Source organism: Streptomyces caeruleatus, from assembly GCF_001514235.1.
Classification (GTDB): Bacteria; Actinomycetota; Actinomycetes; order Streptomycetales; family Streptomycetaceae; genus Streptomyces; species Streptomyces caeruleatus.
Genome location: NZ_KQ948929.1, coordinates 168605 through 225888 on the forward strand (window position 1 = coordinate 168605; position 57284 = coordinate 225888).

General features: G+C 71.5%; 50 protein-coding genes and 2 pseudogenes (2 of these 52 running past the window's edge). 29 read left to right on the forward strand and 23 right to left on the reverse strand.

The annotated features are described in order from the left end of the window. A protein-coding gene (locus AQJ67_RS19085) for a carbon starvation CstA family protein (RefSeq protein ID WP_208615015.1) crosses the window boundary here: on the reverse strand, nucleotides 1-121 show its 5' end (the start). 2033 nt of this gene lie to the left of the window's left edge; the window shows 121 of its 2154 coding nt (coding positions 1-121); it begins with the start codon at nucleotides 119-121; the stop codon falls past the left edge of the window. 117 nt (nucleotides 122-238) lie between these two features. After that, on the reverse strand, nucleotides 239-460 hold the full coding sequence (locus tag AQJ67_RS19090) for a DUF3311 domain-containing protein (protein WP_062720208.1): 222 nt from the start codon (nucleotides 458-460) through the stop codon (nucleotides 239-241). 166 nt (nucleotides 461-626) lie between these two features. Here AQJ67_RS19090 and AQJ67_RS19095 point away from each other — a divergent pair, with 166 nt between their 5' ends. From AQJ67_RS19095 to AQJ67_RS19105, 3 genes are read left to right on the forward strand one after another with little or no spacing between them, the layout of a single operon-like run. Next, nucleotides 627-2186 (forward strand): sodium:solute symporter family protein, encoded by a 1560-nt coding sequence (locus tag AQJ67_RS19095; RefSeq protein ID WP_062720209.1) that lies wholly within the window; start codon nucleotides 627-629, stop codon nucleotides 2184-2186. After that, nucleotides 2183-2770 (forward strand): sigma-70 family RNA polymerase sigma factor, encoded by a 588-nt coding sequence (locus AQJ67_RS19100; protein ID WP_079056037.1) that lies wholly within the window; start codon nucleotides 2183-2185, stop codon nucleotides 2768-2770. Before AQJ67_RS19095 ends, AQJ67_RS19100 begins: the two co-directional genes overlap by 4 nt. Beyond that, nucleotides 2767-3162: a hypothetical protein gene (locus AQJ67_RS19105; protein ID WP_425264165.1), complete on the forward strand. Its 396-nt coding sequence runs from the start codon at nucleotides 2767-2769 to the stop codon at nucleotides 3160-3162. The genes AQJ67_RS19100 and AQJ67_RS19105 overlap by 4 nt, the downstream gene beginning before the upstream one ends. A 115-nt stretch (nucleotides 3163-3277) precedes the next feature. Here the strand turns inward: AQJ67_RS19105 and AQJ67_RS19110 are convergent, their stop codons facing one another. Then, nucleotides 3278-3841: an SMI1/KNR4 family protein gene (locus AQJ67_RS19110; protein ID WP_062720210.1), complete on the reverse strand. Its 564-nt coding sequence runs from the start codon at nucleotides 3839-3841 to the stop codon at nucleotides 3278-3280. Nucleotides 3842-3951: 110 nt separating this feature from the next. On the opposite strand from AQJ67_RS19110, the gene sigJ reads away from it, so the two are divergent. Then, nucleotides 3952-4896, forward strand: a complete 945-nt coding sequence (gene sigJ, locus AQJ67_RS19115; RefSeq protein ID WP_062720211.1) for an RNA polymerase sigma factor SigJ — start codon at nucleotides 3952-3954, stop codon at nucleotides 4894-4896. Between the two features lie 128 nt (nucleotides 4897-5024). Then, nucleotides 5025-6287, forward strand: coding sequence for an NAD(P)/FAD-dependent oxidoreductase (locus tag AQJ67_RS19120; RefSeq protein WP_062720212.1), 1263 nt, complete (start codon nucleotides 5025-5027; stop codon nucleotides 6285-6287). A gap of 157 nt (nucleotides 6288-6444) precedes the next feature. On the opposite strand, the gene AQJ67_RS19125 is transcribed toward AQJ67_RS19120, so the two are convergent. Further along, on the reverse strand, nucleotides 6445-6828 hold the full coding sequence (locus AQJ67_RS19125; protein ID WP_062720213.1) for a hypothetical protein: 384 nt from the start codon (nucleotides 6826-6828) through the stop codon (nucleotides 6445-6447). Nucleotides 6829-7241: 413 nt separating this feature from the next. Between AQJ67_RS19125 and AQJ67_RS19130 the strand changes: the two genes are divergently transcribed. The 4 genes from AQJ67_RS19130 (at nucleotide 7242) to AQJ67_RS19145 (ending at nucleotide 14798) form a co-directional block, all read left to right on the forward strand. Further along, the gene (locus AQJ67_RS19130) at nucleotides 7242-9029 is read left to right on the forward strand and encodes a C40 family peptidase (RefSeq protein ID WP_063807342.1); all 1788 of its coding nucleotides are present in this window, start codon (nucleotides 7242-7244) and stop codon (nucleotides 9027-9029) included. Nucleotides 9030-9404: 375 nt separating this feature from the next. After that, a complete protein-coding gene (locus AQJ67_RS19135; RefSeq protein ID WP_244190512.1) occupies nucleotides 9405-12833 on the forward strand; it encodes a CHAT domain-containing protein in 3429 nt (1142 codons plus the stop codon). Between the two features lie 18 nt (nucleotides 12834-12851). After that, the gene (locus AQJ67_RS19140) at nucleotides 12852-14063 is read left to right on the forward strand and encodes a hypothetical protein (protein ID WP_062720216.1); all 1212 of its coding nucleotides are present in this window, start codon (nucleotides 12852-12854) and stop codon (nucleotides 14061-14063) included. Nucleotides 14064-14249: 186 nt separating this feature from the next. Further along, nucleotides 14250-14798, forward strand: a complete 549-nt coding sequence (locus AQJ67_RS19145) for a DUF1062 domain-containing protein (RefSeq protein WP_062720217.1) — start codon at nucleotides 14250-14252, stop codon at nucleotides 14796-14798. Between the two features lie 131 nt (nucleotides 14799-14929). Here AQJ67_RS19145 and AQJ67_RS19150 read toward each other — a convergent pair whose 3' ends face one another. The 3 genes from AQJ67_RS19150 to AQJ67_RS19160 all read right to left on the reverse strand — a co-directional run bounded on the left by AQJ67_RS19150 (nucleotide 14930) and on the right by AQJ67_RS19160 (nucleotide 17443). Beyond that, nucleotides 14930-16033: a beta propeller repeat protein gene (locus tag AQJ67_RS19150; protein ID WP_244190513.1), complete on the reverse strand. Its 1104-nt coding sequence runs from the start codon at nucleotides 16031-16033 to the stop codon at nucleotides 14930-14932. Nucleotides 16034-16249: 216 nt separating this feature from the next. Continuing rightward, entirely contained in the window at nucleotides 16250-16708 is a 459-nt protein-coding gene (locus AQJ67_RS19155) for an SRPBCC family protein (protein ID WP_062720219.1), read from the reverse strand. 84 nt (nucleotides 16709-16792) lie between these two features. Then, nucleotides 16793-17443 carry a hypothetical protein gene (locus AQJ67_RS19160; RefSeq protein ID WP_062720220.1) on the reverse strand — a complete coding sequence of 217 codons (651 nt, stop codon included), beginning with the start codon at nucleotides 17441-17443 and terminating at the stop codon, nucleotides 16793-16795. Nucleotides 17444-17570: 127 nt separating this feature from the next. On the opposite strand from AQJ67_RS19160, the gene AQJ67_RS19165 reads away from it, so the two are divergent. From AQJ67_RS19165 to AQJ67_RS19200, 8 genes are all read left to right on the forward strand, one after another. Further along, entirely contained in the window at nucleotides 17571-18002 is a 432-nt protein-coding gene (locus AQJ67_RS19165) for an Hsp20/alpha crystallin family protein (protein WP_062720221.1), read from the forward strand. A 99-nt stretch (nucleotides 18003-18101) separates the two neighbouring features. Then, nucleotides 18102-18497 carry a DUF2267 domain-containing protein gene (locus tag AQJ67_RS19170; RefSeq protein ID WP_062720222.1) on the forward strand — a complete coding sequence of 132 codons (396 nt, stop codon included), beginning with the start codon at nucleotides 18102-18104 and terminating at the stop codon, nucleotides 18495-18497. Nucleotides 18498-18605: 108 nt separating this feature from the next. Further along, entirely contained in the window at nucleotides 18606-19052 is a 447-nt protein-coding gene (locus AQJ67_RS19175) for a DUF2267 domain-containing protein (protein WP_107122925.1), read from the forward strand. 216 nt (nucleotides 19053-19268) lie between these two features. Then, nucleotides 19269-21458 (forward strand): catalase/peroxidase HPI, encoded by a 2190-nt coding sequence (katG, locus tag AQJ67_RS19180; RefSeq protein WP_062720224.1) that lies wholly within the window; start codon nucleotides 19269-19271, stop codon nucleotides 21456-21458. Nucleotides 21459-21624: 166 nt separating this feature from the next. Then, nucleotides 21625-22863 (forward strand): lipase family protein, encoded by a 1239-nt coding sequence (locus tag AQJ67_RS19185; RefSeq protein WP_063807343.1) that lies wholly within the window; start codon nucleotides 21625-21627, stop codon nucleotides 22861-22863. Beyond that, a complete protein-coding gene (locus tag AQJ67_RS19190; protein WP_062720226.1) occupies nucleotides 22847-25141 on the forward strand; it encodes a VMAP-C domain-containing protein in 2295 nt (764 codons plus the stop codon). Before AQJ67_RS19185 ends, AQJ67_RS19190 begins: the two co-directional genes overlap by 17 nt. Beyond that, on the forward strand, nucleotides 25138-26166 hold the full coding sequence (locus AQJ67_RS19195) for an AAA family ATPase (protein WP_244190514.1): 1029 nt from the start codon (nucleotides 25138-25140) through the stop codon (nucleotides 26164-26166). Before AQJ67_RS19190 ends, AQJ67_RS19195 begins: the two co-directional genes overlap by 4 nt. Then, nucleotides 26163-28760 (forward strand): TIR-like protein FxsC, encoded by a 2598-nt coding sequence (locus AQJ67_RS19200; protein WP_062720228.1) that lies wholly within the window; start codon nucleotides 26163-26165, stop codon nucleotides 28758-28760. The genes AQJ67_RS19195 and AQJ67_RS19200 overlap by 4 nt, the downstream gene beginning before the upstream one ends. On the opposite strand, the gene AQJ67_RS19205 is transcribed toward AQJ67_RS19200, so the two are convergent. The 6 genes from AQJ67_RS19205 to AQJ67_RS19230 all read right to left on the reverse strand — a co-directional run bounded on the left by AQJ67_RS19205 (nucleotide 28748) and on the right by AQJ67_RS19230 (nucleotide 34152). Then, a complete protein-coding gene (locus tag AQJ67_RS19205) occupies nucleotides 28748-29650 on the reverse strand; it encodes an oxygenase MpaB family protein (RefSeq protein ID WP_062720229.1) in 903 nt (300 codons plus the stop codon). The two genes, AQJ67_RS19200 and AQJ67_RS19205, sit on opposite strands and share 13 nt — an antisense overlap. A 33-nt stretch (nucleotides 29651-29683) precedes the next feature. Then, entirely contained in the window at nucleotides 29684-30172 is a 489-nt protein-coding gene (locus AQJ67_RS19210) for an MSMEG_6728 family protein (RefSeq protein ID WP_062720541.1), read from the reverse strand. Between the two features lie 28 nt (nucleotides 30173-30200). After that, the gene (locus AQJ67_RS19215; protein WP_062720230.1) at nucleotides 30201-31082 is read right to left on the reverse strand and encodes an SDR family oxidoreductase; all 882 of its coding nucleotides are present in this window, start codon (nucleotides 31080-31082) and stop codon (nucleotides 30201-30203) included. Between the two features lie 90 nt (nucleotides 31083-31172). Next, nucleotides 31173-32792: a phytoene desaturase family protein gene (locus tag AQJ67_RS19220; protein WP_062720231.1), complete on the reverse strand. Its 1620-nt coding sequence runs from the start codon at nucleotides 32790-32792 to the stop codon at nucleotides 31173-31175. Further along, nucleotides 32785-33294 carry an SRPBCC family protein gene (locus AQJ67_RS19225; RefSeq protein ID WP_062720232.1) on the reverse strand — a complete coding sequence of 170 codons (510 nt, stop codon included), beginning with the start codon at nucleotides 33292-33294 and terminating at the stop codon, nucleotides 32785-32787. Before AQJ67_RS19225 ends, AQJ67_RS19220 begins: the two co-directional genes overlap by 8 nt. Nucleotides 33295-33444: 150 nt before the next feature. Beyond that, entirely contained in the window at nucleotides 33445-34152 is a 708-nt protein-coding gene (locus AQJ67_RS19230; protein ID WP_062720542.1) for an FAD binding domain-containing protein, read from the reverse strand. 218 nt (nucleotides 34153-34370) lie between these two features. Here AQJ67_RS19230 and AQJ67_RS19235 point away from each other — a divergent pair, with 218 nt between their 5' ends. Both AQJ67_RS19235 and AQJ67_RS19240 read left to right on the forward strand, forming a co-directional pair. Next, nucleotides 34371-34727 carry an ArsR/SmtB family transcription factor gene (locus tag AQJ67_RS19235; protein ID WP_079056071.1) on the forward strand — a complete coding sequence of 119 codons (357 nt, stop codon included), beginning with the start codon at nucleotides 34371-34373 and terminating at the stop codon, nucleotides 34725-34727. Further along, on the forward strand, nucleotides 34724-35116 hold the full coding sequence (locus AQJ67_RS19240) for a VOC family protein (RefSeq protein WP_062720233.1): 393 nt from the start codon (nucleotides 34724-34726) through the stop codon (nucleotides 35114-35116). Before AQJ67_RS19235 ends, AQJ67_RS19240 begins: the two co-directional genes overlap by 4 nt. 48 nt (nucleotides 35117-35164) lie before the next feature. Here AQJ67_RS19240 and AQJ67_RS19245 read toward each other — a convergent pair whose 3' ends face one another. The 6 genes from AQJ67_RS19245 to AQJ67_RS19270 all read right to left on the reverse strand — a co-directional run bounded on the left by AQJ67_RS19245 (nucleotide 35165) and on the right by AQJ67_RS19270 (nucleotide 41874). Next, entirely contained in the window at nucleotides 35165-36277 is a 1113-nt protein-coding gene (locus AQJ67_RS19245; protein WP_079056039.1) for an AI-2E family transporter, read from the reverse strand. Between the two features lie 130 nt (nucleotides 36278-36407). Beyond that, nucleotides 36408-37502: a carboxylate-amine ligase gene (locus tag AQJ67_RS19250; RefSeq protein ID WP_062720235.1), complete on the reverse strand. Its 1095-nt coding sequence runs from the start codon at nucleotides 37500-37502 to the stop codon at nucleotides 36408-36410. 109 nt (nucleotides 37503-37611) lie between these two features. Beyond that, nucleotides 37612-38406 carry an SDR family NAD(P)-dependent oxidoreductase gene (locus tag AQJ67_RS19255; RefSeq protein ID WP_062720236.1) on the reverse strand — a complete coding sequence of 265 codons (795 nt, stop codon included), beginning with the start codon at nucleotides 38404-38406 and terminating at the stop codon, nucleotides 37612-37614. A gap of 123 nt (nucleotides 38407-38529) precedes the next feature. Beyond that, nucleotides 38530-39198, reverse strand: a complete 669-nt coding sequence (locus AQJ67_RS19260) for a hypothetical protein (RefSeq protein ID WP_244190515.1) — start codon at nucleotides 39196-39198, stop codon at nucleotides 38530-38532. Between the two features lie 57 nt (nucleotides 39199-39255). Next, on the reverse strand, nucleotides 39256-40233 hold the full coding sequence (locus tag AQJ67_RS50440; protein ID WP_341846160.1) for a PP2C family protein-serine/threonine phosphatase: 978 nt from the start codon (nucleotides 40231-40233) through the stop codon (nucleotides 39256-39258). A 222-nt stretch (nucleotides 40234-40455) separates the two neighbouring features. Next, on the reverse strand, nucleotides 40456-41874 hold the full coding sequence (locus AQJ67_RS19270; protein WP_062720238.1) for an MFS transporter: 1419 nt from the start codon (nucleotides 41872-41874) through the stop codon (nucleotides 40456-40458). A 300-nt stretch (nucleotides 41875-42174) separates the two neighbouring features. Between AQJ67_RS19270 and AQJ67_RS19275 the strand changes: the two genes are divergently transcribed. The 3 genes from AQJ67_RS19275 to AQJ67_RS19285 all read left to right on the forward strand — a co-directional run bounded on the left by AQJ67_RS19275 (nucleotide 42175) and on the right by AQJ67_RS19285 (nucleotide 45542). After that, on the forward strand, nucleotides 42175-42792 hold the full coding sequence (locus tag AQJ67_RS19275; protein WP_062720239.1) for a TOPRIM nucleotidyl transferase/hydrolase domain-containing protein: 618 nt from the start codon (nucleotides 42175-42177) through the stop codon (nucleotides 42790-42792). 137 nt (nucleotides 42793-42929) lie between these two features. Continuing rightward, nucleotides 42930-44975 (forward strand): spermine/spermidine synthase domain-containing protein, encoded by a 2046-nt coding sequence (locus AQJ67_RS19280; RefSeq protein ID WP_244190517.1) that lies wholly within the window; start codon nucleotides 42930-42932, stop codon nucleotides 44973-44975. 117 nt (nucleotides 44976-45092) lie between these two features. Then, nucleotides 45093-45542, forward strand: coding sequence for a hypothetical protein (locus AQJ67_RS19285; RefSeq protein WP_062720241.1), 450 nt, complete (start codon nucleotides 45093-45095; stop codon nucleotides 45540-45542). Between the two features lie 55 nt (nucleotides 45543-45597). Here AQJ67_RS19285 and AQJ67_RS19290 read toward each other — a convergent pair whose 3' ends face one another. Beyond that, entirely contained in the window at nucleotides 45598-46821 is a 1224-nt protein-coding gene (locus AQJ67_RS19290; protein WP_062720543.1) for a DUF418 domain-containing protein, read from the reverse strand. A gap of 568 nt (nucleotides 46822-47389) precedes the next feature. Here AQJ67_RS19290 and AQJ67_RS19295 point away from each other — a divergent pair. Together AQJ67_RS19295 and AQJ67_RS19300 are read left to right on the forward strand one after the other, a co-directional pair. Beyond that, the gene (locus tag AQJ67_RS19295) at nucleotides 47390-47983 is read left to right on the forward strand and encodes a DUF4291 domain-containing protein (RefSeq protein ID WP_062720242.1); all 594 of its coding nucleotides are present in this window, start codon (nucleotides 47390-47392) and stop codon (nucleotides 47981-47983) included. Between the two features lie 149 nt (nucleotides 47984-48132). Beyond that, complete coding sequence (locus AQJ67_RS19300) at nucleotides 48133-48591, forward strand: nuclear transport factor 2 family protein (RefSeq protein WP_062720243.1); 459 nt, start codon at nucleotides 48133-48135, stop codon at nucleotides 48589-48591. Between the two features lie 41 nt (nucleotides 48592-48632). Here AQJ67_RS19300 and AQJ67_RS19305 read toward each other — a convergent pair whose 3' ends face one another. Then, entirely contained in the window at nucleotides 48633-50795 is a 2163-nt protein-coding gene (locus tag AQJ67_RS19305; protein ID WP_062720244.1) for an FUSC family protein, read from the reverse strand. A gap of 199 nt (nucleotides 50796-50994) precedes the next feature. Between AQJ67_RS19305 and AQJ67_RS19310 the strand changes: the two genes are divergently transcribed. The 4 genes and pseudogenes from AQJ67_RS19310 to AQJ67_RS45305 form a co-directional block, all read left to right on the forward strand. Next, nucleotides 50995-51891 carry a DMT family transporter gene (locus tag AQJ67_RS19310; RefSeq protein WP_425264167.1) on the forward strand — a complete coding sequence of 299 codons (897 nt, stop codon included), beginning with the start codon at nucleotides 50995-50997 and terminating at the stop codon, nucleotides 51889-51891. A gap of 303 nt (nucleotides 51892-52194) precedes the next feature. Beyond that, a pseudogene (locus AQJ67_RS19315) lies at nucleotides 52195-53660 on the forward strand (aldehyde dehydrogenase family protein). A 67-nt stretch (nucleotides 53661-53727) separates the two neighbouring features. After that, nucleotides 53728-55299, forward strand: coding sequence for a GMC family oxidoreductase (locus tag AQJ67_RS19320; RefSeq protein WP_062720245.1), 1572 nt, complete (start codon nucleotides 53728-53730; stop codon nucleotides 55297-55299). Between the two features lie 71 nt (nucleotides 55300-55370). Next, nucleotides 55371-55733: pseudogene (locus AQJ67_RS45305) on the forward strand (amino acid permease); the annotation flags it as partial. 35 nt (nucleotides 55734-55768) lie between these two features. Here AQJ67_RS45305 and AQJ67_RS46840 read toward each other — a convergent pair. Then, complete coding sequence (locus AQJ67_RS46840; RefSeq protein WP_062720246.1) at nucleotides 55769-56422, reverse strand: hypothetical protein; 654 nt, start codon at nucleotides 56420-56422, stop codon at nucleotides 55769-55771. Continuing rightward, nucleotides 56347-57039, reverse strand: a complete 693-nt coding sequence (locus AQJ67_RS19330) for a HEAT repeat domain-containing protein (RefSeq protein WP_062720247.1) — start codon at nucleotides 57037-57039, stop codon at nucleotides 56347-56349. The genes AQJ67_RS46840 and AQJ67_RS19330 overlap by 76 nt, the downstream gene beginning before the upstream one ends. A 231-nt stretch (nucleotides 57040-57270) precedes the next feature. On the opposite strand from AQJ67_RS19330, the gene AQJ67_RS19335 reads away from it, so the two are divergent. Continuing rightward, on the forward strand, nucleotides 57271-57284 hold the 5' end (the start) of the coding sequence (locus AQJ67_RS19335; protein ID WP_062720248.1) for an HAD family hydrolase. 691 nt of this gene lie beyond the right edge of the window; 14 of the gene's 705 nt are visible here — the first part of the coding sequence; it begins with the start codon at nucleotides 57271-57273; the stop codon falls past the right edge of the window.

Sequence of the window (57284 nt, forward strand, 5' to 3'; positions counted from 1 at the left end):
CGACGCCCCAGGCGACGGCGCCCAGCAGTGCCACGCAGGTCCACAGCAGGATCGAGCGCGGGGACGTGGAGGATCGCGTGGCGGGCGGTTCCTGTAGCGCCGGGAGACCGGATTCGGGCATGGCTGAAGAAGGCATGGCGGCTCCTCACCTCGGGGGTGGTGTTGACGGGATGTGCGGGAGGATCAGCGACGGGCGTGGGGCTCCCGGTCGACCGGATCGGGGATCAGGGATCAGGGATCAGGGATCACGGTGTTCGTGCCTGGTCAGCGCGTACGCGGCGAGCAGGCACAGGCCGGAGCCCGGCACCCAGGCGAGCTGGTACCAGTAGAAGAACGGCGTGCCGGCGAGCCGTGGGCTCGCACCGGCGTACCAGGGGACCCACAGCAGTCCCGCCGCGGGCACGAGGAGCAGTACGGCTGTGGCGACGCGCCGTAGCCGGTGATGACCGGTCCGTGCCATGACCTGTGCTCCTCTCCCGCTCGCTGGGGGTCTGTGCAAGAGTTGCCCGCCCGCCGGAAGTGGTTGACAGCGGAATTCCAGAAGATTTCCGCCGGGGTCGCGTCAACCGAACCGGCCGTCCGCGCAACCAACCGGTGAGATCCAGGAACACCAAGGACGGTGACGCATGGCCGAGAGCGCCATGACCGCGACGTTCCTCGCCGTGATCGGCGGAGCGTCGCTGCTCGCCGTCACCGCACGCCGTCTGCGCCCCAGCGACCGGCTGCCCTCCCTGGAGGGCTGGGCGCTGGCCGACCGGAGTCTGGGTCCCGTGTGGACCTGGTTCCTGCTGGGCGGCACGATCTTCACGGCGTACACCTTCACCGCCGTCCCGGGACTGGCGTACGGCAACGGCGCGCCCGCGTTCTTCGCGGTGCCCTACACGGTGATCGTCTGCCCGCTGGCGTTCGTGCTGCTGAGCCGGCTGTGGACGGTGGCCCGCCGGCACGGCTACATCACCGCCGCCGACTTCGTGCGCGGACGCTACGGGTCGCCGCCGCTGGCTCTGGTGGTCGCGCTGACCGGGATCCTCGCGACGATGCCGTACCTGGCGCTGCAGCTGCTCGGCATCCGCGCCGTGTTGACGGCGGGGGGCATGTACCCGCGCGGCGCTGGCGGCGACCTGGTGATGGTGGCGCTGTTCGCGGGGCTCGCGGTGGCGACGTACCGGCACGGTCTGCGTGCGCCCGCCGTCATCGCCGTTCTCAAGGCGGTGGCCGTGTTCGTCTCGCTCACCGCCGTGTGCTGGCTGGTCCTCGGCCGGCTCGGCGGCCCGGGGCGGGTCTTCGACGGCGCCGCCCGACGACTCGGCGGGGCGGACGCGGCGCACTCCGCACTGCTGTCCCCCACCCAGCAGCCCGCCTACGCCACCCTCGCCCTCGGCTCCGCGCTGGCCCTGCTGATGTACCCCCACGTCCTCACCGCAGGGTTCGCCGCCGACGGGCCGCGCACCCTGCGCAAGGTCTCCGTAGCACTGCCCGCCTGGACGGGACTGCTCGCGCTCTTCGGCTTCCTCGGCGTCGCCGCGCTCGCGGTGGGCGTGCAGGCGCCGAAGGGTGGCGCCGAAGCCGCCGTACCGATGCTGGTCGACCGGCTGATGCCGGCACCGCTGGCCGGGCTGGTGTTCGCCGCGATCACCGTGGGGGCGCTGGTCCCGGCCGCCGTGATGTCCATCGCCGCCGCCACCAGCTTCGTACGGAACGTGTACGTCGAGTACGTCCACCCCACCGCCACGCCCAAACGGCAGGTGCGCATCGCCAAGGCGGTGTCGTTGACCGCGAAGGTGGGGGCGGTCGCGTTCGTGTTCGGACTGCGCGATCAGGACGCGATCAACCTGCAACTGCTCGGCGGCGTCTGGATCCTGCAGATCTTCCCCGCCGTGGCCGTCGGGCTGTACACGGGACGGCTGCACCCGCGCGCGCTGCTGGCGGGATGGGCCGTCGGCATGACGGCGGGAACCGTCCTGGTGGTGCGGGAGGGCTTCTCGTCCATCGTGCCGGTCGGCCTCGGCGGCCCGCCGCTGGAGATCTACGCCGGACTCGTCGCCCTCCTGCTCAATCTGGCCGTCGCCCTGTTCGGGACCCTGGCCCTGGAACGCCTCGGTGTCCCCCGCGGTCCCGACCTCACCGACCTACCGACCCGCCTGGCCGTCAGGCGGCACCGCGAGACGGGAGCGAACAACCCGTGAGACGCAGACCGGACATCCCCCTCACGCTGCCGCCCGTGCCGCCGCCCGCCGCGCCGGCCGATCCCCTCACCCCCGCGGTGAGCGACCCGGCGGAACGGGAACGCGAAGCCGCTCTGGCCCGCCTGTTCGAGCGGCACTACGCCTCCATGCTGCGCCTGGCCGCGCTGCTCGGCGCGGACGATCCCGAGAACGTGGTGGCCGAGGCGTACTACCAGATCTACCGCAAGTGGCGACGGCTGCGGGAGACCGAGGCGGCGGAGGCGTATCTGCGCTCCACCGTCTGCAATCTGACCCGGATGCGCATACGTCACCTCCAAGTGGCCCGCAGACATGCGGAGAACCCACCCGAGGAAATGGTCACCTCCGCCGAGAACACCGCCCTCCTCCACGACGACCAGCGTGTGCTGATCGACGCGCTGCAGCAGCTGCCCGCCCGGCAGCGCGAGGCGCTCGTGCTGCGGCACTGGCTCGGGCTGAAGGAGAGCGAGATCGCCGCCGCCATGGGCATCTCCTGCGGTTCGGTCAAGACACACACCGCGCGCGGCATCGCCGCCCTGAGCCAGGCAATGGAGGCCCGGCGATGAACAACACCGGCCGCGGCCGCACCGAGAACGAACGCCCTGAGAAGGACCGCGTCGAAGCCGACCGCGGCCGGACACCTGACGGTGTGCCGGACAGCGGCGGCACGGCGGCAGCGGCCCGGACGGAGCGGGAACTGCGCGAGGCCCTGGAGGCACTGGCCCAGGGAGTACAGGCCGCGCCCGACGCCTACCGCACCGCCCGCGGCGAATGGCTGCGCCGCGAACGCCGCCGACGACTCGTCCTCACCGTCCTGATCGCCGTCGTGTTCACCTTGGCCACCCTGATCGGCCTGTGGGTCCTCAACCAGACCCCGTCCGACCCCGGCGTCATCTTCTCGGGGACGGGAGCGGCGGTCGCCGCCGACAGGGCGACGGTGACGGTCCTGCCGGGGTGAGGTTCGCGCGTTGTACCGCTCCGGAACTCCGATCTGCCGGGCAGGGTCGCCAGGACCTCGCTGAAGGCTCCTGTACGGGCATGGCGGGCCCACTCCTCGCGAGGGGCCGACGGCATCACTGTCCGATCGTGCCCAGGGTTTGGTCGGCCGTCGCGAAGCGGTGCTCCGTCGGCTTCAGTACTTCGTGGAGGTGGCCGAAGTACTCCGTTTCGGCCGTCCCGGTGAGCACCGCCAGGAGGAAGGCGAGGCACCCCATGTCGTGGTGCTCCCACAGGGGGCCGCGCCCTTCGTTGTAGAGCACGGTCCACTCGTCGGGGTGCCGGCCGGGCCTCGCCAGCCAGTACAGGAACGCGCCCGTGCCCTCTTCGAAGGCCCACGGCAGCACCCTCGCCCCCGCGTCCTGCAGGCCGGCCGGCTTGTCCTCGAACTCCCACAGGTCGGCCAGGATCTCGTCCCGTTGTGCTGTCTGCGCGTGCAGGTCGCAGTCGTCGTAGGCGGAATCGGGGACGAGCAGCCAGATCGTCTCGTCGAAGATGCCGTCGCCGTATGCCTCTACAAGCCGCTTGTAGTCGGCAGGCAGAGCCGTACCGAGGGCGCGCTCGGCTTGCGCCCAGTCCACCGCGGGCGGCGGGTTGGCGGGCGGAGGGCAGAGGCGCGTCAGCGCATCGAGGTCGATCATGGAACGGACGCTATCGGCTGCCAGGCCGGTCCCGTGAGCGGTCGTGTGCGACACCGGTGTCCCGACCTGCAGACCTCGCAGGCATGCGGAGACCGTCTAGGATCCGGGTCATGGCGCTGACGACGCACGACGTGGACCGGTTCGAGGCGACGAGGCCCCGTCTGGAGGCAATCGCCTACCGTCTCCTCGGGTCCGCGAGCGAGGCGGAGGACGCCGTGCAGGAGACCTTCCTGCGCTGGCAGGCGGCCGACGTCGACAGGATCGAGGTGCCCAAGGCCTGGCTGACGAAGGTGCTGACCAACCTCTGCCTCAACCAGCTCACTTCGGCCCGCGCACGCCGGGAGACCTACGTGGGCCAGTGGCTGCCGGAGCCGCTGCTCGCCGGCGACCCGATGCTCGGCCCGGCCGACACCGCCGAACAGCGCGAATCCGTCTCGTACGCGGTGCTCACCCTGCTGGAGCGCCTCACCCCCAACGAGCGGGCGGTGTATGTGCTGAAGGAGGCCTTCGACTACCCGCATCGGGAGATCGCCGAGATCCTGGAGATCACCGAGGCCACCAGCCAGCAGATCTTCCACCGCGCGAAGAAGCACGTGGCGGCGGGCAAGGCCCGTACGGAGATCGACGAGGCGGCGGCCCGGCGGATCGTCGAGGAGTTCCTCGCGGCAGCCATCAGCGGGAAGACCGAGCCACTGGTCAAGCTGCTCACCTCGGACGCCATCGCGGTCGGCGACGGCGGCGGGAAAGTCCCGGCCCGCGCCAAGGCGTTCGAGGGCGCACTCGCGGTCGCGAAGTTCATGCGGGGCCTGTTCAAGCCGGCTCCGGTCAAGCGGGCCATGGTCGGCGGCTCTCCCGAGATCCATGTCTCCACGGCCAACGGCGGCCCCGCGATCCTGGCGGTCGTCGACGGGCGGGTCGTCGGGGTCGTCTGCCTGGAGATCGGCGCGGACGGCATCGTCGCGTTCCGCAGCCAGGTCAACCCCGACAAGCTGGAACGTGCGACCGAGGTGTGGGCGGCCACCGAGCACGGGGAGCCCCTGTTCCACGCCTTCTAGGTCACATCTTCCAGCGAGGGTGTGACCTGGTTCACATCCTGTTCCTGTCAGGAAAGCGCGGGCTGCCCGGTTCAAGGGGCGTAACCGAGCAAGGGCAAGCGTCGGACCCGCGCAGACAGGAGCAGGAAATGCAGCACCGCATCATCGTCCTCGGAGCCGGCTACACCGGAGCCACCGCCGCCGGGCGCATCGCCAAGCGGCTGCACCGCGCAGACGTCGCCATCACCCTCGTCAGCGCCGAGCCCGACTTCGTCGAACGCGTGCGGATGCACCAGCTCGCCGTCGGCCAGGAGCTCAAGCCGCGCCCCTTCGACGAGATGTTCGCGGGCACCGGCGTCGAGGTGAAACTCGCCGAGGTCGCCGGTATCGACGCCGACCGCAGGACCGTCACCGTCGTCGACGCGCACGGCGCCGGGGACCAGGAACTGGAGTACGACACCCTCGTCTACGCCCTCGGCAGCGGCTGGAACCCCCAGAGTGTCCCCGGCACCGCCGAGCACGCCCACGACATCTCCGGCCGCCCCGGAGCGCTGCGGCTGCGCGAGCGGCTGGCCCGGCTGGACGCGGGACAGCCCGTGGTGGTGGTCGGCGGCGGACTCACCGGCCTGGAGGCCGCGACCGAGATCGCCGAGACCCGCCCGGACCTGGACGTCGCCCTCGTGGCCCGCGGCGGCTTCGGCGACTGGCTCTCCGACAAGGGTCAAGGACATCTGCGGAAGGTCTTCGCCGGGCTCGGCATCACCGTGCACGAGCACACCGCCGTCACCGCCGTCGAGGCCGACCGCGTCCTGACGGACGGTACGGCCGTCCCGGCTGCGGTCACCGTGTGGGCCACCGGCTTCGCCGTCCACCCGATCGCGGCGGCCAGCACACTGGAGAGCTCCGGCACGGGCCAGATCGTGGTCGACGCGACCATGCGCTCGCTCTCGCACCCCGACGTGTACGCCATCGGCGACGCAGCCCTCGTGACCGGTCCCGGCGACAAGCCGCTGCGGATGTCGTGCGCCTCCGGCGTCCCCACCGCGTGGCAGGCCGCCGACGCCGTCGCGGCCCGCCTGACCGGCCGAAAGCTTCCGAAGGTTCCGATCCGCTACTTCCAGCAGTGCATCTCGCTCGGCCGCAAGGAGGGCCTGATCCAGTTCGTCACCGCGGACGACCAGGCCGTGCCCAAGGCACTCACCGGCCGCCTCGCCGCCCTCTACAAGGAGATCATCTGCAAGGGCGCGGCCTGGAGCGTCGCCCACCCGACCGTGGGCCTGCCGGTCCGCCGCCGTCGTACGGTCCAGTCGGGGAACCTGGCGGGCCGGGCGGACCAGGTGGGTCAGGTCGACCAGGTGGGTGCGGGGAACCCGGCGGGGCAGGCGGACTCGGCGGTGGAGGCCGCGGCTTGAGTCGTACGGCGCGGGTGGCGACTACCTGCACCGGGCCCCGGGGACGTCTTCTTCCCCGGGGCCCGGTGGAGTGTCCGGAGGCGTGTCCGGAGGCGTGTCCGGAGGGTCCGGGAGGGTCATTGCGGCGCCCGCCCCCGCGGACCGCCGGAGCGGACTACTACTGGTAGAGCTTGATGCTGTTGATCGGCGTGATGTCGGCCACGCCGACGGTGTAGCTGTTGATGATCAGGCCGGTGCAGTTGGCGCCGTTGTACCCGAAGCACAGCCGGGCCTTCGCGCCGGAGTGCTGGTTGTTGAAGACCCACTTCGTGCCGTACTGGTTGTTCACGTTGTGGGCGCCGTACTCGTACCAGCGGTGGCTGGGCTGGCCGGCCTTCCAGTCGGCCTCGTTCTGGTACATGCAGACATAGCCGAGCTTGCAGCCCGCGTAGTCCCCCTGCCGCGCTCCGAGTTCACCGGCCTGCGCGGTGGCGACGGTGGCGGCGAGGGTACCGGTTGCCAGTGCCAGGGCCACGGCGGTCCGCTTGATCTTCTTGAGCATCGTTTTCCCCCTTGGTCGGCGGGTACGCGGCGGCTGGATGCCGCTCAACCACGCCCCGGTTGCGTGTGCAGCATCCTCACAAGCGGCCACGCGTTGCGTGAACCTCGCATGTGCGAGGTTGACCGGTGCGCTCCCTGGCCCACTGCGTCTGCAGGAGGCGCGGGGCCGTGGCCGGTGCATCTCATTGAGGCTGGATCCCCGGATCTCTGCGGGAACAGCTCAGGACGGGTGCCCGGCTCATCCGCGCGGCCGCCTTGAAGGTGCTCGCCACAGTGTCGTACGAGGGGGAGGCTGTTCCAGCGCCCCCGGGATCCACAACTCGTGAGTGACCAGGTCCAGGGCCTAGCACATAGGTAAGGTCACTCCTCGCACGATCATCCGATCACGCGTTTGCCGCGCCGGGGGGCCGCCGCATGTCCGCACCGAAATTCCCGTTGAGCCGCAGAGCGGCCCTCACCGCGTTGGCCGGCGCCGCGGCAGGCGGCACCCTGCCACTCGCCACGGCGCGGGCCGCGAGCGCTGTCGGACCGGACGGACTCCCGGCGGCCACACCGGCACAGGCGGCAGCGGCACCGGCGGTGACGTCGGCCGAGTCCGCCGCTCAGCCGCCGGGCTTCCGGGTCCCCGTGCTGATCGACCCGGCCGACCCCTGGCACTACACCCCGCACCCGGCGGGCACGCTGACCACCCGTGTGATCACCGGCGGACTGGAGGTCTCGGACGACACCGGCGTGATCGCGACGCTCACCACAGGAGCGCGGACGGTGACGCTGAAGGGAGCGCGGCGCTGGTTCACCGAGCAGAAGAAGGCGGTCCACGACGCCTTCGACCGGACCCCGCCCGCCGGCGGCTGGGGCATGTCCCCCGGCGGCGGGACCTGGTCCCACCACAACGGCGCCGACACGGACTACTTCGTCGACAGCGGCCGTGCGGCCATCACACTCGCCGCCGGCAAGAGCCGCTACAGCCTGCTTCCCGACCACGGCATCGGCGACGTCTACGCCGCCGCTCGCTTCTCCTTCGACAAGCTGCCCGCCGGGGCGCCCGCCTCCCTCGGCCTCGTCTTCGCCGCCCAGGACGTCAACAACCACTACCGGGCGCGTCTGATCGTCACCCCCGCCGGAGACGTCCAGCTCGTCCTGGAGAAGGAACTCGCCGACACCACAACCACCTTGAGCGCGGCGGTCACGGTCGGCACCGGCTTCACCGCGTTCGACCACTGGTGGGTCAGGGCCGAGAAGGCCGGCGACGTCCTGCGCGCCCGGGCCTGGCGGCACGTCACCACAGGCGTGGCCGACGAACCCACCACCATGTGGCACCACAGCGTCCGCGACCCGGAAAAGGCCCCGGACGCCGTCTTCCACTCGGGCACGGCCGGCGTCCGGGCCCTCGCCTCGACCGGCGCCACCGTGCTCCCCCAGGCGCGCATCTACGACTTCCGCGTCGACACCGCGACCTGGACCGACCCACCGGTCGTCACCCACGACACCTGGGTGAGAGTCCTCCCGCAGCCCTTCGACGGGGCCTGGACAGCCGACCTCGAACAGCAGATCCGCACCTGGGCCGGCGACACCTCGCCCGACGCCCTCGCCTACTCCTCGATGTACCGGCCGTACGCACCCGCCGTCCCCGACCCCGCCCGCCCCACCACCCAGGTACTCGGCGAATCCGGCTACAGCAGTCCGCTGCCCTCCGGACTGCGCGAAGTGGGCGCCGACTTCCACGAATACATGGGGCTTCCCTGGACCTTCCCCAGCGGCGAGAGCATCACCCGGACCCCGGACCCGAAGTGGCTCAAGAACCTCGACTGCTCAGGCCTCGTCCGCATGGTCTACGGCTACCACCTCGGCGTCCCCATGGGTCTGGCACCGGACAGCGCCGAGCGACGCCACCTGCCCCGCACCTCACAGTCACAGGCCGCCTCCAGTCCCGGCGTCCTCATCGCCCAGGCCACCGACACACCACCCCCGCTCGGCGCACTCCGGATCGGCGACCTGCTCTTCTGGAACGACCCCGACGACGGCGCCGTCTCCCACACCGGCATCTACATGGGCCCCGACCAACACGGCAAACACCGCTTCGTCTCCAGCCGCAAGACACCCAACGGCCCCACCATGGCGGACCTCGGGGCGAAATCCATCATCAACGGCTCCCCCGACGACCTCTACACCGACACACTCCGCGTCATCCGCCGCCTCTGACCCACCAATCTCCGCGGGCCCGCGGCGCTTTGCCCGGGTTCGCGCGCCGACGTACTGCGCCAAAGTCTCTCGACCCATCGCGCACGGAACACAGGGTGCGGGGCCCTGTGACGCGCCATGCTTGACGCGACGCGGAGGCGGCAGCGCAGCCGACGCCGACACACATCGACGAGCGCGAAGACGTAGGGGGCGGCCGTGGGGAGAGACGCGGGGCGTCGGCGGCCTGGAAAGAGACGGGGACGCCGTGGCGTCGTCTCGGTGCTGGGAGGCGCGGCCCTGCTCGTGTCCCTGCTGATACCGCCCGGCCAGGATCCAGTGCCGGCCGCGGACTCAGCGCCTGCCTCCGCGTCTGGGCCGGTCAACTACGCGGTGGCCGTGGACCAGTCAGCCAGCATCACGGCCGAGACCATGAGGGCCCAGAAATCCGCCGTCAAGCGCATCGCGCTGGGCGACGTCTCCTCGTCCTCGCACGTCAGCGTCTTCGGCTTCGCCGCCGCCGAGAGCGCGGAACAGCGCGCGGTGGACCCGGTGTGCCCCCGCACCCCGATGGACGCGGCGGGCCGCGAGGCCGTCGGCAGCTGCGTGGACGAGTTACGTGCCCGCAAGCAGGGCGAGGGCGCCGGCACGGATCTGGCGAGCGCGATCCGGCACGGCGTGAACGATCTGTCCTTTGCCACGGACGACTCGCAGCCGCGGGTGCTCTTCCTGCTCACCGACGGAAGAATGGACGTCGCGGACAGCCCGCAGTACGGCGATCCGGCACACCGTCAGGCCGAGGGCGAGCGCCGGCTGAAGCTTGCGCTCAAGGACGCTGCAGCCAAGCAGGTGCAGATCTGGCCGCTGGGCTTCGGCCCCGCCCTGGACCGGGGACAGCTCGACCGGATCGCCGCCGGGGGCTACCAGAAGGGCTGTGGAGAGCTTCCCTCCGCGACTCCCAAGGCGCACACGGTCTCCGGGGCGCAGGACGTCGGCCCCGCGCTGGAGAAGGTCTTCGCCTCCGCTCTCTGCCTGCGCCACGAGGAGGGCACGAGCGGGCGGCCGCCGGCCGGCCTGGAGGTCGGTATCTCCCCGTTGGCGACCGTGGGCAGCATCGTCGTCGACAAGGGCGACGCCGAGGTGAAGATCACCTATATCGACCCCAGCGGCCACAAGGTCCCCACCACCGGGGCGTACAAGAGCTCCCAGTTCGAGCGGGCGGGCGCCGATGGCACTGTGGAAGCGCTGAAGATCTTCAATCCCCTGCCCGGCACCTGGAAGGTGCGGGCCGAAGCCCCGGAGGGCCACAGGTCCCTGCCCGTCGCCGTCAGCGTGCTGTGGCAGGGCGAACTGCGCGGCGCCGTGACCATGGACCCGCCCTCGCCGCAGGCCGGCGAGAAGGTCACCGTGACCATGCGGCTGCAGACCCGCGAGGGCTACGAGATCAGCGATCCCGACGACTACCAGGGGCTGCGTGTCCGCGCCGAGCTGACCGGCGACGGCTTCGCCCCGCGGGCCTTCGACCTCTCCGACGACGGCAAGGGACCCGATACCGAAGCTGGTGACGGCTCCCTCACCGGGGCTGTCACGATCCCCAGGGAAGCCGACGGGGCGTTCAAGGTGAAGACCACCCTGACAGCTCCAGGGCTGCGCACCGCCACCCGCAGCGAGGTCAGCACGGTCGCGTCCAGCGAGCGGCCCGTCACGGCCGCCCTGCTCGAACTGCCGCGTGGGGAGAGGCATCCCGGCGACAAGATCGCCGCCGACCTGGCCGTCCGCAACACCACCGACACCCCGCACACGCTGCGGCTGTCCATCACTGACGTCAGTCCGGGGCTGCTGTCGGTCACTCCGGACGAGATCGAGATCCGGCCCGGCGAACAGGCGACCCGAAGAGTGACGATCCAGGTGGCGCCCGCCGGCGCCTTCGGGGACCGTCTCACCGACGGACTGAGGCTTGTCGGCACCTTCTCCGTGGTCGACGTGACCGACTACGGCCGGGTGCTCGCACAGTCGCTGCTCTCGGTACCGATCACGCCGGAGCCCGCGTACTGGGAGAAGTTCGAGCCGGTCTTCTTCCCCACCACGCTCCTGGCCGCACTCTGCGCTGCGGGGGTCCTCGCCCTCGTCCTGCAGCGCCAGGGACTCAAAAGCCCCTCCGGGCTCGTACTGCCCGCGCCCCGGGAGGCCGGCGCAGTCCTCAGCGCGCGCACGGCGCGGCACGGCGGCGACGAGCAGCGGTCCGCATGGTCGTGGGCCGACGAGCCACGCACCTCCGCGGATGACGAGCCTCCCGTTCCGACTCCACGCCAAGAGGCGCGCCCGCCCACGCAGGCCGTCCCCCGTACCGCGGGTCATGACAGTGACGACGGGTCGGTGGAGCCGCGGTGGCTGGTCGCGGAGCTGGCCGAGCAGACCCCGCCGGGACGGGAGGTACCCCTGCAGGTGCAGATCGTCCGGGACGGCCCCCGCGGGACGGGCGTGCAGCTGCGCCCCTTCCATCTCCCTCGTGAGGGTGCCCGGGTTCGGGTGACCGTCCATGCGACCGGCCTGGTCGTCCTCGACGAGCTGGTGCAGGAGTTGCACGTCCTGCCCGGCCGGGACTCGGACGTGCTGCTGTTCCGGCTGAAGGCTCCGATGCCAGGTCTCCACCGGGTGACCGTACGGGCCTACCGCAACGGCACCTTCCTCGGAGAGGTCACCTGCCAGATCTCGGTGGGACACGGCAGCGTCACGCGCGACGGTCCACCGCGCCACGCTCCGCTGCCCTCCATGGCGTTCGATCCCGGGGAGGTCACTCTGCAGGTCCTCAAGGGGTCGACGGCCGGCACCTTCAGCTTCCAGCTGATCAGCGAGACGTTCTACCCACCGGAGATCATTCACTTCGTGGGCGACTCGCGTACGGCCACGGAGCAGATCTACGCCGAGCTGAAGAGGGCTGCGAAGGCTGCGGCGGCCAACGGCGGCGAGAAGGACGCGCAGCGGCTGCGTGCCCGTCTGCGCAGTCACGGAGTGCAGCTGTGGAATTCCGCGGTGCCCCAGGCAGTCCAGAGGCAGTTCTGGGACCAGGCCGAGCGCGTCTCGGCCTTCACCGTCCTCGGAGAGCATGACGCCGTTCCCTGGGAGCTGCTCTATCCGCTCAACGTAGGACATGACGACAGGGGTTTCCTTGCCGAGTGGCTGCCCGTGGTGCGCCGGGTGTTCAACCAGGACCGGGTCCGCAGTCTCAGCCTGCCCGGTGCGGCGTTCGTGGTTCCGCCGGGTTCCCCGGTCGACGCGAGCCTGGAAGTGGCGTCCCTGCGTGTCCGGTTGGGGACCGAGGTGGCCGACGGCGGCGTACTGACCGAACGGGCGGCACTGACCGCGCTGATCGAGGACGGACACGCGGGTCTGCTCCACTTCGCCTGTCACAACGCCTTCACGGGCAGCGGCTCCTGCGTGACCATGGCCGACGGCCCCTTCGACCCCATCGACCTCGCCTCGGCCGCCCAGTTGCACACCCTGCGGCCCCATCGCCCTCTCGTGTTCTTCAACGCCTGCCGCAGCGCGGGCGAGATCAACTGGTTCGGCGAGAGCCTGGGGTGGGCACCGCAGTTCCTCACCGCGGGTGCCGGTGCGTTCGTCGGCACGCTCTGGCCCGTACGGTCGCAGTCCGCTCTGCAGTTCGCCGAGGCCTTCTACGACGAGTTGATCGCCAACGGGCAGCCACTCGGCCACGCTTCGCTCGCCGCCCGACAGACCATCCGTGATGTGCACGGCGGCGATCCCACATGGCTGGCCTACGCCGTGTACGGCAGCCCGGCGGCAACAGCCCACACCACCGAATGACAAGGGGGAGTCAGCCACATGAAGGATCCGGTCTTCGTGATTCACGGCGTCGCCAACCGCAACCGAAAGGAGTTCACCTCAGTGGTGTCGGCGCTGGCCGCGGCGGCCGGCGTCGACATGGTGCCGGTCCATTGGGGCGATCTGGGCGCGCGGGACCAGTTCATCGACGCCGCGCTGCCCGTGTACCGCCCCGACGAGGCGGACGTCCTGCGAGACGGCCCGGACCCCGAAGCCCTCGTCGTCGCGCCTTTGGCAGCGGCCCTGTTCGACCATCCGCTCGACGAGGGCCGGCAGCTCTCGTACGTCGACGCCGCCGTTCGAGAACGCCTCGACGCACAAGGCGAGGACGAGTCCGAGTCCGGTGGACTGCGGGACCATGGGGGCCGCGACCACCTCGATCCCGATCAGATCCTTGAGTACGTGCGGGAAGCATGGGCCGACACCGAGTGGCTCTGTCGTACCGATGACGCGCAGTTGCTTCGGGAGACCGGCGGCGCTCTGGCACGCTCGATCCTGGACGAGGCCGATCCGGAACTGGACGACGCGTACTACGGGTTGCGGGGTGGAGGAGCCGACGGCGACGGCCGCCTGCGCTCGCTGGTACGCCGTCGTCTGAACGACCTGGACCGTGTCGCGGGCGCAGCCGTCCAGGCGGTGGCAGCGCGGCTGAACCACGCGATGCGAAGCCGGTTCGGACCCGGCACCACACGTTTCCTCGGTGATGTGCTCGTCTACCAGCGCCATCAGGATGCCGTCCACGCACGCGTACGCCAGGTCATCGACGAAGTGGATCCCCGACTCGGACGCAGCCCCGACCGCCCGGTGCGTATCGCCGCCCACAGTCTGGGCGGCGTCATCGCCGTCGACATGGCCACCGCCGCCGTCCCCCTGTGGACGGAATCGCTGGTCACGTTCGGCTCCCAAGCGGCCTTCTTCCATGTCTGCGACCCCAGGGGAGGCCAACTGGCTCCCTACGCGGGCAGCGTGCCCGTGCGTCTGCCGGTTTCCCTGAACCGCTGGACGAACCTCTGGGAACCACTGGACGTGCTGGCCTTCGCCGCTTCCAGGGTCTTCCGGCTGCACGACGGCACTGCTCCGGTCGACCTCCCCGTCCACCACCAGGCCAGCACCGGCATGTGGACCCACTCGGCGTACTGGGACCTTCCCTACGTCGCCTCGGTCATCGGCGACGTCATGGGCCAGACCCAGCCGAGGCAGAACCTCCAGTGAGGCGCCGGAAAACCGGTGGAACCGTGCCACTGCGTGCCATTACCGTGCTGCCGTTCCGAGTCGTCTGGTGAAGGGCGTGCCGTTGTACACCGTGTGAGACCTCCCGAGTGCTGATCGGTCGCGCGTCGCGCCTATGCGCCGCGCTTCTTTCTGCTGCGGTTTTCTCACTGAAGACGGTGTACTTCTGTGCTCAATAACTGGGTGGTCGCGCCCACCTGCCTGCCGCTCGTTCTCCGCCGTTGTCACACGTGCGCGTCCGAGCGCTTTCGGGCGAACGGCAAATTCCGCGTCAACGCGAACCACAAGCTCATCGACGCCTGGCTCCTCGTCCTCTGTACGGGGTGCGGGGAAACGGCAAAGCTCACGGTCCTGGAGCGGCGGAACGTGCGCTCCGTACGGCCTGAGCTACTGGACCGGATGCACGCCAACGACCTCGGTCTGGCAGCCGAGTTGCTCCAGGATCCGGTCCTGCGGCGCCGTAATCACATCGCCCTGGACTGGTCGGGCGCCTGGCGCCTCGACACCGGCGGATCGGACCACCTGGATCGCGAGGTGATCGACATCTCGGTCCGGTTTGCGGCGCCGATCCCGGTCCGGCCGGTGCGGTTGGTCGCTGAAGGCTGCGGTCTTTCCCGGGCCGAGGTCGAGAGACTGGTGGCGGAAGGGAAAGTCGTTTCGGCGGTCCGGCTGAACGGCAAGCTGTCCAGCGACTTCACCTTCACGCTCAAGCGCTGAGCGCTGAGCGCTGAGCGCTGAGCGGCTAGTTCTCTTCGAGGCCGGGGGCCTGTCCGGCATGTCGTGCCGGGCAAGCCCCCAGTCCTGCCCCCTGCCCGCGCCCTGCGCGGCGCCCGGCCTTGCAGGGGCCCCTATCCGCGCTGCTCGTAGCGCCGCCAGCCGCGGCCGCCGTCGCGGGAGATCCACAGCCCCTCGCCCTTCACCAGGTCGTACGTCGCCGTCGTCGCGTCCGCGATGCCGTAGAGCACGGTTCCCTCGACCGTCAGCGAGGTGAACGCCGCCGGTGTCCTCAGCTCGTGGAAGGCGCGGTTGGCGCGGTCGGCGGCGAGCCAGTAGCGGCCGCCTTCCTCACCGACGAGCAGCCGTCCGTCCGCCAGCAGGTCAAGGACCAGTGACTCCGGGTCATGTTCGAAGTCCCGGAAGGGGATGCCGCCGTCGAGGAGCGTCCGCCAGTGCGCGCCGCCGTCCGTCGTCACCAGCAGGCCGCGTACGGCTTCGCCGTGGATGAGGGAAAGCGCCGCGGTCCCGCCCCGCGCGACGAGGGTGCCTCCTGTGTACGGCTTCGGGACGGCCCGGGAGCCGAGGGTGCGGCCCTCGCGCTGCCGTACGACGCGCTCGGGGTCTTCGGTCAGGGGCTGGTTCAGGCTCCATACAGTGCCGCGTTCGTCCACGGCGAGGCTGACAGCGTCCTCCGGTACCGCGGCCGGGGGCGCGACGGTACGCGTGGCAGGGCGGTAGATGAGGGACGGTTCCATCTCGGCGAGCAGGACGTCACCGGGGCGAGGGGCCGACGTGCCGCCGGTGACCACGACTTCGCGTCGCTCGCCGCGTAGGTCGAGAGCGTACGCGCCCTCGGCGTCCTCTCCCGGTGGCACCCGCACGAAGCCCCCGCGCACGCCCTTGAACGCGGGCGCTGCCGCCTCCGCGTTCGCGTGTTCCGCCTGCTCGGCGACCGTACGGCCGTCCGGGCCGACGATCCGCCAGGCCGTGGCGGCGGGTCCCTCGTCGTCCTCGACATTGTCGGCGCGGTACGTCAACAGCAGGGAGCCGTCGTCCGCGCGGACCACGCCGGTAGGCGCGCCCGCCGCCTCGATGACATCGGCAGGGCTCGGGTGAGGGTCTTCGATGACACGTCTGTACCGTGCCTCGCGGTCCCCCGCCGCCCCGTCGCCGACGCCGACGCCGCTGGATACGTCCGGGCCGCAGGCAGTCAGGGCCAGTGCCGCACCCGCCACCACCGCAAACGCAACCGGAATCACGACCACACGCCCGTCAGGGCGTTTCCCGCGTTCCCCGCGTTTCCCAAGCCACACCATCGCCGCATCCTCACACGAGCAGCGCGGTCTCCGCTGGAAGGGAAACGGTGTGCCGTTGCAGCCAGCCGGGTTGGGGATACGAAGAGCCGACGGCCCCCGCAGCATCCCCACCCCGACCGTTGGACAAAGGCACGCTCAACCGGGCGTGATACGGCCGCGCCAGCTTCCGGATTCACTCCCCCGGTGCTCGATGTAGTCCTTGAAGCGCCGCATGTCGCCCTTGACGCGCCGGTCGATGGTCCCCAGCACATCGGCGGCCTTCTCGGCGGCACCGCTCGCCTCGACGTCCATCACGAGTTCCACCCGGGTGTGGGTGTCGTCCACTCGCTGGAACCGGACCGTGCCCTTCTGCCGGGTGTCACCGCTGGTGGTGCGCCACGTGATCCGCTCGTCAGGGAGCTGGTCGACGATCTCGGTGTCGAACTCACGCCGTACCCCACCGATCTTGGTGGTCCAGTGATTGTGGCGGTCGTCGAGCTGCCTGACCTCCTCGACGCCTTCCATGAAGTTCGGGAACTCCTCGAACTGCGTCCACTGGTTGTAGGCGGTACCGAGGGGGACCTCGACCTCCACTGCTTCCTTGACCGTGCTCATCTCGTTGCCTCCTTTCAAGGCCGCGAGTACCCACCAGCTCGCTCTCTACAAGAGACGCCGGTCATCGAACCGAGCACTCGCCGCTCACCCCAGGAGGGTGTCGATCTGGTCGGCGAGGTGGGGGTGGCCGGTCGTGAGGTGGGGGCGGGTGGCGTTCAGGGGGTGGATGAGGGCGGTGGGGTCGTCCTGGGCGAGGGCCTCGTGGAGTTGGTCGAGCGGGCGGCGGGCGGCGGTGGGCAGGTCGGTGAGGGCGGTGATCTGGCCGGCGATGCGGCGCAGTCCGGCGGCGTTGTCACGGGCCCAGGCGGCGAGGTTGCGGTCGGCGGCGCGGCGTTCGCGGGTGGCCTGGACGCGTTGCTCACCGGTGGTGCCGGCGGGGCCGGGCCGGTTGCGCAGGTAGCGGCGTTCGGCGGCCTGGCGGCTGGCGACCCCGAGGGGGTGGGCGAGGTCGGCCCAGCTGGCGCCCGCGTGGCGGGCCGTCTCAATCAGGCCGGTTTCCCATCCGGCGAGCTGTTCGCGGATCCGCCGCAGCAGCAGGAGAGAGGCCAGCGCCTGCTCCGCCTCGGTGGGCTGGGCGTCGGGGGTGGCGCCGGATGTTTCGTGCTGGGCAGCGCTCAATGCGTGGTTGATGGTCTCCAGGGCCGCCGCGGCCGCGAGGAAGGAGGCCGGGTCCTGGGGGCTGGTGCTGGTGGGGGGCGAGGGCTGGGGCTGGGTCGGCCGGCCTGACGCTGTCATGAGCACCCCTCTCCGGTTGTCATCCTTTCGACGACATCGCGATTGTCATCCATTGGATGACATGTTACAACGGATTCACGAGGCGCATTGGCAGTTACTGCCCTGAACCTTCTGGAGGTGTTTCACGATGTTGATGCGCACCGACCCCTTCCGCGAGCTCGACCGGCTGACCCAGCAGCTGATGAGCCCGGGCACCTGGACGCGGCCGTCCACGATGGCGATGGACGCCTACCGCGAGGGTGACGAGTACGTCGTGGCCTTCGACCTTCCCGGCGTCAGCACCGAGGCGATCGACATCGACGTCGAGCGGAACATGCTGACCGTCAGGGCCGAGCGCCGGCCCGTGGCGAAGGCCGACGACGTGCAGATGGAACTGTCGGAGCGGCCGCTGGGTGTCTTCTCCCGGCAGCTCGTGCTGGCCGACACCCTCGACACCGAGCACATCAAGGCCGACTACGACGCCGGGGTGCTCACCTTGCGGATCCCGATCGCCGAGCGCGCCAAGCCCCGCAAGATCGCTATCGGCGGGGAGTCCTCCCGCAAGGAGATCTCTGGCTGAGCCGGACGACCCGGGACCATCGGCGGCGCAGGACGGGCACCTGAACGGGTCACCACCCGTCCTGCGCACCCGCCCGACCCGAGAGAGGGGGCGGCCGGCGTGACACTGCGACGGGAAGCGTTTCTCGACCAAGTGCGGGAGCGCGGCGAGTACGAGAGCCGGCAAGAGGCAGAGCGCGCGTCCCGTGTGGTGCTCGCCCTGCTGGGCGCGCACCTGGTCGGCGAGGTGCGCGCGCAGTTGGCGGCGCGCCTGCCGGAGGCTTTCGCGCTGATCCTGCTCAACCCGATGCACAGCGCCGAACCGCTGTCACCGGAGCGGTTCGTGCGGGCTACGGCGGCCTGGATCGAGGGAGCCACCGCCCAGACCGCGGCCTGGGACGTCGGCGCCGTCCTCAGCACGGTCGCCGACGCCGCCGGCGATGACCTGCTGGGGCAGATCCTGCTCCAGCTCCCCGCGGGCTACGACCTGCTCTTCGGCAGCACCCGGCCCACCTGACCACCTCTGACCACCTCTGACCACCTCTGACCACCCACCGCATCCGGTGCCCGCGCGCCCCTGCCGGGCACCGCCACCCAGACCGACAGAAAGGCGAACACCGCAGTGATGCCCGACCGGCGTGCAGCACTCCAGCAGACCTCCGTGCCCACGTTCGCGCAGATGCTGGAGAAGGTCCGTTACGAAGGCGCCTACCCCACCCGGGAACGTGCCGAGGAAGCCGTCCGCCTGGTCGTCGCGGGACTCGGACGCCAGCTGACGGGCGACGAGCGCGTCGAACTCGCCGCATGCCTCCCCCATGAAGCCGCACGCATCCTGGCCGAACAGATCCCCGACACCGAGCCGCTGACCGGCTGGGCGTTCGTCAAGGACCTCGCCGCCCGCACCGGCGCCTCCCTCGCCACGACCCGCTGGGACACCGGTTCCGTCCTCACCACCGTCGCCGCCCTGGCCGGCCCCGAACTGCTCACCCGCGTCCTGCGCCGGCTCCCCTCCGGCTACGCGCTCCTCTTCGGCCGCGCCGAACTCCCCCAGCCCGTCAAGGAAGCTGCCTGACGCCGCCCACGCCCCAGCCGCCCCGCCCCGCCGGAAGCGGCCGCCCGTCGCACTTCGGCCGGGAAAAGCAGCCCCTTCCCGCCCGGTTGTTGTGCGGGCGTGCTCTGCGTGTTTCGTCGCCGTCTGCTTTGTGGTGAGCGACCATACGGACAACGCCGACACCTCACGATCATCGGCATCGCGCGCGGAAACACCAGAACAGAAAGAAGGACGTACGTGTCCGGCAGCGAAAGCGAAAACCCAGCAATCGCGTCCCCGACCCCGACGGCGACCCGGCCCAGGACGAACCGGGACTGGTGGCCGAATCAGCTGGACCTTCAGATTCTCCACCAGCACTCGTCCCGTTCCAATCCGATGGACGAGGACTTCGACTACGCGAGCGAGTTCGCCACCCTCGACCTCGACGCGCTGAAGCAGGACGTCATCGACGTGATGACGACGTCTCAGGACTGGTGGCCTGCCGACTACGGGCACTACGGGCCGCTCTTCATCCGGATGAGCTGGCACGCCGCGGGCACGTACCGTGTCGCCGACGGTCGCGGTGGTGGCGGCAGCGGTGCTCAGCGCTTCGCTCCGCTCAACAGCTGGCCGGACAACGCGAGCCTCGACAAGGCACGCCGTCTGCTCTGGCCGGTGAAGCAGAAGTACGGCCAGAAGATCTCCTGGGCCGACCTTCTGGTCTTCGCCGGCAACTGTGCCATGGAATCGATGGGGTTCAAGACGTTCGGATTCGGATTCGGACGAGAGGATATCTGGGAACCCGAGGAAATCTTCTGGGGTCCCGAGGACATCTGGCTCGGAGACGAGCGCTACAGCGGCGACAGGGAACTCGCCACTCCCTTCGGTGCCGTGCAGATGGGGCTGATCTACGTCAATCCTGAAGGGCCGAACGGAAATCCGGATCCGCTGGCCGCCGCCCGCGACATTCGCGAGACGTTCGGGCGGATGGCGATGAACGACGAGGAGACGGTCGCGCTCATCGTCGGCGGCCACACCTTCGGCAAGTGCCATGGCGCCGTCGACCCCGAGTACATCGGTCCGGAGCCCGAGGCCTGCCCCGTCGAGCAGCAGGGCCTCGGCTGGCGGAACACGTACGGCAGCGGCAAAGGCGTCGACACGCTCACCAGTGGGCTCGAGGGCGCGTGGACCCCCGAACCGACCAAGTGGGACAACGGCTACCTGGACACGCTGTTCGGGTACGACTGGGAGCAGACGACGAGCCCCGCGGGTGCCAAGCAGTGGACGCCCACGGATCCTGCGGCGCGGGACACGGTGCCCGACGCTCATGATCCGTCGAAGCGGCACGCTCCGATGATGCTGACGACGGACCTCGCGCTGAAGCTGGATCCGGTGTACGGGCCGATCTCGAAGAGCTTCCACGAGAACCCGGACCGACTCGCCGACGCCTTCGCCAGGGCCTGGTACAAGCTGTTGCACCGCGACATGGGGCCCGTCACGCGTTACCTCGGCCCGTGGGTCGCCGAGCCGCAGTTGTGGCAGGACCCCGTACCCGCGGTCGATCACGAACTCGTCGCGGACGAGGACATCGCCGCCCTCAAGAGCAGGATCGTCGCCTCGGGACTGTCCGTCTCCCAGCTGGTCACCACCGCTTGGGCGGCGGCGGCGAGCTTCCGCGGCACCGACAAGCGCGGCGGGGCGAACGGGGCACGGATCCGGCTCGCGCCGCAGCGGGACTGGGAGGTCAACCGCGTGCCCGAGGTGGCCGAGGCCGTGCAGAAACTGGAGCAGATCCAGCAGGACTTCAACCGCTCCCAGGCCGGCGGCAAGAAGGTCTCGCTCGCCGATCTGATCGTCCTGGGCGGGTGCGCGGCGGTCGAGCAGGCCGCGAAGAACGCCGGTCACGACATCACGGTGCCGTTCGCCCCGGGACGCGCGGACGCCTCTCAGGAACAGACCGACGTGGAGTCGTTCGCCGTACTCGAACCCAAGGCTGACGGTTTCCGCAACTACCTGCGGGTCGGCGAGAAGTTGTCACCGGAGACCCTCCTGCTGGACCGCGCCAATCTGCTGACGCTGACCGCTCCCGAGATGACCGCGCTGATCGGCGGCATGCGGGTCCTGGGCACCGGCTTCAAGGGCTCCTCGCACGGCGTCTTCACCAGCCGGCCGGAGACGTTGACGAACGACTTCTTCGTCAACCTGCTCGACATGGGGACGCAGTGGAAGACGTCCACTTCGGACGAGAACGTGTTCGAAGGCCGGGACCGCGCCACGGGTGACCTCAAGTGGACCGCCACCGCGGTCGACCTCGTCTTCGGCTCGAACTCCCAGCTCCGAGCCGTCTCGGAGGTCTACGCGGCCCAGGACGCGGGAGCCAAGTTCGTACGTGACTTCGTGACCGCGTGGACCAAGGTGATGAACCTCGATCGGTTCGACCTGTCCTGAGCCTGATGTCCCCGGTCGGCGGGCACGCGTACTCCCCCCCAACAGCACGCGTGCCCGCCGGCCGGGGTTCCGCTCCGGGGCATGCGTTGTCCGTTCTGTCCAATGGGGTTCGTATGGGGTGCGGCTCTGCCACACTGACCGCAGGGGACGGCCACGGGGGGTTGTAATGACAAGCGTTGTCCTGGTGCATGGCACCGGTGTCCGCGAAGACGGCTACGCGTCGCTCTTCGATCTGGTCTCGGGGAATCTGGCGAGACTGAACCGCGATCTGAAGCTGGTGCGCTGCTTCTGGGGGGAAGCGCACGGCGCGCGCCTCCACCGCGACGGCTCGTCGCTGCCGCCCCGGCCCGGAGAGGACGAGGCACGGGCTCCGGATTCGGATCCGCCTGCCGAAGACGTACGTCTGGCCTCCTGGGCCCTGCTGGACGCCGACCCCTTCGCCGAACTGCTCCTGCTCGCCGAGGAGGAAGAGCGCCGCGGCAGGAAGTACGCGCCCCGGGACGTGACACCGGCGGAGGACCTGTGCCCCCGCCTCGACGAGTTGCGCGACAACGTCGCCGTCAGGGCGACAGCGGAGATGCACGGACTGCTCATCGAGGAACTCGCCGACGCCGCGGACGAGGTGTCCGGCATCCTCGCGACGACCCTTCGGGAGTCGACGGCACCGCTGTCGACGGTGCGTCAGCTCGCGGCTCGTGCCGTGCTCGCCGCGGCACTCGCCGCAGCGGACCGGCGATGGGACTCCGCAGGAGCGAGCCTCGACGGGAACGCCCTCGACGCCCTGCTCGACGTTCTGCTGAGGGCGCTGGGCGAGCCGGGTGCGGCGCTCGGCATCGTCTCGGATGTGACGCGGCCGGTGTGGCTGCCGTTCTGGCGCAGCGCGGAGTGGACGGCTTCGTGGCGGGTGCGCCGACGCCGGTCGGACCTCAGCCGTGAGGCCGCGCCGCCCATCGGCGACATCCTGCGCTATCAGGCCCGGGGGGAGGGACTGCGCCGGCACATCTCCGAGGTTCTGCGGGACGCGCCACCGCCGGTGGTCATCCTCGCCCACAGCCTGGGCGGCGTGGCGTGCGTCGACCTGCTGGCCACGGAGGATCACCGCGACCGCGTCAAGGCCGTGGTGACGGTGGGATCCCAGGCCCCGTTCCTGTACGAGCTGGACGCCCTGACCTCCTTGTCGTTCGGTGATCCGCTGCCGCCGTTCTTCCCGGAACGCTGGATCAACGTGTACGACCCCCGCGACCCGCTCGCGTACGTCGGTGCCGGGGTCTTCGGCGCCGACCGGGTCAGGGACGTCGCGTTCAACACGCGCCGCCCGCTGCTGCGCGCGCACTCCGCCTACTGGGATCACGCCCCGTTCTACCAGTGGCTGGACAGAGAGCTCTTCGATGCCCCGCTCGATTGATCCGCGACGCACTCACGCACTGGTCGTCGCGGTCGAGGAGTACGAGGACAGTGAGTGGAACGTCTCGGGTCCCTACGCGGACGCCTGCGCGTTCATAGCCTGGCTGGTCGACAGGTGCGGGGTGCCCGACACGAATGTCACGCTCTTCGCCGCGCCGCTCGCCTCCAGTCTGCCCGGGCCGGAGGACGCCCCCGTCCTCCCCGCGGGCGTGCGGCCTCAGGTTGCCTCTTCGGCTGTCGTCGCACGTCATCTGCAGGAGGGTTTGCGGCAGTTGGAAGCCGACCTTCTGTGGGTGTTCTGGTCGGGTCACGGCCTGATCGACAGCAGCGGCAGTCATGTGCTGGTGCTGTCGGACAGTTCGGTGGACACGAAGCGGGTGGTGGATGTGGACGCGCTTCAGCTCGCCCTTCAGTCCACCAGGGTGGGAGTACGCGAGGGCAGGGGGGTGCCGAAGGTCGCCGTCGCCGTCAACGCCTGCCAGAACCAGCCGCGCGAGGACTGGATCAGCAAGGTCGAGGTGGGGGTCCGGCACAGCTACGTCACCGAGCGCGGTCTGTTCGTCATGCACGCGTGCAGCACGGGCCAGCGCGCACGCGTCGCGCCACGGGACGGGCAGCGGCCCCGGGGTGAGGCCGCCAGTCTCTTCCCCCGTGCCCTGCTGCGGTTCCTCGACGACGGCACCGGCGATGTCCTGCCGGACCTCCACCGCGTCAGCGACCGCGTCGACGTCGAGTTCGAGGCGCTGCGCGAGCAGCGGCTGACCTGGCAGAAACCGAGCCTGTTGCGGCGCAACTGGGACGGGCGGACCATCGCCACCGGCGAGTTCCTCGTACCGCCCACGGTCGAGGAGCAGCGTCTTGCGGCGCTCCTGGACGCGGCCCTGCCCTACGGGGCGGCACGCGAGGCCTGTGCCGCACGGCTCAGGCAGCGGGTGCCCGTCGTGGTGCCGGTGAGCGTCGGTGCGCGGGAACCGACGGCCCAGCAGATCGTCACCGCCGCGGCCCGGACGCCGCACGGGGTGCCGACCTTGGTCGACGTGCTGACCGTCCTCCCGGAGGCCCGGGTGGACGCCGAGGCGCTGCGCACGGTCCGGGAGGCAGGGCGGGATCTGCGCCCCAACGAGTTCCTGACGAGCGAGGAGCACTCCCGGCTCGTCGGTCTGCTGTCCGCCCCGGGACTGCCCGATGCCCGTGCCACCGCGCTGTACGACAGGAGGCTGCGCCATCATGTCGCTGCGACCGGGGACACGGATGCGCTGGTGCGTTCGCTGGAGGCCGCCGGGTGTCGTAAGGACACCGGGGCGATCCCCCCGCTGTTCCGGTTCACCTCGCTCCTGGCCGCCGAGGCGGAGGCGCGTGGGAACGATGTCGCGGGTCTCGTGGAGTGGGGCACCCGTGTGGCTCACCGGACGGGACACGGCGGGGCCCTGGCGTCCCGGCTCGCGACGGCGCGGCAGGACGCGGTACGCCGACGTAACAACAAGGCATGGTTGCTGGTGCGTCTCGACGTCGATGATCCGGAGGCCGGGACGGGCTGCGCACGCTATGTCCACTCCGCCTGGCTCATCGATCCTGTCAACAGATCCCCGCAGGCCCTGCCGTGCCCGTCCGGGACGGAATTCTCCACCTGGCGACACACCCAGCTGGCCCTCGCGGAGCTGATCGAGCCGTTGATCGACATGCGGCACGAGGGCGCGGAAGGGCAGATCGACCTCGGTGTGGAGTTCTTCCTGCCGCACAACCAGTTGGAGCTCCAGGTCGAGCGGATCCCCGTCTGCCATCGCGAGGTGGACAGTGTCCCGCTGGGGCAGATCGCGACGGTCGTCGTCCGCTGCTCCGGGCGCCGCACGCCCTGGCAGCACCGATGGGACGCGTGCCACCGCAACGACGCTCCCGGCGACCACCACTGGCTTCGGCAGGACGCGAGCGACCTGGCGGCCCTCAAGGCCGCCCTCGACAAGCAGCCGCACATCGGGTGCGTCGAACTCACCGGTACCTGGCAGGAGTTCACCCCGGCGCTCGCCTACTGCGCCGAGGCTGGGGTGCCCGTCATGACCTGGCATCGCCGAATCGACGGCCGAAGGTGCGACGACGACCTCGCCGACCTGCGGACGATCGTCCATCCGGGCCATCTGCCCGAGGAGGTCCGGCAGTTGCGCAGCGATGCGGACGACGTGTGCGCACGCGGCAGGAATGATCTGGTTCTCCTGTGGGACGATCCGGGCCGTCTGCCCCCACGGATCCGCCCCCGCGTTCCCGGAAGGATCCCCCGACCGTGACCGATACCGATTCCCCGCATGGGCTGTTCGGCCACCCTCATGCCACGCTGCCGGTGCGGCTGCCTCCCGGCCCGCCCTGGCGGCGGTTCGGGCCCCAGCGGCCGAAGCGCCCGCATTATGTGATCAGGCCCGAGGACACCGATGTCGTCAACGCGGCCCTCCAGTTGCGGCGGCCCCTCCTGGTCACCGGCTTCCCCGGCGTCGGCAAGTCGTCTCTGGCGTACGCCGTCGCGGACGACCTCGGCCTCGGTGACGTCCTGCACTGGCCCGTCAACTCACGCTCGGTCCTCACTGAAGCGCTCTACCGCTACGACGCCGTGGCCCGTCTGAGGGACGCCACCGCGCCCGAACAGTCGGGTCGCCGTCTGCCGGTGGAGAAGTACGTGGTGCTGGGCCCGCTCGGCAGCGCTTTGGCGTCCGCGGCCGGCAGCCCCCGTGTGCTGCTGATCGACGAACTGGACAAGGGGGACATCGATCTGCCCAACGATCTCCTGACCGTGTTCGAGGACGGCGCCTTCGAGATCCCGGAACTCAGCCGCCAGGCTCTGGAGACCGGCGACCGAACGGCCCAGGTCTCGCTCACCCGCCCCGCCCCCTACCAGGCACCGGACACGGACGGGGCACCCGCCGAGTCTGCGCCGACCACCGCCTCCTCGGCCACCGTGGTCGAGGGGTGGGTGTACTGCCAGGAATTCCCGGTCGTCGTCATCACCAGCAATGGCGAACGGGACTTCCCACCGGCGTTCCTGCGGCGCTGTGTGCGTCTCGACCTGCGGGATCCCGAACCGGATCACCTCAAGGACGTGGTCAAGGCCCAGTTCGGGGAGGACTTCAGCGGGGCGGACGAGGAGACTCTGGCTGCCGTGGAGGAGATGATCGACAAGTTCGGGGAGGCGGGGCGCCACGGGAGGCTGGCCACCGATCAGTTGCTCAATGCCATCCATCTGCGGCTGAGCACCGTCCGCCTCGATCCGCACGTGCTCAACGCCGTGCTCCGGCCGCTCGACAACACGGACACGCCGTGATCGCTGCTCTGCGCGCGGCCCTCGCCACCGCCGGATACGACCCGACGCCGGAGGAGCTGGCCGACATCCTGTGGCTGGCGGTGCAGCCGCAGCGCGGAGCGCTCCACCGGCCGCTCAGCGGTGGGCCGTTGGCGGTGGGCGGACCCGGCTCACCGGGGTTCGACAGTGGCAGCGAAGACCGGGACCCCACGGGGGCGGAGCAGGCAGACAGCCGTGTCCTCTACGCCTCGGTGGACTGGTCGGGGACATCGGGTGTGACGGTCTCTCCGACGCGCATCCCCACACCGAGAGCTCTCCCCAACGCCCGGGGTCTGGCCCGGGCGCTGCGCCCCCTGCGCTCGACGGTCCGCTCTCGCACCCGTTTCCACCTGGACATCGGGGCCACGGTGGCGGCACTCGCCGACGGCTTCCGCGACATCATCCTCGCCCCGACGCGCGAGCCGCTGCTCGACCTGACCTTCATCGTCGACGACGGCATCTCCATGGCCGTATGGCATGACGTGGCGAAGGAACTGCACCAGGAGTTCCACCGGCTCAAGGCGTTCCGTCGTACGCGGCTGCTGGGCATGAACACCGACGACCCGGAACAGGTGCGGTTCACCGCCGAGCCGTTCCGGCACAACGCCCCGACCGCGCAGCCCGCCGCCGGCGACCGCAGTCTCGTCATGGTCCTCACCGACGCGGTGGGGCAGGCGTGGCAGAGCGGTGTGGCGCAGGAACACGCGCTGCGCTGGGCGGCGAAGGGCCCGGCCGCGATCTTCCACGTGCTGCCCGAGGACATGTGGTCGGGCACGGCTCTGCCTACCGTGCGGCTGATGGCCTCGGCCCCCCGACCCGCCGCTCCCAATCGCCACATCCGCTTGCGCCACCCCCGGCTGCCCCGGGGCATCCTGCCTCTCCCGTCGCCGCCGGTCCCGGTGATCGACGTCATGCGTGGCACATCGGCCCGGGCCTGGGCGCAGTTGGTCGGGGCACCCGCAGGTGAGCAGGCCCTCCACTTCTACGACCCGGAGCAGCTACGCACACGGCCGGTTGCGGTGCCGGGCGACGACCAGGGCGAGCTGTCCGAGGAGGACGCGCTCGAGGAGTTCCTCGCCCTGGCCTCGGACGGCGCTCGTCGGCTGGCCGCTCATCTCGCGTGCGCGGGAAGCGCGTTGACGGTTCCGCTGATGAGGCTCGTGCAACGGGCCGCGGTGCCGAAGTCGGGTCCCGAGCATCTGGCCGAGGTGTTCCTCGCGGGCATGCTGGCGCCGTACGAGCCCGTGACGGCGGACGGGGCGGACCCGCTCCCGCATGAGGCCATGCCCTGGGACCGGCGCTCCTTCGCGTTCCCTCCGGCCGTCGCGGAGCCCTTGCGGGAACTGGTGCGGCGCTCCGACGAACGCGCCACGCAGCAGTATGTGACCGAATACCTGGCGCAGCAGCACAGGGAGATCCAGGCGGGGGCAGCCCTCGTCTCGGACCGGCAGGGAGCGCTGCGCGCGCGGACCGACCTGCCGCTGGGGAGCGCCGGCCCGGCCGGGCCCACGGCAGGGGGACCCCTCGGGGCGGGCCGACAGGCCTCCCTCAGCTCCTTGACGCGCCAGTTGAACTCGCTCATGGACCGCATCCACGGCCCGCGCCTGGACTGGGTCCACGAGGCGGTCGCCGCCGGCTCCGGGTCCGCCGACGCCCAGCGCGTGGCGAACCTGCTCCTCCAGGCTGCGGCCCAGGAGAGCGTGGTCGATCGTTCGGGTGACTACGCCGAGTTGCAACGCGTGCTCGACTCCCTGGCACGGGAACTGGGGCGGCCGGAGCTGGCCGGCACCTATCGGACGGCGATCTCGGCCTTGCGCCGGACCAAGCCGGAACGGCCCTCGTCGAGCTCGGCGGTCAGCGCCCACGAGGAGGCGAGAGAGACTGCTCCGTACTTCTTCCTGAGCTACGCCCACCTCCCCCGGGCTCACTCGGACGACGCCGACCCCGACCTCTGGGTCGCCAGATTCTTCCGCGATCTGTGCGATCACATCACGAACATGACCAGCGTGCCCGTGGGATCAGCGGGGTTCATGGACCGGTCGATGCGGGCTGGGCAGGTCTGGGGCAGCGAGCTCTCCGACGCCCTCGCCACCTGCCGGGTATTCGTACCGCTCTACTCCCCTCGGTACTTCATCAGCTCCTGGTGCGGCAGGGAGTGGGCCGCGTTCTCCCAGCGCGAGGCGCGTTATCGGGTCGACGACCCCAGCGGCCGGCCAAGCGCGATCGTCCCGGCGCTGTGGTCCCCGGTGCCCGATCATCAACTCCCCGTCCCAGCACGGGAGTTGCAGTACCTGCATCCGGATCTGGGGGAGCGTTACCGTACCTTCGGCCTGTACGGGCTGATGAAACTCAGCTCGTTCCGCGACGCCTACCAAAAGGCCGTCCTTCATCTGGCCCGGCGCATCGTCGGGGTCGGCGAGGGGGTCGTCGTGGAGTACGGCGAGCCGACCGGTCTCTCCACGGTGGCGGACGCGTTCGCGGCGCCGGCGACGCCCGACCCGCGCTCAGAACCAGAGCCCGGGTCCGAGACGCACCGCTTCCGAATCCGCCCCGAGCCGGGTGCTCAGGAAGACTGACCGGTCTGCGAACCACCGTCGAGCAGCACCTCGTGCGGGGCGGATGGGCGTTGTGGGGTCATCGCCCAGCGGATGGTTCGGGTGAGGGCCTGGCCGGTGGGACGTACGGCGAGGTCCTCCACGAACGGTAGGCGGGGCAGCCACAGCATGGCGCGGGCCCAGGGTGGGAGGAGGACGACGGCGTTGGCGGCGAGTCCGCCGTAGAAGGGGCGTGCCGCGAGGGGCAGGGGTGGCTGGAAGAGGAGGAAGCGGGCGGCGGCTCGGGCCTCGGGGGTGGCGCGCAGTTCGGGGCGGTAGGCGGTGAGCCGTTCGGCGAGTTCGTGGCGGTCGCGCGGGGGGTCGGCCACGCCCAGTGCTTCGGCGACCCGCGCGGTGTCGGCGACGTAGGCGTCGTAGGCGGCGGCGTCGAGCGGGTGGGCTCCGTAGCGTTCGTGGGCGCGCAGGAAGCTGTCGGTCTCGGCGGCGTGGACCCAGCCGAGCAGGTGCGGATCGGCCGCGTGGTAGGGCGTGCCGTCGGTGGTCGTGCCGCGGATGTGTTCGTGGATGGCGCGGACGTGGTCGATCGCGCGTTGGGCGTCGGCGGCGGTTCCGTAGGTCGTCACGGCGAGGAAGGTGCTGGTTCTCTGCAGTCGGCCCCATGGGTCGCCGCGGTAGCCGGAGTGCCCGGCCACCGCCGCCATGGCGAGCGGATGGAGGGACTGGAGCAGCAGGGCGCTCAGCCCGCCGATGAACATCGAGGTGTCCCCGTGGACCGTGCGGATCGGGCGGTCGGGGCCGAACCAGCGCGGGCCGGGGGTGTGGTGGATGCGGGCGCGTGTCACCGGGCCGTCGGGTCCTGCGACGCGCCGGAACAGGGCCTTGCCCAGTTGTTCGCGGACTGCGGTCAGCACGGTCGGCCTCCCCTCTCCTGCTGCCAGTGTGGCTCACCGGGCGGTGGGGGTCTGCCGTGGTGCACGGTCCGATGCCGGCCATACGTAGGGCAGGTCGTCGGGTACGCCGGGGAACAGGTCGGCGTAGGTCTCGTGGTCCTTGCGGACCAGGGCCGAGCGGTGGCTCTCGTGGAAGGCCTCGTCGCCGAGCCAGGGCGGCAGTTCGTCGGCGGCGGCCAGCTGCGGCTGGTCGCGGACCGTGGTGCCGGGACGGTGTGCGGCCAGGTCGGCGACGAGCGAGGCGGCGCAGGTGTCCGGGTGTCCCTGTTCCCGCCAGACGCGGCAGATCTCCAGGCCGTAGCGGACGAGTGCCTCCTCGTAACCGGTCCACATCCGTACGGCGGGGTGCCGGCGCCATCCGTAGCCTGGGACGGTCAGGCCGCGCAGGATCTGCAGGGCCTCGACCCGCTGCTTGCCGAGTCGGCGCGGGTCCAGGAGCAGGGCCGTCTGCCGGAAGTCGGGGTGGGGAAGGAAGGTCTGCATCCGTCGTCGGCTCCGTTCGTACGCGGTGTCAGGCGCGCCGCTCGGACGCCGTGCGGTCGGCCAGACCGCCGGCACCCAGGGGGCCGGTGTACTCGGAGGGCTCGGGGTCCGGCATGCGGGGCAGCTCGTGGCGCGACACGCGGAGCACCACGGCGGGCAGGGCGGCGCGCACCGGCTGGACGACGCGCAGCCAGGCCGGTGCGTACACGGCCGTACGTCGGCGTTCCATGCCCTTGGCCAGGTGGACGGCGACCGTGTCGACGGTGTGCACGCGGTGGGCCGGCGGGGGCATGTGGGTGCGCAGTTCGCGCAGGACGGTGTAGCGGTCGGCGTCGCGGATCATGTCGGTGTCCGTCCAGTTGAGGTAGGCGATGCCCACGGCCACCCCGCGGTGCGCCACCTCCGCGCGCAGGGAGTGGGCGAAGGCCTCGGCTCCCGCCTTGGACGCGCAGTAGGCGCTCATCAGGGGAACGGCGCCGATCGATGCGAGGGAGCCGATCTGGAGGAAGTAACCGGCCGTGTCGAACAGGTCGGGCAGGAACGCCCTGGCCGTGTGGGCGCTGCCGGTGAGGTTGACGTCGACGACGCGGCGCCAGGCGGCCGGGTCCGAGGCGAGGAAGGGTCCGCCTTCGGCGATGCCGGCGCTCGCCACCACGGCGGACGGGCGGCCGAGGACGGACCGTACGGTGTGGGCCGCGGCGGTCAGCGCGGCGAGGTCGGTGACGTCGGCCTCGACGGCCAGGGCGGGGCCCGGCAGGGCGGCGGCGACCGCTTCCAGGCAGGTCTTCTCGTGGCCGAGGACGGCGACCCGGGCGCCGCGTCGGGCGAGTTCGTGGGCCAGCGCCGCGCCCACGCCGCGGGCGGCTCCGGTGACGACGACCGTGCGGTCGGCGAGCGGGCTGGTACGCACCGGCTGCTCCTCCTCTCGGATGGAGTCGGATGGACGCCGTGTCTGGAAGCTGGTCCCCTCCGTGGGGGTCGGTGATCGGTGTCTGCGGAGTCAGTGCCTGGCTCCCGTGCGGTCTCGCCGGGACAGGAGCCGTTGGGCGCGGGCGAGGCCGGGTGGCCGGTGGCGGTGCAGTGCGGCGCGGGCGGCGTTGGCTCCCGGTGCGCCGTGTACGCCGCCGCCCGGGTGGGCCCCGGCGGAAGCGAGGAACAGGCCGGGGAGCGGGGTCTCCGGGCGGCCGGTGCCGGGTACGGGCCGGAAGACGAGCTGCTGGTGGAGGGCGGTGGTGCCGCCGTTGATGGCTCCGCCGCTCAGGTTGCTGTCGAGGGCTTCGAGGGTGGGCGGTGCCAGGATGCGGCGGGCGCGGATCAGGGAGCGGAAGCCGGGCGCGAAGCGTTCGACCTGGCGTTCGACGCGGTCGGCCATGAGTTCCTGGTCCTTGGTGTCCCAGTTCCCGGTCATACCCTCGTCGGCGGCGTCGGCCGCGATCTCGCGGGGGACGTGGGTGTAGGCCCAGGCCGATTCGGTGCCCAGCGGGGAGCGGGAGGCGTCGGCGGTGGTCATCTGGCCGAACACCAGGAAGGGGCGGTCGGGGACCTGCCGCATGGCTATCTGCGCGGCGAAGCGGGTGAGTTCGTCCACGCCGTCGGCGAGGTGCACGGTGCCGGCCCGGGACGCCGGCTCGGCCTCCCACGCCACCGGGCCGTCCAGCGCCCAGTCCACCTTGAACGTGGCGAAGTCCCACTGGAAGCGCTGCAGGTCGTTCAGGAGCTGCGCGGGCACGTGCTCGGCGTCGAGGAGCTCGCCGTACAGGGCGGGCACCGACACGTCCGCCAGCACCGCCCGGCGGGCCGGTACCCCGTCACCGGCGGCCGTGCGCACGCCGACGGCCCGTCCGCCCTGGACGACGATCCGTTCGACGCGCTGCCCGCAGCGCACCTGGCCGCCCCGGGTCTTCAGGCGGTGGGTCAGCGCGTGGGTCAGGGCTCCGGAGCCGCCGGCAGGTACGGGGAAGCCGTACGTCTGTCCGAGCATGGCCATCAGCCAACCGAAGCCGCCGCTGCCGGCCGACTCCGGAGCGAGGTCGGCGTGCAGGGCGTTCCCGGCCAGGAGCAGGCGTCCGCCCTGACCGCGGAACTCCTCCTCCCCCAGGCGGCGCACCGGAAGGACCAGGGAACGTGCGATGCGCAGGCCGCCCGCGGCCCTCAGGCGCAGCGCCAGCCGCGCGGTCGCCCGGACGGGTGGGAAGGGGGTGAACAGGGCGTCCAAAAGATCGGGGTACACGCGCTGCCACAGGCCGTGCAGGTGCTCCCAGGCGGCTCCGTCACCCGGTGCGAAGGCGTCGAGGGACGCGGCGGTGAGGCCGACGTCGCGGTCGAGTACGGCGCAGCGGCCGTCGGTGAGGGGGTGGGCCAGCACGCTGGGCGCGTGGCTCCAGCGCAGCCCGTGGTCCTCGAGACGCAGGGCGTCCAGGACCGGGGAGGCGGCTGCCAGCGGGTAGAAGGAGCTGAACACGTCGTTGACGAAGGCGGGGTCGACGCCGTGGTCGTGGCGCACCGCGCCGCCGGGTTCCGGCTGCTCCTCCAGGACCTCGACGCTCCAGCCGGCGTCCGCCAGGACGTTGGCGGCCACCAGGCCGTTGGGGCCCGCGCCGATCACCACGGCGTCAGGCATGGCCGACTCCGTCCTCGCCGGGCGCCACCGACGTGACCGGGGTCCTCGCGGGTCCGCGGACGGCGTCCTTGGCCTCGCTCTCGCACAGTCGGGCGAGCCGGGCGAGCATGGCGCGGTGGCGCAGCTGGATCAGCGCCTCGAAGCCCATGTTGTGCAGCCGCCCGCCCGCTCCCTGGAGCGGATGCTCGTCCACGATCACCAGGCAGTGCTCGCCCCAGGGCCGCAGCTCGATCGCGATGCGTGCCGTGCCCAGTACGCCGGCGTGCGCCTCCAGCTCAAGGCACACGCCTTCCTCGCAGCGGCGGACGACCGTCTCGTTGACCAGTTGGAGGGGGCCGAGCCGGACCTCGTAGCGGATCACGGCGCCCGTGCGGGGCCACTGGCCGTCGACCGGGGACGACCGCGAGGTGCCCACCACCCACTCCGCGTACCGTTCACCGTCGGCGAGGACGGACCATACGGCGTCCGGGTCGACCTGGATCAGACGATGGCGTACGGCCATGGATACCTCCGGCGTGCCCGGCCGGGTTTGCCCGGCAGCCACGCCCGAGTGCCCGTCTGCGACAGGACGAACCAGCACGAACTTCACCGCGGGTGGTCACCGCCAGTGGTCACCCAGGGCAGTCACTTCAGGCCGGGGCACCTCGGGTGGTCACCTCAACAGGGCGGCGACCTTCGTGCGAATGACCTCCCAGGCGGCGGACGAGAGGTCGATGAGCTCGGTGCCGCGCAGCGCGTGCAGGGTCTGCGCGGCGTCGGCGGCACAGGTGGCGCTTCCGCTGAGCACGTCGTAGCCGTCGCGGACGGCGACTCGGAGGCGGCGGTGACCGTCGTCGTCGGCGTGGAGCGCCGCGGCGACCACGAGGGGCGGTGGGCCGCCCGCCTCGCCGTCCAGTTTGCTGAACGAGCTGGCGATCGGTTCGCGCCAGCGGAGGCTGAGCAGGACGGGGCGCTTGGCCGTCACTTCGTTCAGGTCGGTCTCGCGTACGCCGTCGGCCTCCAGGACCCTCGCCCTGGCGTCCAGCACGACGGCCGCGGGCAGCAGGCAGCGCAGGGTGCTGCCGACGAGGTTGCCGCCGACCGTCGCGCTCCGCCGTACGGCGCCGGTGCCCACCTGGGCGGCGGCCAGCCGCAGGGCGTCCGGGACCCGGTCGTCTATTCGGTGCAGCACCACGGCACCGCCCACGGCGTCGCGTTCCAGCACATTGGCCTCGGGCAGCTCCCGCAGCGACATGGCGACCTTGGGGAATCCGTCCCGCTGCCAGGTGGCCCACAGGAGCGTCGCTCCGCCGATCGGCACAGCCCCCTCGGCCAGACACTCCTGCGCATCGGACACAGACGTGGGCAGACGCAACAGCACGCTCACCACCCTGCCTTCCTCATCGGTCGGATAGAGGCGACAGGCGGCGTGTTTCGGCCACCTGCCCCGCGGTAAGACAATCTCTCCGCCGGGGGGCGCGTACAGGGCTCACACAAGCACGCACCGCACGCTCCGCCCGCCATCGCACGGGAACCGCGCCCTGATTCCGTCACGCGCCCCGGTTGATAGGCAAGCGTCCACTTGCCTATGCTGTGGGTGTGGCCGATGACCTGTTCAAAGCCCTGGCCGACCCCACCCGCCGGACCATCCTCGACGAGCTGACGCAGAAATCCGGGCAGACACTGTTCGAGATCTGCTCGCGGCTGAGCATGAAGCATCGGCTCGGCATCTCGCGCCAGGCGGTCTCCCAGCACCTGGCCGTGCTGGAAGCCGCAGGGCTCGTCGAGACCAGGCGGGAAGGCCGCTACAAGTTCCACGACCTGAACACGGCGCCGCTGCGGCAGATCGCGGAGCGATGGCTCGCAACCGAGGCTTCCGACCCGTCCGCCGTGTCCGCCCCGTCCGACACATCCGGCCCCTCCGATCCGTGCGACCCCGAGGAGAGCACCCCATGAGGATCCAACTGACCAGCGTCTTCGTCGATGACCAGGCCAAGGCCCTGCACTTCTACACCGAGGTTCTCGGCTTCGTGAAGAAGCACGACGTGCCCGTGGGCGAGAAGGACCGGTGGCTGACCGTCGTCTCGCCCGAGGAGCCGGGCGGCACCGAACTCCTCCTGGAGCCCATGGGCCACCCGGCGGCCAGGACCTACCGCGACGCGCTCACCGAGGACGGCATCCCGCTCGCCCAGTTCGCCGTCGACGACGTGAACGCGGAGTACGAGCGCCTGCGCGGCCTCGGCGTCCGCTTCACCCAGGAGCCCCTGGAGATGGGGCCCGTAACCACCGCCGTCTTCGACGACACCTGCGGCAACCTGATCCAGATCGCGACGCAGCCGCAGTAGCGGGGCGGCCAGCGCCGGCAGCCGACCCCTGCCCGACCCGGGCCCGGCTCACGCCACCTCAGCGGGACGGCTCCGCAGCGCCTGGTACACCGACCAGGCCACGGCCACCAGCGGTACGGCCACCACGGCTCCGATGGCCCCCGCCGCGACCGCGCCGCCGACGACCGCCAGTGCGACCACCACCGGGTGCAGCCGAACGGCCCAGCTCATCACGATGGGGTGCAGGAGGTGGCCCTCGATCTGTCCGATGACCACGACCAGGGCCACGACCAGCAGCGCGATCAGCGGTCCCTTCGTCGCCAGCGCGACGACGGCCGCGACGGCGAGGGCGATCGGCGAACCGATCAACGGGATGAAGGCGGCCACGAACTCCAGCAGAGCGAGCGGCACGGCCAGGGGCACCCCGAGAGCGAACAGGGCGATGCCCACGAGGACCGCGTTGGTGCCCGCCACCAGCAGGATGCCGTGCGTGTAGCCGGTGAAGGTCCGCCAGGCGGCCGCGCCGCCGACCGTGCACCGTTGCCGCGCGGCGACGGGGAGCTGGTCGCACAGCCACTGCCACTGGCGGTCGCCGGAGTGCGTGAAGAAGACCGCGCAGAACAGGGCCAGAGCGAGCACGGTCAGCACCTCCACCAGTCGGCTCGCGCCGCTGAGTGCCGTACTGATGAGGGTGGAGCGGTGGCTCGACAGGAGCTTGCCGATCCGGGACTGGAGATCGTCGAAGGCGTCCGGTGGCAGTCGGAACGGCGGCTCCTCCAGGCGATGCTCGATCCGGTCGATGCCCGCCACGAACTCCTTCTCCAGTCCACTGCGCTGCTCCGCCACGATCTCCCCGACCAGGGCGAGACCTCCGAGGACCAGGACGATGCCGCCGATGACCGCGGTGGCGACCGCGAGCGGCCGGGGCATGAACCGCGCCAGGAGTCCGGCCACGGGACGGAGCACGGCCGTGATGACGAGTCCGAGGAACACGGCGACGGCGATCCGGTGAAACTCCCCGAGCACCGAGAAGACCACGCGGACCACGACGCCGACGGCGATGATCCGCCATGCGTACGCGGCGGCGGTCCGCAGCGCGTCCGGCACACGCGCCTCCCCGCCGCTGGAGCGTCCGAACGGCGAAGCGGGCGGATCGGAGGGCGGATCGGGGGGCGTGGACATCTCATGCCGGTACCACGCCCCGGCCGTCGGGCCACGCGGCCGGCCTGCAATTCCCCCGAAGGCCGGTGCTGACCGGGCCAATCCGAGCCGTCGGTCCGTCCACCTGCCGACCCGGGGCCGACAGGTGGGGTCAGGGCACGGTGCTTCGGACGCTGATCAGGTCGGTGACCGCCCGGATGCCGCCGTCGGCGAGGGCGGCGCGTTGGCGTTCGGCGCCGGTCCCGTTGCGCAGGAGGCGGTCCGTCAGAGCCGTCACCTGCCGGGTGTCGTCGGATGCTTCGAGTGCGGGGGCGATGTGGCACAGGAGTTGGTGCAGCACGTCGCCGGCGCACTGGGACGCCCCGCCGGGGTCGACCAGGGTGGCGCCGAGTCCGTGGCGGGCGGCGTGCCACATGGCGGCCCGCAGCAGTTCGGGTTCGTGGTCGGGCACGGGGGCCCCGGAGGCCGTTTCCGCCAGGGCGGTCTTCACCAGGCCCCGGATGACCCCGGCGAGCATGACCGCTTCGTCCGGGCTCAACTGGACGTCCGAGCACCGCACCTCGATGGTGGGATAGCGGTTCGACAGCCGGGCCTGCCAGTACACCTGGCCGATGTCGGCGAGCAGGCCGGCGTCCAGCAGTCGCTCGATACGCCGGTCGTAGTCCGCGGCGTCCTGGAAGAGCGGGGGCATCCCGCTGACCGGCCAGCGGCCGAAGATGACCGTGCGCCAGCTCGCGAAGCCGGTGTCCTGGCCGTCCCACAGGGGGGAGTTCGCGGACATGGCGGTCAGGGCGGGCAGCCAGGCCCGGATGCGGTTCAGGACCTGCACGCCTTCCTCGCGGGCGGGCACGGCGACGTGCACGTGCATGCCGTTGACCAGCTGCTCCGCCACCAGTTGGGGCGCCTTCGTGACCATGGCCCGATAGCGTGCCTCGTCGGTGACGGCCACGGGACGGCCGCGGCGCAGGGGCGACGCCCCGCAGGCCGCGATCCGGCAGCCGTGCTCCTCGGCGGCCACGGCGACGGCCTGCCGCAGACGCAGCAGATGTCCGCCGGCCTCCTCCAGCGTCTCGCACACCGGGGTGGCCACCTCGACCTGAGCCTGGAGCAGTTCGTGCTGCACCTCCCGGTCCGCCGCGAGGCGCCCGAGCCCCGCCGCTTCCCGCACCTCGTCCCCCCGGGGTACCGGCAGACCCGTGTCCGGGTCGAGCAGCAGGTACTCCTCTTCCACGCCGATCGTCGTCATCGACCGCCCTTTGTTTCCGCCCGTCCTCCGCCGGGACGATCCCGACCCCGAGTGCCGCGGCCGCGGAAAGACAAACCATGCGACAGTCGCTCCTGCCATGACCGGCCGGTCACGGCAGGATGGAGTCGACGTACCCTCCGTCCACGCGCAGTGCGCCGCCGGTCGTGGCCGAGGCCTGGTCGGAGCTGAGGTAGACCACCATGTTGGCGATCTCCTGCGGTTCGATCAGCCGTTGCAGCAGGCTCTGGGGGCGGTGCTCACGCATGAAGACGCGCTGGGCCTCGTCCCAGGGCAGGTCGCGGTCCACCAGTTCACGGACGAAGTCCTCCACGCCGCCGGTGTGGGTGGGCCCGGCGATGACGGAGTTCACCGTCACGCCCGTGCCGGCCGCCTGCTTGGCGAAGCCCCGGCTCACCGCGAGCAGCGCTGTCTTGGACATGCCGTAGTGGATCATCTCGGCCGGGGTGACGAGCGCCGAGTCGCTGGCGATGTACTGCACCCGGCCCCAGCCGCGTTCGGTCATGCCCGGCAGGAACAGCCGGGTCAGACGTACGGCCGACAGCACGTTCACCTCGAAGTAGCGCCGCCACTCCTCATCGCTGATCTCCAGGGGGTCGGCGGCGCCGAAGACCCCGAGGTTGTTGACGAGGACGTCCACGTCCGGCAGCGTCTCGGCCACCCTGTCCGCGCCTTCCTGCGTGGTCACGTCCGCCGGCACCGGCACCCAGGCCGCTCCGGGCACCTCCTGCGCCAGCTCCGCGACGCCGCGCTCCACCCGCTCCGGACTACGGCCGTTGACGCCCACCCGGGCCCCGGCACGGGCCAGCCCGGCGGCTATCGCCGCGCCGATGCCCTGGGTGGAACCGGTGACGAGGGCGGTACGGCCCTTGAGATCGATCTGCATGCCGCCCGGGTACCCAGGGATTCCGTTGCACACGCTCATTACGCGCCTTCGCGCTGATTGAACGTGCGCAACGATGGGGCGGTCCGCGTAGGGCCGCCCCCTGCCCGTCCCGACCGGGCCGGATCAGCCGCCGCGGGTGAAGACGCTGTCCTGGTTGGCGCCGCTGGAGCAGAGCTTCTTCTCGTCGGCCGTCATCTTGCGGGACTTGACCACGACCGCGTTGCGCTTGCCGTCGGTGCCGTTCGGGGCGGGGCCGGTGACCACGTCGGGCACGAACCAGTAGTAGTGGCCCCACTTGGGGTCGTCGTAGTGGGTCTGCCAGGTGCCGGATATCCGCTGCATGACCTGGGCACGGGAGATCCAGCCCACTTCCCCGGGCCGCACGGTCAGGGTGAAGGTGCTGGTCTCGGTGCGCGAGCTCTGCCAGGTGTAGTTGTACGTCGCGGTCACGCTGGCGGTGATGATGCCCTCGATGCCGCCGCCGACGGTGACGGAGCCGCCCACCGAGTGGGAGGAGCCCACGGTGTCGGCCCAGGCCATCGACTGGGAGGCGGGCGAGGCCGTGCAGTTGTAGAGCAGTTCGGAGACCTGGCGGGGCTCGCCGAGGTAGGCCTGGCCGATTTCCGGGGAGTTGAAGCTGCACTTGCCCTGCCCGGAAGCGCAGTCGGCCATGATCTGCTCCGCGGTGGGCTGGTCGTCGGCCACCGCGGGCACGGCGGCCACCGCGATCGTCCCGAGTGCGGACGCCGTCAACGCCAGCGTGCGGCCGCCGTACCGCAGTGCGCGGCTCATCGTCATCGTTGTTGCCTCTCACGTACGTGGGGGGTTCGGCGACCGCGCGTGCCTCTGTTACGGAAGGGGCCGCAGTCGCCTTGTGATGCCCACGAGGCTCACGTAATCGACGACGGAGCTACACCAAGAGCTCGCAAAGTTGTATTTGATTTTCAAAAATGATGCACGCTCAATTTCCTTGCTGCTAAGGCGACTTCGGAACGACGGAGAGGGCGAGGACGGCACGGTCGTCGTCGGACTGCGCCTACGAGCGCACCGTTCGCCGAGCCGCTCCTGGACCGGGTAGAAGACCCCGTCGGCGTCGCGCGCCTCGCTCACCCCGTCGGTGTGGAGGACGAGCACTTCCGAAGGCCGGAGCGGGTGCGCCGTCGTGTCGGCCCCGTCGCCGCCCGCCGCCAGTCCGCCGAGGCCCAGGGGCAGTCCGGGCGCGGTGACCAGTCGTCGGGCGCCCTGTGGGCCGACCACCAGGGGCGCGGGATGGCCGCGGTCGACGATCCGTACCTCGCCGCCGTCCGGCGGGAACTCCAGCACGAGTGCGGTGACGAAGAGCTCGGGGTCGCCGTCGTCGCCGGCCGGGCTGTTGCGCGCGATGCTGAGCTCCAGCCGCTCGGCCAGTCTGCTGAGGCTCTGCCACTCGTGGGCGGAGACGCGGAAGCTGCCCAGCACCGCCGCGACCGTCTGGACCGCGTCCAGTCCCTTGCGCGGACGTCGCCGATGATCGCCCGCACCCCGAAGGGCGTCTCGCACATGTCGTACAGATCCCCGCCGACGAGCGTGCCGCCCTCCCCCGCCTCGTAGAACCCTGCGGCGCGCACGGGGCCGAGCCTGCGGGGTACGGGGCGCAGGAGGGTCCGTTGCATGGCCTCCGCGACCGAGTTGGCCCGGATCAGGTGCTGCCGGGTCCGCTCCCGCTGCCGGGCCAGGGCGACGCTGGCGAGGCCGATGAGGGCCGTGGCGATGTAGACGGCGACATGGTGCTGCTCCTCGAAGTGGCCGGGGCGCCGGGCGGCCATCCACAGCTGGAGTCCCAGGCACACGACGGCCGACATGGCGGTGCCGCGCGGCCCACGTGTCGCCGCGGCCAGCGGCGGTACCGCGATGAGCATGAAGCTGACCGGTTCACGGCCCCTGACGATCACCTCGGCGAGTACGTCGACGAGCACCGCGACCAAGGGCAGCCACCAGACCCATCCTCGCGCGGAGGGGGGCCGCAGTTCGGGGCGGAGGTTCGGCCCGGTCATGGCGTGGCCCGGCTGGTCACGGCAGGCGCCCGTCGTGCGGCGCCCGTGAGCCGAGCGGCGGGACCTTGCCGAGGGCCACGAGACGGTGGCGTACGGCCATGACGACGACGGACGCCGCCAGGATCACCGCGCCGCCGAAGCGGAGGACGGCGTCGTACGCGGCCTCCGGTGACCGCTCCGGCGTCATCGCCGTGATCGCGGCCGCGGCACCCGCGAGCGCCACCCCGCCCAGCGTGACGAGGAACGTCAGGAGCACGCCGGAGGCCTCCCCGGCCCGTTCCGGCGCCACGACCTGCTGGGTGGCGACGCTGGCGAAGGTCCAGCCGAGGCCGAGCCCCAGTCCGCACCAGGCGAACACGGGAACGTACAGCCACCAGGCCGTGACATGGCTGAGCGCGATCATGCCCGTGCCGGCGACCGCGCCCGCCAGCGCCATGACCACGGTCGGTCGCAGGTGCGGGGACAGTCTGGCGCCGAGCGGCCCGCTGAGCGCGACGAGCACGGCGGGCGCCAGGAAGACCACTCCCGCGGTGAGCGGTGACAGCCCGCGCACCTGCTGGAGATAGAGCGTGGAGACGAAGACGGTGACGGCGTAGCCCATGTTGGTGACGGTTCCCGCGCCTGTCACCAGGACGTAGGGCGTGTTGCGGAAGAGCCGCAGGTCGATGAGCGGATGCCGGGCGCGTCGCTCCCGCCGTACGAAGAGCACGCCGGCCGTGGCGGCGAACGCCAGCAGGGTGAGCGTACGGGCGTGGTCCCAGCCCCAGGCGCTGCCGCGCTCCACGGCCAGGGTGAGCGCGGCGAGGGAGCAGACGACGGTCAGGCAGCCGGTCAGGTCGAGCTGGCGGGGAGCTGTGGGGTCACGGGAGTCGGGGACGTACGCGTACGCCACGGTCAGCGCCAGCAGGGTCAACGGCGCGAGGAGCCAGAAGATCCAGCGCCAGCCGGGTCCCTCGGTGAAGCCGCCGCCGACGAACGGGCCGAGGGCCGTGCCGACGTTGGCGATGCCGAACGCCGCCCCCAGGGCACGTGCCCGGGTCGTGTCCGGGAAGGCGTTGCTGATCACGGAGACCGACACCGGGAAGACGAAGCCCGCTCCGACGCCCTGCACGATCCGTGCCCCGACCAGGGTCCAGAGCCCCGGCGCGAGCGCGCAGCCCACCGACCCGGCGGCGAACAGCGCCATCCCGGCGAGCAGGGCGCCCCTGCGTCCGAAGACGTCGCCCACGCGTCCGCCCACGATGAAGCAGCAGCCGATGGCGAGCATGTACGCGGACAGCGTCCACTGGGCGGCCGAGGCGGTGACACCGTATTCGTCGGCGATTCCGGGGACGGCCAGGTTCAGGGCGAAGAAGTCCAGCTGGATGCAGAACAGGGCGACCGCCACCGCGATGAAGGCTCCCGTCCGCGTGGCCGGCGAAGACTCGGCGCGCATGAGCACGTTCCTCTCGGCCGGCGCCCGCCGTGGCGTCGTGACGGTGTCGCGGTGTCGCGGTGTCGCGGTGTCGCGGTGGTCGCGGTGGTCGCGGTCTGGGTTCGGTGGCGTCGTGGGCGGGCTGGACATGCCATCCGTGGCCCATTGTCGGCCGAGGCGGTGGGGGCCGCAGCCCGACGGTCCCGCGGCGCGGCGGGCGGCAGACAGTCAGGGGGTGTGGCGGGAACCCGGACCGTTCAAGGCTCGTGGCCGGTGAAAACTCCGTGCCGCGTCCGCTCGCGCTGAAGCAGAATCGGCCCCATGGCGGACATGGGAGCGTTCCGGGACGCGGTCACCAGGTGGGCGGCGGGCAGCTCCGGCGGGCCGGCCACCGAGTTGGCCGAGCGGCTGCGCGTGCGCACCGCGGTGCTGCTGGAAGGGCCGAGCGACCTCGCGGCCGTGGAGGCGCTGGCCGCCCGCCGCGGCCGGGACCTTCCCGCCGAGGGGATCTGCGCCCTGCCCATGGGCGGAGCCATGAGCGTCGGCCGCTACGCCGGCCTGCTCGGGCCGCCCGGGCTGGGGCTGCGCCTTGCCGGACTGTGCGACGAGCGCGAACAGCCCTTCTACGACCGCGGTCTCGAACGGGCCCGTGCGCCCCGCCAAGGGGTCTTCGTGTGTGTGACGGACCTGGAGGACGAACTCATCCGCGCGTTGGGCGTGCCACGGGTCGAGAGGATCGTCCAGGCCGAGGGCGACCTCCAGGCCTGGCGGATCTTCGAACGCCAACCCGCGCAGCAGGGCCGGTCCCCGCAACAGCAGATGCGGCGCTTCCTCGGCACGAAGCGAGGCCGCAAGATCCGCTACGGCCGTCTCCTCGTCGAGGCCCTCGAACCGGGGCAGGTGCCCGCTCCCCTCGACCGTCTGCTGGCGAGCCTGTGACCACATCTCGGGCACGCGGCGGCTGCTGACGGATCGTCCGCCCGGGCGGCAACCGTGACCATCCGGCACCAATGTCCGCGGTGCACACCGGCAAGGCATCTCGACTAGCCGACCCGAAACTGGCACCGTAAATCGGCATGAATATGACCAAATCGGGGCAATCAGCGTTCTCGGTGCGCTGGCGGCTCGTGCTGGCCAGCACCACCATGCTCTTCGTCGAGCTGGCGCTGATCAGATGGGCGGGCGCCAATGTCGTCCACCTCAGCTACTTCTCGAACTTCATCCTGCTGGGATCGTTCCTCGGCATCGGGATCGGGTTCCTGATCCCGGCCGGGCGTGGGCAGTGGCTCAAACGCTGGACACCGATTCCGCTCGCCCTGCTCGTCATCTTCGTGCGGGCGTACCCCGTGCAGGTGCGTCAGAGCAGCAGCGAGGTCATCTACTTCACCGCCGTGAAGACCACCGGCCTGCCCCAGTGGGTGACGCTGCCGGCCATCTTCCTGCTGACCGCGGTGATCATGGCCGGGATCGGGAAGATCACCGCCGACCTCTTCCGTCAGCTGCCCTCGCTGGACGCCTACCGCTACGACCTGATCGGCAGCATCACCGGTTCGGTGTCGTTCGCCGCACTGTCCTGGCTCCGTGCCCCGTCGGTCGTGTGGGGCATCCTCGCCGCCGTGGCCCTGCTGGTCCTGGGCGGGCGCCGCAACACGCTGTTGTACGGCATTCCGCTCACCGCGATGGTCGCCGCGCTGTTCCTGGAGTCGACGGCGGCGGGCGTCTCCTGGTCGCCGTACTACAAGATCGAGCTCAAGGCGTCGCCGACCGCCACCCGGACGTACTACATCTCCGCCAACGGCGTCCCGCACCAGAGCACCGCGCCGCTGCCGGTGCTGATGCGGGAGAACTCGCCCTATCGGCAGGCCTACGAGCAGACGCCCCGCAACCCGCACAAGCGCGTGCTGGTCATCGGGGCCGGAAACGGCAACGACGTCGCGGTCGCGCTGGCGCACGGCGCGGAGCGGGTGGACGCGGTCGAGATCGATCCCCGCCTTCAGGAGATCGGCGCGCAGCTGCATCCCGCCCGGCCGTACGACGATCCCCGGGTGCACGTCCACATCGACGACGGACGGGCGTTCCTGGAGCGGACGAACGCCAAGTACGACCTGATCATCCTGGCGCTTCCGGACTCGCTGACGCTGGTGTCGGGCGCGAGCAATCTGCGGCTGGAGAGCTATCTGTTCACGCGGGAGGCGTTCGAGGCGGCCCGGGATCATCTGGCGCCGGACGGCGCGTTCGCGATGTACAACTACTACCGCAAGGCCTGGCTGGTCGACCGCTTCGCCGGTGACCTCGACGACCTCTACGGCCACGCCCCCTGTATGACGACGTTCAAACGGAACGCGGCCGTGCTGGTGGCCGGGATGACGCCCGCCGACCAGTCCTGCCAGCAGATCTGGGAGCCCAGCGGCCCGGTCCCGGCGGCCGCGACCGACGACCACCCCTTCCCGTATCTGCTGCACCGGAGCATCCCCACGCTGTACCTGGGCGCTCTGGGCGCGATCCTGCTGGTGACACTGCTTGCGGTGCGCCTGACCGGGGTGCGGATCCGCAGCACGTTCCGCTACACCGACATGTTCCTGCTGGGTGCGGCCTTCATGCTGCTGGAAACGAAGAACGTGATCGGGTTCGCGCTGTACTTCGGTACGACCTGGCTGGTCAACGCCCTGGTCTTCTTCGGCGTGCTGCTCTCCGTCCTCGCCGCGGTCGAGGTCCGGCGCAGGCTGCGGCGGGTCAACCAACTGCTCCTGCAACTCATGCTCTTCGGCTCGCTCGCCGTGGCCTGGCTCGTTCCGACGCAGGCGGTGCTCTCGCTGCCGCCCGTCGGCCGGCTCGCGGCCGCCATCGCCCTGGCCTTCGCCCCCATCTTCTGCGCCAACCTCATCTTCTCCGACCGCCTCGCGCTGGCCCCCGACCCGACGTCCGCGTTCGGCGCGAACCTGCTGGGCGCGCTGACCGGGGGTGCGCTCGAGTACCTGGCGCTGCTGACGGGCTATCAGGCGCTGTTGCTGGTCGTCGCCTTGCTGTATCTGGGGGCGTGCGTCGCCATGCGCTTCGCCGGGCGCGGGTCGGACGGACAGAGCGCGCACCAGCCGGACGAGACGGTGGCCGTCAAGAGCTAGCCACCAGCCGGAGGAACCCAACGGCCTGCCGTACAACCCCCGCTCCGTGTCGCGTGTCTTCACCGGTGACCGGCACTCGTCGAAGTGCCCTTCCCAACTCGTTCCACGGGGGAACACATGAGCTTGGCCAGCACTCGTAAGCGTCGCGGCACGGCCGCACTTCTCACCGCCTTGATGGCGGCAGGTCTCGGTGCCGCGGGCGCCGGTGCGTCCAGCGCCGGTACCGCCGCACCGCAGACCCGGCAGATCGCCTCGTCCCAGCTCGGTACCGACTACAAGGTCACACTGACCGCGCTGCGTTCGACGCAGGACGAATACGCGGCCTCGGTGCGCCTCCAGGTCTACACACAGTCGAACGGCGCCTGGAAGGAGTCGGACCGCGTGACCGTGGGCGAGGTGGACGGCTGGTTCTGGTACCCGCTGACCGGCTCGGGGGCCGTCTGCGAGTTCTCGACCGCGAGCACCGAACCGGCGCCCCTGACGGTGAGTCTGCTGCTCACACCGTCCCTCGGCTGCTCCGACCCGACCCACCTCGTCATCAAGGAGGGCCGGGTGTACGCGGGCTGACCGGCCCACGCCGTCGCCGGCTCGGACGCCGATACGTGACGTATCGGCGTCCGGGTCAGGTGCGGCGGTACACCAGCCGTCGCAGGACCGCCTCCATCGGCCCCTGCCGCCCGGCGCGTTCCAGTGCGTACGCGCCGGCGACCGTCACCAGCCAGACGCCGACCGCGAAGAGCACCATGGTGGCGCTGGTCAGGTGCTCGCCGAGGCCGAGGCCCCAGGCCGCGAGCAGGGGGGCGAACATCAGCGAGTGGGCGAGGTAGCAGGACAGTGACCGCTTGCCCACCGCCGAAACCGCCACGACGGACTTTTGGCTCCATCCCTTGCCTGTGCCGGAGCGTCGGTGGGTCCACCAGTGGGCGAAGAGCGCGACAGCGGCGACGTAGCCGATCCCGCCGGCGTTCCCGGTGGCGTCGCGCAGGAGGGTGAGCGCCCCTTCCTCGCTCTGTGCGTCGTCCGGCACGTCCAGCGCGCCGACGTGGGCGAGCGCGGCGGGCAGGGCCCCCAGCCAGCCGATCGCGATCCCGCCGACCGCGGTGCGGCGCAACAGGCGCAGATGCCGTCCGGGCTCTTCGAGGACGCGTCGGCGTGCCGCCCAGAAGCCGAGGAGGAACACCAGGTAGCCGCCACCGACGAGTGCCAACGGGGCTGCGACGAACGTGACGAACAGGCCGGACGTCAGCCGGGTGCCGACCGCCGCGAGGAAGCTCTCCTCCCCCGCCGCGTAAGCCACGAACCCCGGCTCCGCCGACGCGTCCCCCATGGACCCCAACTCGCCCCGCAGCAAGGCCGTGACCACGGGCAACGCCGAGATCAGCAGCAGTTGTACGGCCGCGATGCCGATCCACCACTTCAGCGCGCGCTCGCTGCGCCTGACGAAGAGCCAGCCCAGGACCAGGCTCAGTACGCCGTAGTAGCCCACGATGTCACCGGCCATCAGCAGGGTGGCGTGCGCGAGCCCGATGACGATCAGCCACAGGCTGCGGCGGCGCAGGATCCCGACCGCGGCGCGCCCGGTGGCCCCGGCCTCGACCTGCCGCAGGTAGAGCTGCGTCATGCCGTACCCGAAGAGGAACGCGAAGAGCGGGTACACCCGCAGGTCCAGCACGGTGATCATGGTGAACTGCGCCGCCCGGTCCGCCCAGGAACCGTCGACCGGCTGCCACCCCGAGGGGCCGCGGCGAGCCGCCCAGAGGTGAAATGCCGTGTTCGACACGACGATCAGCAAGAGCATGACGCCCCGCGCGACGTCGGGTGCGAGCGCTCGCTCCGTACCGCGCACGGCCCCGCGCGGCGGCCGGTTCTTCGCGGCGCGCTCGACGGCCCCGGCGCTGTCGGCGGCTCCCGTGCCGTCGGGGGCTCCCGTGCCGTCGGGGGCTCCTGCGCTGTCTGCGGTGTCTGCGGTGTCGGTCGTCGTCACACCACCACGCTAGGAAGGCGGCCGGTGCCGGGACATCCGCCTTCGGTCTCGGCGGGGGCGACCAAAGTATGGAGCCCGCGTACCAACGGAACCCGGGGAAAATTCGTCCAAGACAGGACGCCCCGGCGTCGGCGACCGTGGAGGCATGCGCAGCAACTACGGTGCTCCGACGTCATCACCTCGCCTCCTCTCACCGTGACCGTGGGACACGGTTCCGGTCGCCTCGTTCAGCAGTCTCACACCGGGTCCCGTGGCCTGCCCGGCGGCCGGGGCGGGCGGGGGAGCAGGGGGCTCGGCGGGGCCCGGCCACTGCGCCGTACGGATGGAGGACGGTTCGGCGGCCCGGATGATCGGTCGAAACGGCATCGCCGACGACCGAATCCGGGTTAATCCGTTGGCGCGTGTCGAACTGAGGTCCCAGGCTGTGCCTGTGTCAGAACTCAAGTACCGGATCCGCGCCCACCACACCGACTCCACCATCACCGTCTACCAGGCCTACGCCCCGGAGATCGGCCTGCCCGCAGCCGCTGAGGGCCGGTTCCCGGCGGCCTGGAAACGTGACCGGATGACGTGGATCAAGCCGTCGTTCCTCTGGATGATGTACCGCTGCGGGTGGGCCACCAAGGAGGGCCAGGAGACCGTCCTCGCCGTCGAGATCGCCCGCGAGGGCTTCGAGTGGGCGTTGCGGCAGGCGTGCCTGTCCCACTACGAGCGCGCACTGCACGCCGACCCAGCCGAGTGGAAGCGGCAGATGAAGCAGGCTCCGGCCCGTGTCCAATGGGACCCCGAACGGGACGTGCGGCTGCGGCCCCTTGACCACCGCTCGCTGCAGCTCGGGCTCTCCGGCGAGGCCGCGCGCCGCTACGCGGACGAGTGGACGGTCTCCCTCACCGACGTCACGCCCCTCGCACACGAGATCCACCGGCATGTGCGGGCCGGCGACCTGGACGCCGCACAGCGGCTTCTCCCCCAGGAATCCGCCTACCCCACGCCCGACGGACTCTTGGACCACCTGCGCCCATGAGCCCTCCCCGGGGACGCCATGACCTCGGAGGTAATCGACGCCTCTCCCCTCCCCCGGGCAGGATCGAGCGCACCGTCACCGACGCCGGACCCGATTCCGGCGCGGTACGGGAAGCCCCGGGACCCGCCCGCAGCCGCGAGGAGAGCGTCATGTCCGTCAAGTCCGCCCCGTCCACGGCCGGTTCGGCGTCGGACGCGGTGTCCGTCGCCGAGGTCACCCGCTCCGTCGTGCAGGAGTTCCTCGCCGCCCGACTGGCCGGTGACACCGGGCGGCTCGTCGCGCTCTTCGCCGAGGAGGTCGACTGGCTGCTCGCGGAGAACCCCGGCGTCCCGTGGATCCGGCCACGGTCCACCGCCGCCGAATGCGCCGCCCAGTTCACGGAGTTGACGGAGCACACGGTCCCCGAGGACGCGCGTGCCTCCGTCGACACCTTTCTCGTCGACGGCACCGACGCCGTGCTGATGGGGCACTTGTCCGGGACGGTACGGGCCACGGGCAAGGGGTTCGAAGGGCCGTTCGCGCTGCACCTCACCGTCGAGGACGGCCGGATCACCCGGCATCACCTGTACGAGAACAGCCTGTCGATCGCCCAGGCCTGCGCCCCGTGACGGCGCGCGCCCCGTGACGGCACGCCCCGTGACGGCGCGCCTCAGGGCGGGGTGCCGTCGCTCATGGCCCGCAGGTCGGCCCGCAGGGTGACGAGCCAGTTCTCCACGTCCGTCAGGGCCGGCAGCAGCGGCAGGACCGGGGCCTCCGGGGAGGGGGCGGTTGTGTACGGGATGTGCAGCGGGGGCATCCGGACGCCGCTGGGAGGGAAGTCGGCCGCGCGGGTGGCGGCGTTGGCCGTCGACTCCGCCGCCTCGCGGGCCCAGCCTGCCAGGGCGTCGGGCACCTCCCGGTCGAGGTCGCGCGCCGCGATGCGCGGCAGCCAGTTGGCGCCGACCAGGGTGTGGATGGCGAAGTTGAGGGCGGCCGGCCAGTCGGGGGCGTCGTCGTGGCGGGTCGCGGGTTCGCTGCGGTACTGGGCGTAGGCCGCCTCGGCGAGCCGCAACCGGTGCCGGGTCTCCCAACGGATCCCCTCGCTCTCCCCGGGGCCTTCCGTGTGCGCCGACGACGCCTGCGGGGCAGCGGCGGGCAGGGTGGCCGCCACCGTGGCCGGGATGAGGGGCGCGGCCTCCCGGAGCAGCGCGGTCATGCCTCGCCTGACCTCGGTGGCCGCTCCGGCCGGCCAGGCCAGGACCCCGCAGAGCAGGCCGATGCAGGAGCCGGTGAGGACGTCCACGACCCGGACCTCGCCGATCCGCCAGGTGACCGGCGCGAGCTGGGCGAAGGCGGTGGAGACGACGAGTGTGAACAGCCCTTGGGCCCAGGCGATGCCGGCGATCGGTCCCACGGTGAAGGCCAGCAGCATGACGGGGACCATCAGCGCGGCGTAGACGTCGGTCGCCTCGCCCGCCCAGAGGATCAGCGCTCCCGCCGTCAGCGCTCCCGCCAACGTGCCGATCCCCGCCAGGCGCACCGCGGAGAGAGTGGCTCCGGCCGTGGTGCGTCCGAGGGTCAGCACGGCGAGCAGCACCCAGAAGCCGTGGGCGAGGTCCAGCGAACCGGCGACGAGACGGGCGACGCCGAGCCCGAGGGCCGTGCGCACGGCGTTCTGGAACACGACCGAGCGCAGGGTCAGGTTCCCGGTGAGCCGCCGCAGCCACAGGTGGACGGCGGCCGGCTCGGCGTACCAGAGCTGTTCGCTCGGCAGGCCGCGGACACCGCGTCTGCCCCCGATCGCGATGGACAGGGCGGCCCGCGCGGTCACGGTCGAGGCCGCTTCGGCGAGGACGGCCGACTGGCGGCGCAGGGTGTGGGACGACGGCGGGTCGCGGGCGAGCGTGGCGCGGGCGCGAGCGGTGAGGAACTGCTCGACCACCTCCTCCAGTGCCTCGGGCCCCGCGACGGGGCGTCGGCCGCGCAGGTTCGCCGCCATGGCGAGGCACTCCGCCGTGATCGCGGCCAGCAGCGGCGCCGACACGGGGTCCACGGGGGACTTCGGGGGCGTACCCCCGGGGGCGCTCGTGGACTGCTCGGCGGCGCGGGCCAGCTGGTCGAGGAGGCGCCGGGTGGCGCCGCCGGTATGTGCCAGGGCGCGGTCGGTGCGTCCCGCTCCGGTCGGTCGTACGGCGGGCGGCAGCCGCGAGAGCCGCAGGGCCTGACCGGCGGCCCGCAGCTCGGCGGCGCGGCCGGGTTCGGCCGCGCCGCCGTGCGCCGAGGCTCGCGCCGCGCGGGCCGCGACCTCCAGGGCCGAAGCGAGCCGCTCGCGGTAGGAGACGTCCGGGGGCGCGGGCAGCACCAGCAGTTCGCAGAGCACCAGGAGGGCGCCGCCGAGGAGCAGGCCGGCCAGCCGTTGAGGAAGGGTGTCGGGCGCGTACGGCGGGAAGCAGGCCAGGATGTAGAACAGCTGGAGTCCGGGGGCGGCGCCGGCCGGGGCCGGGCCGCAGGCCGCGCCGAAGGACATCACGAAGCCCACCAGGACCATCCCCGCGACCGCGGGTGCGGTGGCCACGGCGAGGGCGGTGCCGAGCCCGGTCAGGGCCATGGCGACCGGCAGGGCGCGCAGGACGACGCGTGCGCGGTCCCGGCCCGAGCCGGGCAGTGGGGAGAGGATGCCGAGCGCGATCGGGGTGAAGAGGGCGTACAACGCCACGGCGGGCTCGTCCAGGGCGTACACGGCCGGGTAGAAGCCGACGCCGGCCGCGACGGTGATCCGTACCGCACGGCGGGCGGCCTGCACATGGTCGGGTGGCGAGGGCCGGTGCGGCATGGTGCTCCTTCCCGCGGCCCCGCCCCGGGGAGCATCCCACCGCCGTCCTTCCATTGTCCGCAGCCGCACGCCGGCGGCAGCTGGGCGAGCCATGGCGGCGGACGCGTGGCCGGGCCGTACCGTGACAGGGAGCGCTGCCCGGCTCCTCCCGCGCACCCGCGCACCCGCGTCCCCTCGCACCCCTCCGCCGATCCGGGAGGTGGCCCCGCTGCACACCCCGCTCTCCGTCGTCTTCGCGCTCTGCGCGGCCCTCAGCAACGCCGTCGCGACGGTGCTCCAGCGCAAGGCGGCGCTCACCGTGCCGCGCTCCGAGGGACTGCGGGCCGGGCTGATGCTCGACCTCCTACGCCGGCCCGTCTGGCTGGCCGGCATCCTCGCGGTGATCGCCGCCGCCGTCTGCCAGGCGCTGGCGCTCGCCACCGGGCCGCTGACGATCGTGCAGCCGTTGTTCGTGCTGGAGCTGCCGCTCACCCTCGTCGTCGCCTCGCTGCTGATGAAACGGCATCTGCCGGGCACGGGCTGGCTGGCCGTGACGGTGGTGGTGGCCGGGCTGGCGGTCGCGCTCTTCGCCGCGTCCCCCACCGGCAACCGCACCCATGTGGCGCTGGACCGCTGGGTCCCCGCGCTCGCCGTGTGTATGGGGCTGGTCGTCGCCCTCGCCGTGGCCGCCCTGCGGCGCCCGGAGGGACGCGCCCGGGCGGCGTGTCTGGGCGCCGCGACGGCGATCAGTTACGCGGTGACCGCGGCCCTGATGAAGGCCGCCACGCACATCCTCGAGGAGCAGGGGGTCGCGGGGTTCTTCTTCGCGTGGCAGACGTACGCGTTCGCCGCGACCGGGGTGTGCGCGCTGTTCCTGCTGGAGAACGCGATGCAGGCCGGCCCGCTGGTCGCCTCGCAGCCCGCGCTCACCCTCGGCGACGCACTGGTGAGCCTCGCCCTCGGCATCACCCTGTACGAGGAGGAGATCCGCTCGGGGTGGTGGCTGCTGCCCCAGCTGTTCGGTGTCGCCCTGATCGCCGCCGGGGTGCTGGCCCTGTCGCGGATCCCGCTGACGCAGGCGCTGGTGGCGCCGGAGGAGGAGCCCCGCAGGGGGTAGCGGGCGCCGGCGTGACGTGGCGACGCGATGTCCCTAGGCCCTGTCGTCAAATTCCCGCCTGCCGCACGACGCCATGCACGCTCCCCCACTGCCTTGAAGGCGTGGGAGGTGCCCCCACGACGCCGCGCGGCCCGCCCTCCGGGCGGACGACGGGAATTTGACGACAGGGCCTAGCCCACCCGGGTCCTCTGCACCGCCAGGACGCCGGCGTGGCGGTGCGTCCCGTGGCCGCCGCCTGTTCGATGGGCCATGTTGCTGACCGTCGAGCCGATCGGCACCGGGCGGATGCGAAGGGGGCCCGCGGTGGGTGAGCTGTTCATCGACGGCGAGTGGACACCGGCGGCGGCGGGTGGGCGGCGGGAGGTGGTCAACCCGTACGACGCCTCGGTCGTCACCGGTGTCGACGAGGCCGACGCCTCCGACGTGGACCGCGCGGTGCGTGCCGCGCGGCGTGCCTTCGTCGAGGAGGACTGGGCGAACGCTCCTTCCCGTCGGCGTGCCGACCTTCTGCTGCGCGTCCGGGACCTGCTGCTGCGGGACAGGGAGGACATCGCCCGCACCGAGACCCTCGACACCGGGAAGACGCTGACCGAGTCCCGTATCGACGTGGAGGACGTGGCGAACGCCTTCCGCTACTTCGCCGAGCTCGCGGGCAAGGACGGCGGCCGGGTCGTGGACGTCGGGCCGGACGTCCTGAGCCGGGTCGTCTACCAGCCGGTCGGCGTCTGCGCGCTCATCGCGCCCTGGAACTACCCGCTGTTGCAGGCCTCCTGGAAGGTCGCCCCGGCGCTCGCGGCCGGCAACACCTTCGTGCTCAAGCCGAGCGAGACCACCCCGCTCACCACGATCGCCATGATCCGGCTGATCGAGGAGGCCGGCGCACCGCCCGGCGTCGCCAACCTGGTGCTGGGTTCCGGGGCGACGGTCGGCGCTGCCCTGACCGCTCACCCCGACGTCGACCTGGTGTCCTTCACCGGCGGTCTGAACACCGGGCGCGCCATCATGGCCAGCGCCTCGGAGGGGCCGCGGAACATCGCCCTGGAACTCGGCGGGAAGAACCCCAACATCGTGTTCGCGGACGCCGACTTCGACGCCGCCGTGGACTACGCGCTGGACGCGGCCTTCCTGCATTCGGGGCAGGTCTGTTCGGCCGGTTCGCGGCTGCTCGTCGAGGACTCCCTGCACGACCGTTCGTCGAGGCGTACGCCGGCCGCGCCCGGGCGATCCGGCTCGGCAACGGCCTGGAGGAGGGCACGGAGAGCGGTCCGCTCAGCTCCGCCGAGCACCGCGAGAAGGTCGAGCGGTACATCGCCATCGGCCGCGAGGAGGGCGCCCGGCTCGTCACCGGCGGCGTCCGGCCCGACGACCCGGCGCTGAGCCGTGGCTTCTTCCTGCTGCCGACGATCTTCGCCGACTGCGACCGGTCCATGCGCATCGTCCAGGAGGAGGTCTTCGGCCCGGTCGTCACCGTCGAGCGTTTCCGCTCCGGGGACGAGGCGGTGGAACTGGCCAACGACACCCGCTACGGCCTGGCCGGCGGCGTGTGGACGTCCGACGCGAGCCGCGCCCAGCGCGTCGCCCAGCGACTGCGGCACGGGACTGTGTGGATCAACGACTTCCACCCTTACGTCCCGCAGGCCGAGTGGGGCGGATTCGGCCGCTCCGGCGTCGGGCGCGAGCTCGGCCCCACGGGGCTGCGTGAGTACCAGGAGGCCAAGCACATCTACCAGAACCTCTCCCCCGCCCCCTCCGGCTGGTTCAAGGGCTGACCAGAGCTGTCCGCAGACCTCCACAGCGTCCGCCCGTGGCACGACGACCACCGAGGAAAGGCACCGCATGGCCACCACTCCCGCGCACGACGCAGAGTCCGCCTACGACTACGTCATCGTCGGCGGCGGCACCGCCGGCTGTGTGCTCGCCGCCCGGCTGAGCGAGGACCCCGACTGCCGCGTCTGCGTCGTCGAGGGCGGCCCCAGCGATGTCGGCGACGAGCGCATCCTGCGTCTGCGCAACTGGATCAACCTGCTGGGCTCGGAGTTCGACTACGGGTACACCACCGTCGAGCAGCCGCGCGGCAACTCGCACATTCTGCACTCACGCGCGCGCGTGCTCGGCGGCTGCTCCTCGCACAACACGCTGATCAGCTTCCTGCCGCTGCCGCAGGACCTCGACGACTGGGTGGTCCGGGGCTGTTCCGGCTGGGACCCGGCACAGATCCTCCCCTACCGCGACCGGCTGCTCACGCAGATCGTCCCGGTCGCCGAGGCCGACCGCAATCCGATCGCCAAGGACTTCGTCACCGCGGCCGCCCGTGCGCTCGGCGTCCCCGTCGTCGACGACTTCAACGCCCGACCCTTCACCGACGGCACCGGCTTCTTCTCACTGGCCTACCAACCGGAGGGCAACCTGCGTTCCTCGGCGTCCGTCGCCTACCTCCACCCCGCCCTGGAGAGGCCCAACCTCACCCTGCTCCTGGAGACCTGGGCCCACCGGCTGCTCACCGACGAGTCGGGGCGGCTGACCCGTGTGGTCGTCCGCGACGGCGACGGCCGGCCCGCCACCGTGCGTGCCGAGCGCGAACTTCTGCTGTGCGCGGGCGCCATCGACACTCCGCGGCTGCTGATGCTCTCCGGTATCGGTCCGGCCGACGAGCTGCGCGCCCTGGGCATCGAGGTAAGGGCCGACCTTCCCGGCGTGGGCGAGAACCTATTGGACCACCCGGAGTCGGTGATCGTCTGGGAGACGGCCGGTCCGCTGCCGCCCAACTCCGCGATGGACTCGGACGCCGGCCTGTTCCTGCGTCGCGACACGCGCCAGCCGCGCCCCGACCTGATGTTCTACTTCTACCAGGTGCCCTTCACCGTCAACACCGAACGTCTGGGCTACCCCGTGCCGCAGTACGGAGTGTGTATGACGCCGAACGTGCCGCGGGCCCGCTCCACCGGCCGGATGTGGCTGCGCAGCGCCGACCCGGCCGAACACCCGGCCCTGGACTTCCGGTACTTCACCGACCCCGACGGCCACGACGAGCGCACCATCGTGGAGGGGCTGCGGGTCGCCCGCGAGGTCGCCGCGACCGACCCGCTGCGCGACTGGCTCCTCCGGGAGGTCGCGCCCGGGCCGGACGTCGTCACCGACGCGGACCTGTCGGAGTACGGACGGCGTGCCGCGCACACCGTCTACCATCCGGCGGGCACCTGCCGCATGGGCGCCCCGGACGACCACATGGCCGTCTGCGACCCGGAGTTGAGGCTGCGAGGCGTCGACGGCGTACGTATCGTCGACGCGTCGGTGTTCCCGACGATGCCCACCATCAACCCGATGGTGACGGTCCTGCTCGCCGCCGAACGCGCCGCCGACCTGATCACCGGCCGCCCCGGGCCCGCGGATCGGGGGGCCGCGCAGTGACCGGTCCGCAGCCTCCCGCACCGGCGTCCGGCGCCCCCGGCGGGGAACCCGGCTCGGAGTTCCGCAAGGACATGGGCCCGTGGGCGAACTTCGCCCTCGGCTTCACCTACCTCTCCCCGGTGGTGAGCACCTACACCCTCTTCGGCACGGCGCTCGCCGAGGGCGGACCACCGATGATCTGGGCGTTCGTGCTCGCGGGCTGCGGCCAGTTCCTGGTCGCGCTGATCTTCGGCGAGGTCGTCGCGCAGTACCCCATCGCCGGCGGTGTCTACCCCTGGGCCCGGCGGCTGTGGGGCAAACGCTGGGCGTGGATGACCGGCTGGGTGTACATGTGGGCGCTGCTGGTGACCATCACCTCGGTCGCCTACGGCGCCGGGCCCTACATCGCCATCCTCTTCGGCTTCAAGACCTCCGTGCACAACACCGTGCTGTGCACGGCGGTGCTCATCGTGGTCGCCGTCCTCATCAACTACATGGGCACCAAGGCCTTGTCGGTGTACGTGTCGAGGAGCGAGAGCGCGGCGGCCCGGACGTCGGCCGATGGGGTCCGGTCCGCGGTCCGCCGTAGGCCGGGCAGCGCTTCGGCGAGGCCGATCAGCGCGTTGTGCGTCTTCCAGACGGTGTGCGGGTCGGCGGCGAGGTGGGCGACCAACGCCCGGGCCACGGAACGGCGTTCCCAGGGGCGGAGTCCGTGGTCAACCAGCGCTTCCAGACCGTCCACCGCGCCCGCGCGCACCTGGCCGTCGCCGTCGTCCAGCAGGGGAAGCAGCAGCCATACGGCGTCCCATCGGCCCGCCTGCCCGATGGCTTTCGCGACCGCCGCACGCGTACGGCCGGGCAGCGCGGGGTCGTTGGCGGCGGTGCGCAGGACCCCGGCGGCGGCCCGGGTCCCGGCGGCTCCCAGCGCGTACGCGGCGGAGGTGCCGGCGGCGGCATCGCCGAGCCATCGTGTCGCGGGCCCGGTCACGCGTTCCTCTCCGCGCCGACCGAGGCCACCCAGCAGCGCGGCCGCGACGTTCGCGTCCCGTTCCGTCTCCAGTGCCCCGATCAGGGCGTCCCGCGTCCGCGTGGCCTCGACGTCGAACAACCGGGCGGCCACCGCGATCCGCACCTCGGCGGACACGGCGTGGAGCCCCGTGACCAGTGCGTCGTGGAGGCGCTCGGCCACTTCCCGGGAAGCAGTTCGAGAGCCCGTACGCGAGCGGCGTCCGCGCCCTGCTCGGCCGTACGCAGCACCTCGGCGCTGACGGCCGGGTCGTCCAGGAGGCGGTACAGCAGAACGCGGGCGCGTCCCCACACGGCTGGGTCCTCGTCGCCCAACAGGGCCACCAGCGCGGGAGCGTGCCCCGGCAGGCCCAGGGCTCCCAGACCGTCGAGGGCGTTGATCCGCAGGTGCCGGTCAGGGTCGCGGAGCAGACGTGCGTAGGCGTCCACGGTGGCCGGGCCGTCGAGCCCGAGCCGGATCGCGGCGCGCGAGGCGCGGCGCCGGACCCACGGGTCCTCGTCGCCCATCAGAGCGGGCAGCGCCGCACGGCCCGCCTCGGCGACCCCGAGTCGGCCGAGGCCCGCGGCCACGGCCTCACGCACCTCGGGCGCACGGTCGTCGGCCGCTGTGACGAGCACCCACGCGTGCTCGTCCCGTCCGGCCCTGCCGAGCCCTTTGGCCGCGGCCGCTCGCCGCCAGGTGTCGCCGTCCTTCAACTCCCGCAGGAAGAAGGCGATCTGCTGTTCCGATCCCATGAACACCCCGACGAATTGGACTGGTGAGTCGGCCGGAGGTTGTACCGGAGCAGATCCGTGGGCGCGTTGACGTAAGAAGCAGACCGCGAACTCCATATTCCTGCCCGATTCCGGGCAGGAATATGGAGTTTCGATGTCTGGGGGACCTAGGGTGATCGCTCGTGATCACCCGCTTCGGCGTCCTCGTCCGAGCGGGCCGCTTCAGCATCACCCGGGCGAAAGGGGCAACACATGCGCTCGCTTCC

Coding starts and splice junctions, on each gene's coding strand:
- AQJ67_RS19225 (WP_062720232.1), bottom strand. CDS start 33,294: ATGGCCGTACGCCATCGTCTGATCCAGGTCGACCCGGACGCCGTATGG.
- AQJ67_RS19120 (WP_062720212.1), top strand. CDS start 5,025: ATGCAGCACCGCATCATCGTCCTCGGAGCCGGCTACACCGGAGCCACC.
- AQJ67_RS19250 (WP_062720235.1), bottom strand. CDS start 37,502: ATGACGACGATCGGCGTGGAAGAGGAGTACCTGCTGCTCGACCCGGAC.
- AQJ67_RS19105 (WP_425264165.1), top strand. CDS start 2,767: ATGAACAACACCGGCCGCGGCCGCACCGAGAACGAACGCCCTGAGAAG.
- AQJ67_RS19305 (WP_062720244.1), bottom strand. CDS start 50,795: ATGCCGCACCGGCCCTCGCCACCCGACCATGTGCAGGCCGCCCGCCGT.
- AQJ67_RS19270 (WP_062720238.1), bottom strand. CDS start 41,874: ATGCGCGCCGAGTCTTCGCCGGCCACGCGGACGGGAGCCTTCATCGCG.
- AQJ67_RS19175 (WP_107122925.1), top strand. CDS start 18,606: ATGCCCGACCGGCGTGCAGCACTCCAGCAGACCTCCGTGCCCACGTTC.
- AQJ67_RS19095 (WP_062720209.1), top strand. CDS start 627: ATGGCCGAGAGCGCCATGACCGCGACGTTCCTCGCCGTGATCGGCGGA.
- AQJ67_RS19110 (WP_062720210.1), bottom strand. CDS start 3,841: ATGATCGACCTCGATGCGCTGACGCGCCTCTGCCCTCCGCCCGCCAAC.
- AQJ67_RS19330 (WP_062720247.1), bottom strand. CDS start 57,039: ATGGGATCGGAACAGCAGATCGCCTTCTTCCTGCGGGAGTTGAAGGAC.
- AQJ67_RS19090 (WP_062720208.1), bottom strand. CDS start 460: ATGGCACGGACCGGTCATCACCGGCTACGGCGCGTCGCCACAGCCGTA.
- AQJ67_RS19255 (WP_062720236.1), bottom strand. CDS start 38,406: ATGCAGATCGATCTCAAGGGCCGTACCGCCCTCGTCACCGGTTCCACC.
- AQJ67_RS19160 (WP_062720220.1), bottom strand. CDS start 17,443: ATGACAGCGTCAGGCCGGCCGACCCAGCCCCAGCCCTCGCCCCCCACC.
- AQJ67_RS19300 (WP_062720243.1), top strand. CDS start 48,133: ATGTCCGTCAAGTCCGCCCCGTCCACGGCCGGTTCGGCGTCGGACGCG.
- AQJ67_RS19130 (WP_063807342.1), top strand. CDS start 7,242: ATGTCCGCACCGAAATTCCCGTTGAGCCGCAGAGCGGCCCTCACCGCG.
- AQJ67_RS19190 (WP_062720226.1), top strand. CDS start 22,847: ATGCCCCGCTCGATTGATCCGCGACGCACTCACGCACTGGTCGTCGCG.
- sigJ (WP_062720211.1), top strand. CDS start 3,952: ATGGCGCTGACGACGCACGACGTGGACCGGTTCGAGGCGACGAGGCCC.
- AQJ67_RS19165 (WP_062720221.1), top strand. CDS start 17,571: ATGTTGATGCGCACCGACCCCTTCCGCGAGCTCGACCGGCTGACCCAG.
- AQJ67_RS19245 (WP_079056039.1), bottom strand. CDS start 36,277: ATGTCCACGCCCCCCGATCCGCCCTCCGATCCGCCCGCTTCGCCGTTC.
- AQJ67_RS19320 (WP_062720245.1), top strand. CDS start 53,728: ATGGCCACCACTCCCGCGCACGACGCAGAGTCCGCCTACGACTACGTC.
- AQJ67_RS19185 (WP_063807343.1), top strand. CDS start 21,625: ATGACAAGCGTTGTCCTGGTGCATGGCACCGGTGTCCGCGAAGACGGC.
- AQJ67_RS19280 (WP_244190517.1), top strand. CDS start 42,930: ATGAATATGACCAAATCGGGGCAATCAGCGTTCTCGGTGCGCTGGCGG.
- AQJ67_RS19125 (WP_062720213.1), bottom strand. CDS start 6,828: ATGCTCAAGAAGATCAAGCGGACCGCCGTGGCCCTGGCACTGGCAACC.
- AQJ67_RS19260 (WP_244190515.1), bottom strand. CDS start 39,198: ATGAGCCGCGCACTGCGGTACGGCGGCCGCACGCTGGCGTTGACGGCG.
- AQJ67_RS19155 (WP_062720219.1), bottom strand. CDS start 16,708: ATGAGCACGGTCAAGGAAGCAGTGGAGGTCGAGGTCCCCCTCGGTACC.
- AQJ67_RS19140 (WP_062720216.1), top strand. CDS start 12,852: ATGAAGGATCCGGTCTTCGTGATTCACGGCGTCGCCAACCGCAACCGA.
- AQJ67_RS19285 (WP_062720241.1), top strand. CDS start 45,093: ATGAGCTTGGCCAGCACTCGTAAGCGTCGCGGCACGGCCGCACTTCTC.
- AQJ67_RS19240 (WP_062720233.1), top strand. CDS start 34,724: ATGAGGATCCAACTGACCAGCGTCTTCGTCGATGACCAGGCCAAGGCC.
- AQJ67_RS19275 (WP_062720239.1), top strand. CDS start 42,175: ATGGCGGACATGGGAGCGTTCCGGGACGCGGTCACCAGGTGGGCGGCG.
- AQJ67_RS19210 (WP_062720541.1), bottom strand. CDS start 30,172: ATGCAGACCTTCCTTCCCCACCCCGACTTCCGGCAGACGGCCCTGCTC.
- AQJ67_RS19220 (WP_062720231.1), bottom strand. CDS start 32,792: ATGCCTGACGCCGTGGTGATCGGCGCGGGCCCCAACGGCCTGGTGGCC.